Origin of the sequence: Sphingobium sp. B11D3D (genome assembly GCF_025961755.1) — a bacterium.
Lineage (GTDB): Bacteria > Pseudomonadota > Alphaproteobacteria > Sphingomonadales > Sphingomonadaceae > Sphingobium.
Genome location: NZ_JAOQOG010000001.1, coordinates 391,417 through 440,000 on the forward strand (window position 1 = coordinate 391,417; position 48,584 = coordinate 440,000).

General features: G+C 65.2%; 44 protein-coding genes and 1 rRNA gene (2 of these 45 only partly in view). 29 read left to right on the forward strand and 16 right to left on the reverse strand.

The features are described from left to right. From M2334_RS01955 to M2334_RS01975, 5 genes are all read left to right on the forward strand, one after another. On the forward strand, positions 1–1,151 hold the end of the coding sequence (locus tag M2334_RS01955) for a DUF2126 domain-containing protein (RefSeq protein ID WP_264604654.1). It extends 2,194 nt beyond the left edge of the window; 1,151 of the gene's 3,345 nt are visible here — the last part of the coding sequence; the start codon falls outside the window, past its left edge; the stop codon is at positions 1,149–1,151. A gap of 14 nt (positions 1,152–1,165) precedes the next feature. Beyond that, positions 1,166–3,649, forward strand: a complete 2,484-nt coding sequence (locus tag M2334_RS01960; RefSeq protein ID WP_264604655.1) for a circularly permuted type 2 ATP-grasp protein — start codon at positions 1,166–1,168, stop codon at positions 3,647–3,649. A 23-nt stretch (positions 3,650–3,672) separates the two neighbouring features. Then, the gene (locus M2334_RS01965) at positions 3,673–4,569 is read left to right on the forward strand and encodes a transglutaminase family protein (RefSeq protein WP_264588015.1); all 897 of its coding nucleotides are present in this window, start codon (positions 3,673–3,675) and stop codon (positions 4,567–4,569) included. Between the two features lie 130 nt (positions 4,570–4,699). Beyond that, the gene (locus tag M2334_RS01970) at positions 4,700–5,494 is read left to right on the forward strand and encodes a DUF1206 domain-containing protein (RefSeq protein WP_264604656.1); all 795 of its coding nucleotides are present in this window, start codon (positions 4,700–4,702) and stop codon (positions 5,492–5,494) included. A 71-nt stretch (positions 5,495–5,565) separates the two neighbouring features. After that, complete coding sequence (locus tag M2334_RS01975; protein ID WP_264604657.1) at positions 5,566–6,639, forward strand: AI-2E family transporter; 1,074 nt, start codon at positions 5,566–5,568, stop codon at positions 6,637–6,639. Between the two features lie 119 nt (positions 6,640–6,758). On the opposite strand, the gene rpsT is transcribed toward M2334_RS01975, so the two are convergent. From rpsT to M2334_RS01990, 3 genes are all read right to left on the reverse strand, one after another. Beyond that, positions 6,759–7,022 (reverse strand): 30S ribosomal protein S20, encoded by a 264-nt coding sequence (rpsT, locus tag M2334_RS01980; RefSeq protein ID WP_181558404.1) that lies wholly within the window; start codon positions 7,020–7,022, stop codon positions 6,759–6,761. 105 nt (positions 7,023–7,127) lie between these two features. Next, entirely contained in the window at positions 7,128–8,324 is a 1,197-nt protein-coding gene (locus tag M2334_RS01985) for an AI-2E family transporter (RefSeq protein ID WP_264573826.1), read from the reverse strand. A gap of 89 nt (positions 8,325–8,413) precedes the next feature. After that, complete coding sequence (locus M2334_RS01990; RefSeq protein WP_264604658.1) at positions 8,414–9,451, reverse strand: quinone-dependent dihydroorotate dehydrogenase; 1,038 nt, start codon at positions 9,449–9,451, stop codon at positions 8,414–8,416. A gap of 407 nt (positions 9,452–9,858) precedes the next feature. Between M2334_RS01990 and M2334_RS01995 the strand changes: the two genes are divergently transcribed. From M2334_RS01995 to M2334_RS02045, 11 genes are all read left to right on the forward strand, one after another. Further along, positions 9,859–10,701: an AraC family transcriptional regulator gene (locus tag M2334_RS01995; RefSeq protein WP_264604659.1), complete on the forward strand. Its 843-nt coding sequence runs from the start codon at positions 9,859–9,861 to the stop codon at positions 10,699–10,701. Between the two features lie 156 nt (positions 10,702–10,857). Next, entirely contained in the window at positions 10,858–11,346 is a 489-nt protein-coding gene (locus tag M2334_RS02000; protein WP_264573823.1) for an RrF2 family transcriptional regulator, read from the forward strand. Further along, positions 11,343–12,830, forward strand: a complete 1,488-nt coding sequence (gene sufB, locus M2334_RS02005; RefSeq protein WP_264604660.1) for a Fe-S cluster assembly protein SufB — start codon at positions 11,343–11,345, stop codon at positions 12,828–12,830. The genes M2334_RS02000 and sufB overlap by 4 nt, the downstream gene beginning before the upstream one ends. Before the next feature lie 127 nt (positions 12,831–12,957). Continuing rightward, entirely contained in the window at positions 12,958–13,257 is a 300-nt protein-coding gene (locus tag M2334_RS02010; RefSeq protein ID WP_264577201.1) for a cytoplasmic protein, read from the forward strand. A gap of 33 nt (positions 13,258–13,290) precedes the next feature. Next, a complete protein-coding gene (locus tag M2334_RS02015; RefSeq protein WP_264604661.1) occupies positions 13,291–13,758 on the forward strand; it encodes a hypothetical protein in 468 nt (155 codons plus the stop codon). Next, the gene (gene sufC, locus M2334_RS02020) at positions 13,758–14,504 is read left to right on the forward strand and encodes a Fe-S cluster assembly ATPase SufC (RefSeq protein WP_264571817.1); all 747 of its coding nucleotides are present in this window, start codon (positions 13,758–13,760) and stop codon (positions 14,502–14,504) included. The genes M2334_RS02015 and sufC overlap by 1 nt, the downstream gene beginning before the upstream one ends. Next, positions 14,501–14,845: a hypothetical protein gene (locus M2334_RS02025; protein WP_264604662.1), complete on the forward strand. Its 345-nt coding sequence runs from the start codon at positions 14,501–14,503 to the stop codon at positions 14,843–14,845. The genes sufC and M2334_RS02025 overlap by 4 nt, the downstream gene beginning before the upstream one ends. Further along, a complete protein-coding gene (locus M2334_RS02030) occupies positions 14,845–15,597 on the forward strand; it encodes a SufD family Fe-S cluster assembly protein (protein ID WP_264606019.1) in 753 nt (250 codons plus the stop codon). Before M2334_RS02025 ends, M2334_RS02030 begins: the two co-directional genes overlap by 1 nt. 301 nt (positions 15,598–15,898) lie before the next feature. Then, a complete protein-coding gene (locus tag M2334_RS02035) occupies positions 15,899–17,110 on the forward strand; it encodes a cysteine desulfurase (protein ID WP_264606020.1) in 1,212 nt (403 codons plus the stop codon). Beyond that, positions 17,107–17,604 (forward strand): SUF system Fe-S cluster assembly protein, encoded by a 498-nt coding sequence (locus tag M2334_RS02040; RefSeq protein WP_264604663.1) that lies wholly within the window; start codon positions 17,107–17,109, stop codon positions 17,602–17,604. The genes M2334_RS02035 and M2334_RS02040 overlap by 4 nt, the downstream gene beginning before the upstream one ends. A 121-nt stretch (positions 17,605–17,725) precedes the next feature. Then, positions 17,726–18,085: a HesB/IscA family protein gene (locus M2334_RS02045; protein ID WP_264604664.1), complete on the forward strand. Its 360-nt coding sequence runs from the start codon at positions 17,726–17,728 to the stop codon at positions 18,083–18,085. Positions 18,086–18,240: 155 nt separating this feature from the next. On the opposite strand, the gene M2334_RS02050 is transcribed toward M2334_RS02045, so the two are convergent. Continuing rightward, a complete protein-coding gene (locus M2334_RS02050) occupies positions 18,241–20,532 on the reverse strand; it encodes a S8 family peptidase (RefSeq protein ID WP_264604665.1) in 2,292 nt (763 codons plus the stop codon). Between the two features lie 216 nt (positions 20,533–20,748). Here M2334_RS02050 and M2334_RS02055 point away from each other — a divergent pair, with 216 nt between their 5' ends. Continuing rightward, positions 20,749–22,215, forward strand: a complete 1,467-nt coding sequence (locus M2334_RS02055) for a carotenoid oxygenase family protein (protein WP_264604666.1) — start codon at positions 20,749–20,751, stop codon at positions 22,213–22,215. Positions 22,216–22,389: 174 nt separating this feature from the next. Here M2334_RS02055 and M2334_RS02060 read toward each other — a convergent pair whose 3' ends face one another. The 4 genes from M2334_RS02060 to M2334_RS02075 form a co-directional block, all read right to left on the reverse strand. Continuing rightward, a complete protein-coding gene (locus M2334_RS02060) occupies positions 22,390–24,840 on the reverse strand; it encodes a TonB-dependent receptor (RefSeq protein ID WP_264604667.1) in 2,451 nt (816 codons plus the stop codon). A gap of 105 nt (positions 24,841–24,945) precedes the next feature. Beyond that, the gene (locus M2334_RS02065) at positions 24,946–25,122 is read right to left on the reverse strand and encodes a YezD family protein (protein ID WP_264571822.1); all 177 of its coding nucleotides are present in this window, start codon (positions 25,120–25,122) and stop codon (positions 24,946–24,948) included. A gap of 132 nt (positions 25,123–25,254) precedes the next feature. Then, the gene (locus tag M2334_RS02070; RefSeq protein ID WP_264604668.1) at positions 25,255–25,746 is read right to left on the reverse strand and encodes a nuclear transport factor 2 family protein; all 492 of its coding nucleotides are present in this window, start codon (positions 25,744–25,746) and stop codon (positions 25,255–25,257) included. Beyond that, complete coding sequence (locus M2334_RS02075) at positions 25,743–26,303, reverse strand: nuclear transport factor 2 family protein (RefSeq protein WP_264604669.1); 561 nt, start codon at positions 26,301–26,303, stop codon at positions 25,743–25,745. Before M2334_RS02075 ends, M2334_RS02070 begins: the two co-directional genes overlap by 4 nt. A gap of 169 nt (positions 26,304–26,472) precedes the next feature. Here M2334_RS02075 and M2334_RS02080 point away from each other — a divergent pair, with 169 nt between their 5' ends. Beyond that, positions 26,473–27,480, forward strand: coding sequence for an aldo/keto reductase (locus M2334_RS02080; RefSeq protein WP_264604670.1), 1,008 nt, complete (start codon positions 26,473–26,475; stop codon positions 27,478–27,480). A gap of 2 nt (positions 27,481–27,482) precedes the next feature. Next, positions 27,483–28,406: a hypothetical protein gene (locus M2334_RS02085; RefSeq protein ID WP_264604671.1), complete on the forward strand. Its 924-nt coding sequence runs from the start codon at positions 27,483–27,485 to the stop codon at positions 28,404–28,406. On the opposite strand, the gene ald is transcribed toward M2334_RS02085, so the two are convergent. Beyond that, entirely contained in the window at positions 28,403–29,521 is a 1,119-nt protein-coding gene (gene ald, locus M2334_RS02090; protein WP_264593674.1) for an alanine dehydrogenase, read from the reverse strand. The genes M2334_RS02085 and ald overlap by 4 nt on opposite strands. A 92-nt stretch (positions 29,522–29,613) precedes the next feature. Beyond that, the gene (locus M2334_RS02095; protein ID WP_264593675.1) at positions 29,614–30,252 is read right to left on the reverse strand and encodes a TetR/AcrR family transcriptional regulator; all 639 of its coding nucleotides are present in this window, start codon (positions 30,250–30,252) and stop codon (positions 29,614–29,616) included. Between the two features lie 90 nt (positions 30,253–30,342). Between M2334_RS02095 and M2334_RS02100 the strand changes: the two genes are divergently transcribed. From M2334_RS02100 to M2334_RS02110, 3 genes are read left to right on the forward strand one after another with little or no spacing between them, the layout of a single operon-like run. Then, positions 30,343–31,815: an efflux transporter outer membrane subunit gene (locus M2334_RS02100; protein ID WP_264604672.1), complete on the forward strand. Its 1,473-nt coding sequence runs from the start codon at positions 30,343–30,345 to the stop codon at positions 31,813–31,815. After that, positions 31,808–32,962 carry an HlyD family efflux transporter periplasmic adaptor subunit gene (locus M2334_RS02105; RefSeq protein WP_264604673.1) on the forward strand — a complete coding sequence of 385 codons (1,155 nt, stop codon included), beginning with the start codon at positions 31,808–31,810 and terminating at the stop codon, positions 32,960–32,962. Before M2334_RS02100 ends, M2334_RS02105 begins: the two co-directional genes overlap by 8 nt. Positions 32,963–32,989: 27 nt before the next feature. Further along, positions 32,990–34,519, forward strand: a complete 1,530-nt coding sequence (locus M2334_RS02110; RefSeq protein ID WP_264604674.1) for a DHA2 family efflux MFS transporter permease subunit — start codon at positions 32,990–32,992, stop codon at positions 34,517–34,519. Between the two features lie 72 nt (positions 34,520–34,591). On the opposite strand, the gene gyrB is transcribed toward M2334_RS02110, so the two are convergent. After that, positions 34,592–37,126, reverse strand: a complete 2,535-nt coding sequence (gene gyrB / locus M2334_RS02115) for a DNA topoisomerase (ATP-hydrolyzing) subunit B (protein WP_264593679.1) — start codon at positions 37,124–37,126, stop codon at positions 34,592–34,594. A gap of 156 nt (positions 37,127–37,282) precedes the next feature. Here gyrB and M2334_RS02120 point away from each other — a divergent pair, with 156 nt between their 5' ends. Beyond that, complete coding sequence (locus M2334_RS02120) at positions 37,283–37,702, forward strand: hypothetical protein (RefSeq protein ID WP_264606021.1); 420 nt, start codon at positions 37,283–37,285, stop codon at positions 37,700–37,702. Between the two features lie 97 nt (positions 37,703–37,799). Here M2334_RS02120 and ppa read toward each other — a convergent pair whose 3' ends face one another. From ppa to M2334_RS02140, 4 genes are all read right to left on the reverse strand, one after another. Next, positions 37,800–38,351 (reverse strand): inorganic diphosphatase, encoded by a 552-nt coding sequence (gene ppa / locus M2334_RS02125; RefSeq protein WP_181558429.1) that lies wholly within the window; start codon positions 38,349–38,351, stop codon positions 37,800–37,802. 19 nt (positions 38,352–38,370) lie between these two features. Beyond that, positions 38,371–40,326: a M61 family metallopeptidase gene (locus tag M2334_RS02130; RefSeq protein ID WP_264606022.1), complete on the reverse strand. Its 1,956-nt coding sequence runs from the start codon at positions 40,324–40,326 to the stop codon at positions 38,371–38,373. 88 nt (positions 40,327–40,414) lie between these two features. After that, entirely contained in the window at positions 40,415–41,878 is a 1,464-nt protein-coding gene (locus M2334_RS02135) for a carotenoid oxygenase family protein (protein WP_264604675.1), read from the reverse strand. Between the two features lie 122 nt (positions 41,879–42,000). After that, positions 42,001–42,408 (reverse strand): GFA family protein, encoded by a 408-nt coding sequence (locus tag M2334_RS02140; RefSeq protein WP_264604676.1) that lies wholly within the window; start codon positions 42,406–42,408, stop codon positions 42,001–42,003. A gap of 95 nt (positions 42,409–42,503) precedes the next feature. Here M2334_RS02140 and hisS point away from each other — a divergent pair, with 95 nt between their 5' ends. The 4 genes from hisS to M2334_RS02160 all read left to right on the forward strand — a co-directional run bounded on the left by hisS (position 42,504) and on the right by M2334_RS02160 (position 46,808). Further along, a complete protein-coding gene (hisS, locus tag M2334_RS02145; protein ID WP_264604677.1) occupies positions 42,504–43,754 on the forward strand; it encodes a histidine--tRNA ligase in 1,251 nt (416 codons plus the stop codon). Further along, positions 43,751–44,830: a peptide chain release factor 1 gene (prfA, locus tag M2334_RS02150; protein ID WP_264574935.1), complete on the forward strand. Its 1,080-nt coding sequence runs from the start codon at positions 43,751–43,753 to the stop codon at positions 44,828–44,830. The genes hisS and prfA overlap by 4 nt, the downstream gene beginning before the upstream one ends. Before the next feature lie 82 nt (positions 44,831–44,912). Next, on the forward strand, positions 44,913–45,740 hold the full coding sequence (gene prmC / locus M2334_RS02155; protein ID WP_264604678.1) for a peptide chain release factor N(5)-glutamine methyltransferase: 828 nt from the start codon (positions 44,913–44,915) through the stop codon (positions 45,738–45,740). A 273-nt stretch (positions 45,741–46,013) separates the two neighbouring features. Then, positions 46,014–46,808 (forward strand): DUF4167 domain-containing protein, encoded by a 795-nt coding sequence (locus M2334_RS02160; RefSeq protein WP_264604679.1) that lies wholly within the window; start codon positions 46,014–46,016, stop codon positions 46,806–46,808. 134 nt (positions 46,809–46,942) lie between these two features. Here the strand turns inward: M2334_RS02160 and M2334_RS02165 are convergent, their stop codons facing one another. After that, on the reverse strand, positions 46,943–47,248 hold the full coding sequence (locus tag M2334_RS02165; protein WP_264571838.1) for a hypothetical protein: 306 nt from the start codon (positions 47,246–47,248) through the stop codon (positions 46,943–46,945). A 187-nt stretch (positions 47,249–47,435) separates the two neighbouring features. On the opposite strand from M2334_RS02165, the gene M2334_RS02170 reads away from it, so the two are divergent. Both M2334_RS02170 and M2334_RS02175 read left to right on the forward strand, forming a co-directional pair. Further along, positions 47,436–47,864, forward strand: coding sequence for a CBS domain-containing protein (locus M2334_RS02170; protein ID WP_264587994.1), 429 nt, complete (start codon positions 47,436–47,438; stop codon positions 47,862–47,864). A 619-nt stretch (positions 47,865–48,483) separates the two neighbouring features. Further along, a 16S ribosomal RNA gene (locus M2334_RS02175) occupies positions 48,484–48,584 on the forward strand; it runs 1,386 nt beyond the window's last position.

The window sequence follows — 48,584 nt, forward strand, 5'->3', positions numbered from 1 at the left end:
GGCCGAGCCTCACCGATTCGCCGTTCATCCGTCGGCCGGACCTGCTCAAGAGCTTCGTGCTCTACTGGCAGCGCCATCCTTCGCTCAGCTATCTCTTCTCCGGTCTGTTCATTGGCCCCACCAGCCAGGCACCCCGCATCGACGAGGCGCGGCATGACGGGCTATACGAGCTGGAGGTGGCGCTGGCGCAGGTGCCGAAACCGGGGGAAGGCGCCACGCCGCCCCCCTGGCTGGTCGACCGGCTGTTCCGTAATCTGCTGGTGGACGTGACCGGCAACACGCACCGCACCGAGATCTGCATCGACAAGATGTTCTCGCCCGATGGGCCGACCGGGCGGTTGGGGCTGGTCGAGTTCCGCGGCTTCGAGATGCCGCCGGACGCGCGGATGAGTTTGGCGCAACAACTGCTGCTGCGCGCGCTCACCGCCTGGTTCTGGCGCACGCCGCAGGAGGGCAATCTGGTGCGCTGGGGCACGCGCCTGCACGATCGCTTCATGCTGCCCCATTTCGTCTGGGAGGATTTTCTCGACGTGCTCGGCGACCTCCGCCGGGCCGGTTATGATTTCGACCCCAACTGGTTCGAGGCGCAGAAGCAGTTCCGCTTCCCGGTCCATGGGGCGGTGCGGGCCGGCGGGCTGGAGCTGGAGATTTCCCACGCGCTGGAGCCTTGGCATGTGCTCGGCGAAACCGGCGCGATCGGCGGGACCGTGCGCTATGTCGACAGTTCGACCGAGCGGCTGCAGGTGCGCGTCTCCGGGCTGGTCGAGGGGCGGCACGTCGTCGCCTGCAACGGCCGCCGCGTGCCGCTGGCACCCACTGGCGTGGCGGGCGAGGCGGTGGCCGGCGTGCGCTACAAGGCCTGGGCGCCCTCGGACTGTCTCCATCCGCGCCTACCGGTCAACGCGCCGCTCACCTTCGACGTGTTCGACGCATGGAGCGGCCGGTCGCTGGGCGGCTGCGTCTATCATGTGGCGCATCCGGGCGGACGCAATTATGACGACGTGCCGGTGAATGCCTATGAAGCGGAGGCGCGGCGCAAGGCGCGTTTCCAGGATCATGGTCATACGCCGGGCTCCATGGTGCTGCCACCGGACGAGAAAACGGGGGAATTCCCATTGACGCTCGATCTGCGACGGCCCGCGACCCTTTGAATGCGTCGCTTGCCATGACTGCCGGGGAAGAGGACATCGGCCAGGCCCTCGCGCGCTATGCGCGCGAAGCCGGGCGCGGTGACCTCATGCTCGCGGCGCAGGGCGATCCTGCCATGGCGCATCGCTGGGAAGCGATGTTCGGTGCCATTGCCAGCGCCGCGCGGGGCGGGTTTGCCGGTCTGCAAGCCCGCGCCGACCAGCAGGTTGTCGATCTCGGCATGGCCTTTCGCCTGACCGGTGAGGTCGAGGAGCGCGTCTGGCCGCTCAGTCCCGTGCCGATGCTGATCCACGCGACGCAGTGGCAGGGCATCGAGGCGGGTCTGGCGCAGCGGGCCGATTTGCTCGAACGGGTGCTGGACGATCTCTACGGCGAATGCAGCCTCGTCGCGAGCGGCGAACTGCCGGCGGCGATTGTCGCCGGCGCGCCGGATTATTGGCGGCAGATGCGCGGCCTGCCGCCGCCGCGCGGCAACCGGCTACAATTCTACGCGGTCGATCTGGCGCGCGGGCCGGATGGCGAATGGCGGGTGCTGGCGGATTATGTGCGCACGCCCGTCGGTGCCGGCTATGCGCTGGAAAACCGCCTCGCGATGACGCGCGCGACGGACGATGCGCTCGGCATCGTCAATTTCGTGCGACTGGCGCCCTTCTTCTCCGATTTCCGGCAGGGCCTCGCCGCCATCTGTGCCCGGCCCGATCCGCGCATCGCGCTGCTCACGCAGGGGCGTTACAATCAGAGCTATGCCGAGCAGGCGCACCTCGCGCGCTATCTCGGCATCCTGCTGGTCGAGGGGCAAGACCTCACCGTGCGCGACGGGCAGCTTTACGTCCGCACCGTCGAGGGCGTGAAGCGGGTTGATGGGCTGTGGCGGCGGATGGGCACGGACCTGCTCGATCCGCTGGCGTTCGATTCGCGCTCGACCATCGGCGTGCCGGATATTTTCGAGGCGATGCGCCATGGCGGCCTTGTCATCGCCAACTGGCCCGGCGCCGGGGTGCTGGAGACGCCGGCACTCGCGGCCTTCCTGCCGCGCCTCTGCCGCAAGTTGCTCGGCGAGCCGCTGCGCATTCCCAATGTTGCGACATGGTGGTGCGGGCAAGCGAAGGAGCGCGCCCATGTCCGCGAGCAGGCGGACCGGCTGGCCATCGGCTCTGCCTTCGGCTTGCCGGTGCCGGCGATCCCCCATGGCCGCGCGCGCCTGGCCTCGCGCCTCAGCCCTGCCGAGAATGCCGCGTTCCTCGCCGAGCTGCAGCAGCGCCCGATGGATTATATCGGGCAGGAACTGGTGCAACTGTCCACCACGCCGGCGCTGGTCGATGGCGTGCTGCTGCCGCGCCCGTTCATCCTGCGCGCCTTCCTCGCCCGCGATGCGCATGGCCAGTGGCGCGCAATGCCGGGCGGGTTTGCGCGGCTTGCAGCCCATGACGACATGCGGGCGGTGCTGATGGGGCAGGGCGACATGTCCGCCGACGTCTGCATCGTTGCCGATGAACCGCAGACGGCGGTGGTTACGCTCGACAGCGGTGCGCCGGTCGCCATTCGCCGGGTCGCCGGCACGCTGCCCAGCAAGGCGGCGGATAACTTCTTTTGGCTCGCGCGCTATCTGGAGCGCGGCGAAATGGTGCTGCGCATGATCCGCGTGCTGATCGGCGGCAGCATCGAGGGCGAGGCAGCCTCCGCGCTCGACCGCCCGACGCTCGGCCGCGTCGCCGATACGCTGGTCGCCTGGGGCAGCGCGCGCAAGGACAAGCTGGGTGAAGGTACCGGCAAGCTTTGCGTCCATGCACTCAGCGATCCGGAGATGCCGGGCAGCGTCCAATCCCTGTTCGAGGCGGCCGAAGCGATCGGCCGGGGCCTGCGCGAGCGGCTGGCGGTGGACTTCTGGCGCCTGCTCAGCCGCCAGATCGACCGGGTGAGTGAAGCGCGCGAATCTCAGCTCATGGCCCATGTCGCGCGGCTGCTGGATCGTTGCGCGGCGCTCTCCGGCCTGTCTGCCGAGAATATGGTGCGCGGCGCCGGCTGGCGTTTCCTGGAGCTGGGCCGGCGGCTGGAGCGTGCCATCCACCTTTGCCGGCTGGCGCGCACCTTTGCCGGCGACGATGCCAATGGGCATGATCTCAATCTGTTTCTGGATCTGTGCGATTGCCAGATCAGCTATCGCACCCGCTATCTCTCCGGTCTGGCGCTGGCGCCGGTGCGCGACATGCTGCTGCTGGAGCCGGGCAATCCGCGCTCGCTTGCCTTTCAGGTCGATGCGATTCTCGATCATCTGCGCGCCTTGCCGACGCTGCGCGACGACGGGATGCCCGAGCCGCCGGTGCAACTCGCCCTGGCGCTCTCTGCCCGTCTGCATGCCGCCTCGGCCGAGATGCTCACGGCGCGCGATCTGGAGGTCATCGAGACGGCGCTGCTCGATCTCTCCGACCGGATCGATGATCGCTTCTTCCTCAAGGGCGAGGATGCGCCGCGCGCCTCCGGCATGACGCGGCTGGCATAGATGAGGCGGATGTATAACAGGCGATGAGATATCGGGTCAGCCACATCATCCGCGTCGATTATGATCCGCCCGTGCGGCTGGCGCATTTCAATTTGCGGCTCGCGCCCATCGCATGGCCGGGTCAGCAGGTGCGGGACTATCGCCTCATCGTCGATCCTGTGCCCGACGTGCGCCAGGAGCGCGTCGGTGCCTATCCCTTCAACCTCACCCGCATCGAGATGCTCAAGCCGGTGGCCTCGCTGGAAGTGCGCTCCACCTTCATTGCCGATGTGAGCGAGGCCGAGCTGGATCTGCTTGGCGCCCAGATGAGCGTGACGAAGGTGGCGCAGGCGGCGCTAGCCGTCATGGATGTCGGGCCGATGTCCCCCGTGACCTATATCTTCCCATCCCGCTTGCTACCGCTCGTGCCGCAGATCGCCGCCTGGGCGCGGCCGCATCTGGCGCCCGATGCGGACTGCCTGAGCGCGGCACTGGCGCTGGCCCGGCACATTCAGGCGACCTTCCATTACGACACCAAGGCAACCGAAGCCGATACGCCGGTGGCCGAGGCCTTCTCCATCCGGCGCGGCGTCTGCCAGGATTTCGCGCACATCCTCATCGTCGCGCTGCGTGCCGCCGGTTTGCCGGCGGCTTATGTGAGCGGCTATCTGCGGACCGATCCGCCGCCGGGGCAAGCGCGGCTGGTCGGCGCGGACGCGATGCACGCCTGGGTGGCCTTGTGGTGCGGTCCCCTGCGCGGCTGGGTGGGGATCGATCCCACCAATGGCGTGCTCGCCAATGGCGATCATCTCGTCGTCGGCATGGGCCGGGATTATTCGGACATCTCGCCCATCGACGGCGTGTTCGTCGGCGGCCATTCCCAGAAGACCTTCAATTCGGTGGACGTGTCACCCATGGACAGCCGCGCCACCACCGCCTGACCGTTGCACGGTCCAAGGCCTCCCTTATGAGCGACCTCTCCCGGTCGAGCGAACCTTATCCGATCGACGCATCGGCGCGGAACGTCGCTGCGCCCTGATCGTTAGCGTCGGTGAACAGGGAGATGCGTACATGGATGCCGGAGCCAGACTGACGATGCTCGCGCGCGCCGGCTTCGCGACCCGTGGCGCGCTTTACATCGTCATTGCCTTTCTCGTGTTGCGGGCCGGGCGGGCCGAGGATCCGTCGGGCGCGCTTGAATATCTCGGCGATGGCGGCGGCATGATTCTCCTTGGCCTGATGGCGGCGGGGTTGATCGGCTATGGGCTCTGGCGGCTGTCGGACGCCGCTTTCAACATCGAGCAGCATGATGATGATACCAAGGGCAAGATCAGCCGCGTCGGCGCGGCGGCGAGCGGCCTGATCCACCTGTTTCTGGCGTGGCAGGCGATCCGGTTGATGCAGGGCACCTCCGGTGGCTCGGGCGGCGGGACGGAGGAAGGCGCACAGAGCGCCCTCCAACTGCCCGGTGGCTTTATCCTGCTCATCATCGGCGGCCTGATCCTGATCGGTACGGGACTGTACCAGCTCGTCAAGGCCGCCAAGGGCAGCTATCTTAAGCATCTGGAACCGCAGGTCGCGCGCAAGGCCTGGGCGCAGTGGACCGGACGGTTGGGCTATGCCGCGCGCGGGGCAGTGTTTTTGATTACCGGCGGCTTTCTGATCTCTGCGGGGCTGGATTCTCAGGCAAGCGAGGCCGGCGGCATGTCGGACGCGCTCGCCTGGCTGACCAATCCCTGGGACATTCTGATTGCCATCGGCTTGCTCGGCTTTGGCATGTTCAGCCTGATCGAAGCACGTTACCGGCGCCTGCAGACCGTTTCGGCCGGCCCTTTGGTAAGCGGCGCGTCACGCTTCGGCTGGTGAGCGGGAACCCAACGGTACATTGCACAGGCATCGCTAAGCATTAAGCTGCGGCGAACGATAAGGGGGATGTCATGACAGTTCAGCAACGCGAGGCGCATCAGGAGCCGCGCGAACGGCAAGGTCCGGGCGCGCGGATCGCCATGGCGACCGTGATCATTCTGGCAGTGGTGGGCACTGCGTGGCTGTTCGTCAAAATGTCCGGCCTGCTGCTGCTGCTCTTCGCGGCTTTGGTGCTGGCGGCCATTCTCGATGCCATAACCCGCGTCATCTGCCGCATCCCCGGGCTGCCGCGCGGGCTTGGGCTGGCGCTTGCAGTGGTGACGCTGCTGGCGGTCATCACCGGCGCCTTCACGCTGTTCGGCACGCAGATCGTGGGTGAGTTCGACACCATCCGGGACAGCATTCCGCCCGCCATCGACCAGGTGCAGGCGCTGCTGGAGCGGTTTGGCCTCGGCGACGCCACCCGCGACCTGATCGAGCAGGGGCAGGGCGACCTCTCCAATCTTCTGTCTCAGGCCGGAGGTTATGCGCTGACGGCGGGCAATGGCATCGCCAATCTGGTGCTGCTGTTCGTTGGCGCCATCTTCATCGCCAGCGATCCCGCCGTATATCGGCGCGGGCTCATCTTGCTCATGCCCCGGCGGGCCGAATCCCCGCTCGGCGAGGCACTCGATGATGCGGCGCGCGGCCTGCGGGGCTGGATGATGGGACAGGCTGTCTCGTCGGTGGTCGTGGCGGCGTTGACCTGGGCCGGGCTCGCGGCGCTAGGCGTGCCCGCAGCAGGCGGCCTTGGCATCATTGCGGGTCTGCTGGATGTGATCCCGATGATCGGCCCGATCATCGCGGGCGTGCCGGCCGTGTTGCTCGCCTTCACCGTGTCGCCGATGACCGCCCTGTGGACGACCCTGGTGTTCCTCATCATCCAACAATTGCAGGGCAATTTCCTGCAGCCGATGATTCAGAAACAGGCCGTGGACGTGCCGCCCGCCGTGCTGCTCTTCGCGGTAGTGGCGGCCGGGCTTCTGTTCGGCTTCATGGGCATGCTGCTGGCTGCGCCGCTGACGGTGGTGGTGTTCGTGATGGTCCAGCGGATCTATGTGCGGACCCTGCTTGGGAAGAAGATCAAGATCGCCGGGCAGGACTGACGAGCCCGCGAGAGGCGCGGCTGATCATGAGGGACGGAAGGGGCCAGCCGCTCGTCCGGACAACAAAAAAGGCGCCGGAAAATCCGACGCCGTTCTTGTCTCGAAATCCGCGAGAGCGCTCAGGCCAGGCCGGCGACGCTCTTGGTCAGGCGGCTGAACTTGCGCGAGGCGGTGTTCTTGTGGAGCACGCCACGGGCCACGCCACGCGACAGCTCGGGCTGCGCGGCGGAAAGGGCTGCCTGCGCCGCCGACTTGTCACCCGCTGCGACCGCTGCTTCCACCTTCTTCACGAGGGTGCGGATGCGGCTCATGCGGCTACCGTTGATCTCGGCGCGACGTGCGTTGCGACGAATGCGCTTCTTTGCCTGCGGCGTATTGGCCATGAAATTCCTCGAACTCGAAACTGTTTTTGGGCGCGCGGCCCGACTCGCCAGGCGGAAGCCGCAGGCGCGCGAAGGCCGGGCCATTAGCCCTGATCCGGGACAGCGTCAACCGCCTTGTGGCGACGAAGCCGGCTTCTGCGTGCCTGCCGTATCCGTGCGCAAGCGCGCTTCCACCTCGCCGACCGGGACGGAAGCGGCATCCGGCAGGTCGTCTGGCTCCGTGATGGGGAGCGCGGCCTCATCCTGCCCGCGCATCCCGGCCACGATGTTCCAGGTGGCGATGAACAGGGCAGCGATGACCGGACCGATCACTAGCCCGCTGAAGCCGAACAGTTGCAGCCCGCCCAGCGTGGTGATGAGCACCAGATAGTCCGGCATCCTCGTATCCCGCCCGACAAGGATCGGCCGCAATAGATTGTCCACCATGCCGATGACGAAGATGCCGCAGAAGATGAGGATGAGCGCTTGGGCCAGCGCGCCGCTGACCAGCAGGTAGACCGCGACCGGCACCCAGACGATGCCGGTACCCACGGCGGGCAGCAGCGAGAAGAAGCCCATCATCACGCCCCACAGCAAGGCGCCTTCGACGCCCAGCAGCCAGAACACGACCCCGCCGATGAAGCCCTGCACAATGGCGACAATGATGCTGCCCTTCACGGTCGCGCGGATCACCAACACGAACTGGCGGAGCAGTTCGCGACGCGGCCCATCGCGCAGCGGCGTGCGCTTGATCACGCTCTCCATCAGAGTCTCGCCATCGCGCAGCAGGAAATAGGTGAGATAGAGCATGACGGTGAACGCGATGAACAGGCTGAACGCACTCTGGCCGATGTTCACGGCTTGCGCCGCCACGAACTGAAAGCTGTCTGCCGCGGCTTCGCGCAGCCGCTCTTGCGCGGCATTGAAATTGTCGAGCCCGTAACGCTGGAGCCAGCTTTCGGACCAAGCGGGCATGCTGGCGCGCAGATCATCGAACAATTGCGCGAAGTTGATCTCGCCGGACTGAATGCGCGCGTAGAACACGCTCGCTTCCTGAATCAGCGCGATGGTGAGCAGCAGCGCCGGTACGATCACCAGTGCGATGATGAGCAGCAACGTCAGGCCGGCAGCGGCGCTGGGCCAGCGCGGCATGATGTCGCGAATCTCGCGATGCACCGGCTGGAACAGGATGGCGATGATCACGCCCCACAGGATCGCCTGGAAATAAGGCTCCAGAATGAACGCGAAGGCGACCGTGATGAGAATGACCAGCGCGAGAAAGGCGTGATCCTCGATCTTGCGGGGCGGTGGGCTGGCATCCATGATGGGCGAATTCCGTTCAGTTCGTCTGGCGCGACCTCATCGCAAAAACAGCGCAAAGGCAATGTCGATCCGTTGAGGTCGGCGATTCCTCAGCGCGTATCGACCCCGACAGCCTGGCTGATCGACGTGAACCCATCCCGGCGCAAGAGATCGGCGAGCCCGGCATTGATGCGCGCGGGCAGATACGGCCCCTCATAGACCATCGCCGAATAGAGCTGGATGAGGCTCGCGCCGGCGCGGATGCGGGCATAGGCCTGCTCGGCGGTACGGATGCCGCCGGCGCCGATCAACGGCAGCCGGTCGCCGAGGCGCTGGCGGAAATCGCGCAGGCGGCCAAGGGCCATATCATGCAGCGGTGCGCCGGACAGGCCACCCGATTCCCCGGCATTGGCGGAGCGGAGGGAGGCCGGACGGCTGATCGTGGTGTTCGTTACGATCAGTCCGTCGATGCGGTGCTGCAAAGCCAGTTCCGCGATGTCGTCGACGTCCGCCGGCTCGAGATCGGGTGCGATCTTAAGCAGCATCGGCGGCCCATCCTCTGCACGCGCGGCCATCACGCGGCCGAGCAGGGCGTCGAGCGCGCCCCGGTCCTGCAGGGCGCGCAGGCCGGGGGTATTGGGCGAGGACACATTGACGGTGAGATAATGGCAATGGGGGCTCATGGCCCGCACGCCTTCCTCATAATCGGCAATGCGATCCTCGGTGTCCTTGTTGGCGCCGATGTTGATGCCGATGATCAGCCCCCGTGGCTTGCCGCGTCGACCGAGCCGGGCGCAGGCCGCCGGTTGCCCGCCATTGTTGAACCCCAGCCGGTTGATGATGCCGCCATCCTCGACCAGCCGGAAAATGCGCGGGCGTGGATTGCCGACCTGTGGGCGCGGGGTCAGCGTCCCCAATTCTCCAAAGCCGAAGCCGAGCGCGCCGACCCGGTCTATCACGTCGCCATTCTTGTCGAACCCCGCAGCGAGGCCGACCGGGCTGGCGAAGTCCAGTCCGAACAGCCGTTGGGCCAGAATTGGGTCCGGCTTGGGGGCTGAGGGGAAAGGCAGGCGCAGCGCGGCAAGGGCGAGGCCATGGGCGCGCTCCGCATCGAGCGCGAACAGGAGAGGGCGGAGCTTCTGGTACATGCCGCGCGCTATGCCAGCGCTCGGTCAAGCGGTCAAAGGGCAGCGCAACGGAGCCGAGGCGCGCAATCTCAACCGGGCTACGATTCGCATTATCATGACGATTCCGTCCAATCCAAGCTGAACGAATCGCGTTACGGCGAGACTGCGACCCGAAGGGCTCTTGGTCATTTGGCTCAGAGACCTTGAACTTTAGCGGTCTGGCGGGTGATATTGCCTGCCGGGCCGCTTTTTTATTTGCCGCATCAGCGATTTGTGCGAAAGGTCGTTCAGGGTGGAGCACGCGATGGCGTGGCCTTGGCCCTGCCGAACTGCCAGTCCTTCCGATCGAACATTTCGGCTCGTCTTTCCCTGGAGAGTGGTCAGGGTCGCGCGTGCGTCACAGATTCTCCGTTGCCGATACTGCGGACATGGTAGCGCTCAGCTACTTCGTTCCCCCTGTCGATCTGGCCCACTATTTTGGCGCGATGTACCTGTTCACGGCGGATCAGCCGCGCGTGGCGGACCATACCCGTGCGGACTTCGCGCAAATTCGCTTCATGCTCGCCGGTTCGGGTGCCTATCGGTTCGTGGACGGGCACCGGGCGGAGACCCCTGAATGCTGCCTGCTCGGCGCGACCAGCGCGGCGACGCATTTCGATGTGCACGGGCCTTTGCAGGTCTTCGGCGTTTCCGTTCTGCCGCTGGGCTGGGCGGCGCTGCGGGCCGGCGATGCGGATGCGGCATCCGATGATGTGGTCGATCTCGCTGCGCGGTTCGGCCCCGGCTGGACCGATATGCTGTCAGCGCTGCGGAGGATCGATGATCCTGGCAGCGCGGAAGATATCTTCTGGGCTTTCATCCGCGATCACCTTCATCCCGTCCCGGATGCAGAGCGCAGATTCATCGAGGTTGTGGACCGCTGGCTGGCAGACGAGCAGTCGCCCCGGGTCGAGGTGCTGCAGGAGACGACGGGCCTTTCCGCGCGCCAGCTCGCGCGCTGGTGCAATCGCCTGTACGGCGCGCCGCCCAAATATCTGGCGCGCAAGTATCGGGCGCTGCGCTGTGCCCAGGTTCTGGCGCGCGAAGATCTGGAGTGGGCGGAAGTGAGCGGCGATGCCTTCTATGACCAATCGCATTTCATCCGCGAGATCAAGCATTTCACGGGTCTCACGCCCACCGAACTGCGCGAGCGGGCCAGCATCGTGATTCGCCTCTCGATGAAGCGCGCGGAGCTGAAGGGCGGGATCGCCAGGTTGAGCCAGATCAGCTGACTCGCCAGCCGCTGTCGCCTGCCCGCCCCTGATGGCGTAAGGCAACAGAAGCGCCCGCGCTGCGAATTGCTCTGCTTTCGGGCTTGATTTCCGGCGAGCGCCGGCCCATTTGCGCAATCAGACCGATTTACTCCGATTTGAGAGTCGTTTGCAAACATGCGCCTGTCGAGCCTTGCCGATTATGCCGTGCTGATGATGCGGACCGCCGCCTCGCAGTGCGGTGGCGCGCGGGCGAATGCGGCGAGCCTCTCGGCCAAGGCCGGCATTCCGGTGCCGACGGGACAGAAGCTTGCGAGCCTGCTCGGACGGGCCGGGCTGATCAAGGCGACGCGTGGCAGCGGCGGCGGCATCAAGCTGGCGCGCCCGGCGGCGGCGATCACGCTGGCCGACATCATCGAAGCGGTCGATGGACCGATCGCGCTCACTGGCTGCCTCGAGCCGCACGGGGCGGAATGCTGCGCCCTCTCGCAGCCCTGTGACATCCGCCCGCACTGGATCGGCGTCAACGCGCTGGTCCGCGATGCGCTGGCGCATGTCACGCTGGCTCATCTCATCGCTTCCCCTGAAACGCTGCCGGTTGCGGCTTTCTCGCCTCCGGGCCTGACTGGCCCTGCAAGCGCAACCGCCATGGAGTCCGTGCAATGACTGCCCCGGTCGATACCCGCCCCAAGAATGAAGATGCGCTCGCCGCCGCCAAGAAGGTGAGCGACTATGAGTGGGGCTTCAGTTCGGACATCGAGCAGGAGTTCGCGCCCAAGGGCCTGAGCGAGGACACTGTCCGCTTCATCTCGGCCAAGAAGAACGAGCCGGAATGGATGTTGGAGTGGCGCCTCAAGGCCTATCGCCACTGGCTGACGATGGACTCGCCGGACTGGGCGAAGCTCAACGTGCCGTCCATCGATTATCAGGACGCCTATTATTATGCGGCGCCCAAGAAGAAGGTCGAGCTGGGGAGCCTGGACGAGCTCGATCCGGAGATCCGCCGAACTTACGAGAAGCTGGGCATTCCAATCGAGGAGCAGAAAGTGCTCGCCAATGTCGCGGGCGCGCGCCGGGTCGCTGTGGACGCCGTGTTCGACAGCGTTTCGGTCGCCACCACCTTCCGCAAGGAACTGGAGGAAGCCGGCGTCATCTTCCGCTCGATCAGCGAGGCGATCCGCGAGTTCCCCGATCTGGTGAAGAAGTGGCTCGGCAAGGTCGTGCCGATGCATGACAACTACTTCGCCACATTGAATTGCGCGGTCTTCTCGGATGGGACCTTCGTCTACATTCCGGAGGGCGTGCGCTGCCCGATGGAGCTCTCCACCTATTTCCGCATCAATGCCGAGAATACCGGCCAGTTCGAGCGCACGCTGATCGTCGCGGACAAGGGCAGCTACGTCTCCTATCTGGAAGGCTGCACCGCCCCGCAGCGCGACGAGAACCAGCTCCACGCTGCCGTGGTCGAGCTGGTCGCGCTCGATGATGCCGAGATCAAATATTCGACCGTGCAGAACTGGTATCCCGGCGATGCTGACGGCAAGGGCGGCATCTACAATTTCGTCACCAAGCGCGCGCTGTGCCAAGGGCGCAACAGCAAGGTGAGCTGGACTCAGGTGGAAACCGGCAGCGCGATCACCTGGAAATATCCCAGCTGCGTGCTGAACGGCGAGAACAGCGTCGGCGAGTTCTACTCGGTGGCGGTGACCAACAATCGCCAGCAGGCCGACACCGGCACCAAGATGATCCACAACGGCAAGAATACCCGTTCGACGATCGTCTCCAAAGGCATCAGCGCCGGCAAGTCCAACGGCACCTATCGCGGCCTTGTGCGGATGAGCGCCAATGCCGAAGGGGCGCGGAACTTCACCCAGTGCGATTCGCTGCTGCTGGGTGACCGGTGCGGCGCCCACACCGTGCCCTATATCGAGGTGAAGAACCCGAGCGCCATCGTCGAGCATGAGGCGACGACGAGCAAGATCAGCGACGATCAGCTCTTCTACGCCCTGCAGCGCGGGCTGAATCAGGAAGCGGCGGTGAGCCTGATCGTCAACGGCTTCGCGAAGGATGTGCTCCAACAGCTGCCGATGGAATTCGCAGTGGAAGCACAGAAGTTGCTGGGGATCAGCCTTGAGGGATCGGTTGGGTGACTCCTGCGCTTTCTCCCACCGTCATGCCGGACTTGATCCGGCATCCCGCTTCGTCCAGCGCAGCGCCGAAAGGCAGCTGGACCCCGGATCAAGTCCGGGGTGACGAATTAGATAAGGCCATCGGAGGGTGACCGGCGAGTTCGACGAGGTCAGCGCAAATCCCGCCGAGTTAAAGCGACAAGGCGGTCCCGAGGTGGAAGCGCACGTCCATTGCGCTAACCATCGGACGGAGCTTGATCGAAGTAGCGTGGCGGGTTGTTTTTACTGCTGCACTAGTTTCGCCGCTGCCGGGATAGAGGATTGGGTTGATGATGGCGGAACAGCCTTGTGCCCGAACTGCGGCATCGACTCAGTGATTGGGGATGCTTCTGGTTTCCGGGTTTCGGATGAAGCATTTTTGAAGCGGATGCACAGCATCTGGTTCTGACGATCAAGAATTTAAGAATCGAAGGACAGACTTTTGAGCGACGAAGACGATATTCAGGATGCCCTCGCCGATTTCGCGGAAGATGTCGGCAATGGCCAGTCGTGGACGGCGGCCATCCGCATCCTGACCGAGGATTACGAACTGGAAGAGGGCGAGCTTCAGCCGCGTGCCGTCCAGGATTTCGGCGATCTCGATGCCTATCAGGCGCAGTGCCGCGAGGCGCTGGCCGAGGGCGATGCGACGTTCACCGAGCGGCTGCGGACGGACAAGGCGTTCCACAAGGCCAAGGCGCCTAATCTCGCGCGCATGGGGCCGGTGAGCGAGTTCGTCGTGGGCCTGCTGGAGAAGGGCGCGCCGGAGCCGGGCGCCGACTGGTGGCCCTATATGCCGATCAAGCGGCACATCGACACGCTGTTTCCCGCCCCCGGCGACGTGCGCGACATGGCCTTCTGGACGGCCCGCACGCTGATCCGCCAGCACGAGCAGGAAGGCGCGCGCTGATGCTGACCATCGACAATCTCCACACGGAAATCGACGGCAAGGCCATCCTCAAGGGCCTCAGCCTCTCGATCAATGCGGGCGAGATCCACGCGATCATGGGGCCGAACGGCGCGGGCAAGTCCACGCTGGCCTATACGCTTGGCGGTCGGCCCGGTTATGAAGCGACGCAGGGCAGCGTCTCGTTCAATGGCGCCGATCTGCTCGACATGGAACCGCATGAGCGCGCCGCCGCCGGCTTGTTCCTCGGCTTCCAATATCCGGTCGAGATTCCCGGCGTCTCCAATGTCCAGTTCCTGCGCGAGGCGCTGAACAGCCAGCGCCGCGTCCGCGGGGAAGAGCCGCTGTCCGCCGCCGATTTCCTGCGCCTGGCGCGCGAGAAGGCGGCGCTGCTCGGCATGGACATGGAGATGCTCAAGCGCCCGGTGAATGTGGGCTTTTCCGGCGGCGAGAAGAAGCGCGCCGAGATGGTCCATATGGGCATATTGGACCCGAAGCTGGCGATTCTCGACGAGACCGATTCCGGTCTCGATATCGATGCGCTCAAGACCGTGGGCGCCGGGATCAACGCGATCATGCGCGCGCCGGACAAGGCCGTGCTGCTCATCACCCATTATCAGCGCCTGCTCGATTATGTGCAGCCGGACTTCGTGCACGTGCTCGCGGCCGGCCGCATCGTGAAATCGGGTGGACCGGAACTGGCGCTGGCGCTGGAGAAGGACGGCTATGCCGAGGTGGTCGCCGCATGAGTCTGATTGCCGCCTTGATGCTCGCGCAGAGCCCGGTTGTCGCGCCGCCAGTGCCGAGCGAGGCCACGCCCGCCGACGAGATCACCGTCATCGCGCAGCGTCTGCGTGGTGTTCAGGTGGGGGTCACGCGTGACGCGGCGGGCAAATATCATTGCGGATTGAGTGAATCGACCGGCGTGCGCAAGCTCGACGCGGCCTTGTGCAAGGCCACGACGCAATGCGTGCGCAAAGGCAAGGCGTCGCAGGACGAGGTGCGCGCCTGTGTGGACAAGGCCCGGCCCTCGTTGGTCGCGCGCATTCGCGAGTATCTGTCGATCGAGCGTGCGGGAGGCGGCGCATGATGGCACCGGCAACGCTCCCCACGCGCCGCGACGAGGCTTGGCGCTATAGCGATCTCGACGCTGCGGCGCAGGTCTGGCCCGTGGGCGCGCCCGAGCGGATCGTCGTCGCGCCCGGCGAAGTGCGCACGCTGGCGCTGCTGCAGGATGGCGCGGACGGCGAGAGCATCGTGCGCGATCATCTGGTCGAGATCGGTGCGGGCGGCTCGCTCAACGTCCATCTGCTGAACAGCGGCGGCACGCTGGGGCGCGTCACCTTCGAGGTTACGCTCGCCCGCCATGCGCATTTCGAGCTGAAGGCGGCGTTGATCGGCGGCGCCGCGCAGACCATCGAGCTGGTGACGACGCTCAACCATGCCGAGCCGGAAGCGACCAGTGCACAGACCGTGAGGGCGATCGCGGCGGGCAAGGCGACGACCAATTATCTCGGGCAGATCCGCGTCGCGCGCGATGCGCAGAAGACCGATGCTGCGCAGAGCTTCAAGGCGATGCTGCTCGGCCGTACCGCCACGGCCAATGCCAAGCCGGAGCTGGAGATCTTCGCCGATGACGTGAAGTGCGCCCATGGCGCCAGCATCGGCCAGCTCGATGCCGCTGCCCTGTTCTACATGGCCTCGCGCGGGATCGATCCGGCAAGCGCCAAGGCGCTGCTGCTCGAAGCCTTCATCGCCGGGCTGTTCGACGACATGGCCGACGAGGCCGAGCGCGAGCGGTTCGCGACCGTGGCGCGGGCTCGGTTGGAGGCGCTGGGATGATGGGGCGTGCTGCTCTTCTGAATGGTTCGCTGGCCTCTGCCATCCCCGTGCTCCTGCGAAGGCAGGAGTCCAGGGCGCAACCGACTGCCCTTGCCCCCCTGGGCTCCTGCCTTGACAGGAGCACGGGAAGGGACGGTGCTGGGTGTGTCTCGACTTCGCTCGACACGAACGGAAGGGTGAGGTTGATCGGGTTATTCCGGCCTCGGGTTCGCGCTCGCGCGCACTGTTCGGAGATGTCAGCGTGATGACGACCAAGACCCCGTTCGTGTCGAGCGAAGTCGAGACACCCTCCGCCGCAACCATGAACGCGCTCCACAGCCGCCGCGCCGATTTCCCCGGCCTCGTCACCACTGACGGCAAGCCCTGGCACTATCTCGATACCGCCGCCACGGCACAGAAGCCGCAGGCGGTGATCGATGCCACGGTGCGGGCAATGGGCGCGGACTATGCGACGGTCCATCGCGGCGTCTACGCGCGGTCGGCGGACATGACGCTGGCTTTCGAGGCCGCGCGTCGTCGCGTGGCGGAGTTCATCAACGCACCGAGCGAGAACGAGATCGTGTTCGTGCGCGGCGCGACCGAGGGGATCAATCTCGTCGCGCAGAGTTGGGGCGGCGCCAATCTCAAGGCCGGCGACCGCATCCTGCTCTCGACGCTCGAGCATCACAGCAATATCGTGCCCTGGCAGCTCATTGCGCAGCGGACCGGTGCGCAAATCGACGTCGTGCCGCTGACGCCGGATGGTCGCATCGATCTGGATGCCATGGCGGCGATGCTCCGCCCGGAGCACAAGCTCGTGGCACTTGCGCATGTCTCCAATGTGCTCGGCAGCGTGCTGGACGTGCGGCGCGCGGCAGAGATTGCCCATGGCGCCGGGGCGCTGCTGCTGGTCGATGGCTGTCAGGCCGCACCGCGTCTCGCCATCGATGTGCAGGCGCTGGGCTGCGATTTCTATCTCTTCTCCGGCCACAAGTTGTACGGCCCAACCGGCATCGGCGTGCTGTGGGCGCGGGGCGCAATCCTCGAGGCCATGCCGCCTTATCATGGCGGCGGCGCGATGATCGACAAGGTGACCTTCGCGCGCACCACTTATGCACCGCCCCCCGCGCGGTTCGAGGCCGGGACGCCCGCGATCATCGAGACGATCGGGCTGGCGGCGGCAATCGATTATGTCGAGGCGATCGGGCTCGATCGCATGGCTGCCCATGAGGATGCACTGGTCGCCCGCACGCGCGAGGCGTTGCGCGGCATCAACACCATCCGCCTGCTGGGGCCTGAGGATGCGGCGGGAATCGTGTCTTTCGTGATGGAGGGGGTTCATCCTCACGACATCGGCACTATCTTGGATGAGAGCGGCGTGGCGATCCGCGCGGGCCATCACTGCGCACAGCCGCTCATGGCGCATCTTGGCGTCGAGGCGACGGCGAGGGCCAGCTTCGGGATTTACAATGATGAAAGCGATATCGAGGCGCTGCTGCGTGGCCTCGATCGGGTCAGGACGATATTCGGATGAATGACGAGAGCAGAATCAGAACCGAGGAAGTCGAAGGCGTCGCTCCGCCGCCGCGCGCTCGCGTGAGCGATGTGGTGGAGGATGCTTCCGGCGTTGCGGAAAACGCGGCGGACAAGGTCGCCCGCAAGCGCGATTATCTGGAGGGCTTTCTCGCCCAGAAGCCCAGCGATGCGCCCGCAGGTGAGCCGGGCGGCGCGACCTATGATGCGGTGATCGATGCGCTCAAGAGCATCTTCGATCCGGAAATCCCCGTGAACATCTATGATCTCGGGCTGATCTACGGGGTCGAGGTGGGCGAGGACAATCATGTCGCCGTCACCATGACGCTCACGACGCCGCATTGCCCGGTCGCGGAATCGATGCCCGGCGAAGTGGAAATGCGCGTGGGATCGGTGCCCGGCGTCGGTCTGGTGGACGTCAATCTCGTCTGGGACCCGCCTTGGGACCCGCAGAAGATGAGCGACGAAGCCAAGCTGGAACTGGGGATGCTGTAACGCTTCGCCAAAAGTAGATCTTTTGGCGAGTTGGGAACAATTCTTGTCCGTTCGCCCTGAGCTTGTCGAAGGGTTGTTCTTCGTTTGAAGACCGGACGGACATCGAGTGAGAGTGAGACGGATGACCACGACCACCACCAAGCGCCCCTTGCCCGCCGCCGTCACGCTGACGCCGGCCGCCGAGCAGCGCGTTGCGGATCTGATGGGCAAGGCGCCTGAGGGCACGATGGGCGTCAAGCTCTCCACGCCGCGCCGGGGCTGCTCGGGGCTGGCCTATTCCGTCGACTATGTGAGCGAGGTCGCGCCGTTCGATGAGCGGATCGAGACGCCCGGCGGTCTGTTCTTCATCGATGCCGCCTCGGTGCTCTACCTGATCGGCTCGACCATGGACTGGGTGGAAGACGATTTCACCGCCGGCTTCGTGTTCAACAATCCCAACGCCAAGGGCGCCTGCGGCTGCGGCGAAAGCTTCACCGTTTGAAGGCGGGCAATTATTCCCTCCCGCCATTCCCGCGCACGCGGGAATCCAGGGGCGCAATCGCAGTTCGGCTGGGTTCTGGATTCCCGCGTTCGCGGGAATGACGGGAATAGGTGGGCTCTCGGTTTGCCAGCCCACCATTCGGCAGCACTCGAGCCTCAGAACCCTACCGACCAACGCAGAGCCATGCCCAGCTCGTCGGGTGTGGCCGCGATGTTGCCGCCCTGCTCGCGCAGGAAGAGGTTGGCGCCGAGCCAGCCGGGGCCGATGCCGCGCCCATAGCTCAGCTCATAATCGCGCTGGCGGCCGCGCGGCACGAGGTTGAGCGGCACGCGCGCGTCGGTCGCCATTTGCTGCTCCCAGTCCCAGGTCTGCGGTACGATCAGCGTGAAGCGGCTGGTGATGGCACGCAGCGGCTGGGAGATGCGCAGACCCAGCAGATCGCCGGGCGTGAAGAGATCGCCACGGGCCAGATCGGCCGACCAGCTTTGGCTGACCAGCGATCCGCCTTCGCGCAAGGTTCCGCCGGCCGCGGCGCGGGTCCAGCCGCGCTGCCAGTTGGCCGAGAGGCGGACGGCGCCCGGCAGGTCGGCGCGCGCCCCCAGCCGTGTAAACAGGCTGCGCGCTGACTGCGCGCCGAAATTGGCGGAGAAGCGGGCGCCGAGCAGCGTGGCCTGCTCGTCCAGCATCGTCGTCCCGGCAGTGAGGCCGATCGCCCCGCGCTGATAGTCGAGCGAGAGCGACGCCGCATGATAGGGCGTGGCGCGCCACTGCTCGGCATCCGCGAGAGCGGCACGTTGCATATCGCCCCGCTCGAACCCGCCGATGATGGTCAGCGCCGGTGACAGCTGCTGCGAGACGGTGAGGGCAGCTTGCGCCTGCCGGTCGGCATGATCGGCATCGAAGCCATGATCCGCCATCAGGAAGCTGGGGCCGGCACGGTCGGGGAGGCGCTGTTCCAGGGCGGCGATGCCCGTCCGCAGGCCCAACATCACGCGCGCGTGGGGCGCGATCTGCGCGCTCAGCGTGCCGGAGAGCAGCCGGGTGCGGGCCTCGTCCGACTGACGGAACGCGAAGGGATCGCGCGTGGTGGCGGCCTCCACGGTCGGGCGGAGATTGAGCGACAGGCTGAGCGCCGGCGTCCCGAGGTTGAGATGGCGCTGGGCGGTGTCGAGCGCAGCGGCGAACGCACGGCGCGGTGCAGGGCGGGCGAAGCGCGGGGTCAGGTCCACGCGATAGGCACGCTGATAATCGTCCAGCGCAACCGCATCCAGCGCGGCAGGCGTGGCGTCGCCCATCGGTGCGGACAGTATGCTGGTCGAAAGGGGTGAGAGCGCGATCTGTGTGCCGGCCATACTGAGCGCGCCGACCGGCTGGAAGGCCTTGGCGATATCCAGGATGCCCACGCCATAGCGCGCATCCGCGCCCGGCGCGCCGACATCGCGCGCGCTGTTCTTGAGCAGCGCAACGATCTGCGCGCTGGTGAGATTGGGGAAGGCATCCGCCAGCAGCGCAGCGGCGCCGGCCACCTGCGGCGCGGCAAACGATGTGCCGGAGTAGAGATAGTCGGTGCCGGTGTGATCGAAGGACAGGACGCGACTGCCGAGCGCGGCGATGCTCACGCTCTCGAATCCGGCCACGCCGGCCGAGAAGCTGCTCACCGTATCATTGCTGTTCACGGATGGCGCGATGATGACGAGGCCGTTGCTATAGGCCGGGTTGGCAAAGGATTGCGCCAGCTCGTCCGGCGCGGCCATCATGGGCTGGCCGTCCTCGTTGTTACCGGCGGAAATGACGATGATGATGCCGGCCTGGGTGGCGCGCTTCACCGCCTGCAGCAGATAATTGGGAGCCGCGCCGCCCCCGAGCGAGACGTTGATGATCCGTGCGCCATTGATCCTGGCATGGTCGATGGCGTTGGCAATGGCCGTGGTGCTGTGCTTGCAGCCATCGGCATCGCAGTCGGACTGGTCGTCGGTCCGCAACGCCATCACGGTCGCGCCCCAAGCCATGCCCATCACGCGCCGGTTGTTGCGTCCGGCGGCCAGCACCGCCGAGACCGCCGTGCCATGGCCCTCCACATCCGTGTAGCTGCTATTGCCGGCAAAGTCCGCGGAGGCGGCGCTAATCCGGCCGGTAAACTCGCCGGTCGGATCCGACAGGCCGCTGTCCACCACGCCGACCGTCACACCCGCGCCGCTGGCGCCCGCCTGATAGGCAGTGATCGCGCCATGATAAGGCAGGCCGGAGGAATTGCGGTATTCGCTGGTGTCGTAATTGACCGTGCTGGGTGTCGGCGCGGGCGTGGGTGCCGGGGCCGGAGTTGGGGTCGGTGCGGGAGCCGGGGCGGGTGAGGGTGTGGGCGTCGAATTGAGCGCGCCGCCGCCACCCCCGCAGCCGGCCAGCGTCAGCAGCGCCACTACCGAGCCAAAAGCGATCACATGCCGCATGATTGCAGGTTCCCCGTCCGCGCGACGATGCGCGCTGCGACACTAGCGGCGCCTGGTTAACGGGCTGTTTCGCAAAAACAGGGCTGCGAGGGGGCGGTTGCCAGCCTGTCCAATCAGGCGACGAGATGATCCAGGCGCGTGTTGCGCTCGATCAATTTCTGCGGATGCGCGGGCCGGTAGATCAGGCGCGAGAGAGAGAATCGAGGAGAGCGACGCATGGCCCATTTCCCCAACACGTTCGGTTTCACCGGTACACTTCGCCCGCTCCGTTTGCAGGGCGACATTCACGACGTCGAAATCGAGGGGGAGGTCCCCGCCGGTCTCGATGGCGCCTTCCACCGCGTCCACCCGGACAATCAGTTTGCGCCCAAATTCGAGGACGACCAGTTCTTCAATGGCGATGGCATGGTCAGCATGTTCCGGGTCAAGGATGGCAAGGTCGATTTCCGCCAGCGTTATGCGCAGACCGACAAATGGAAGCTGGAGAACAAGGCCGGCAAGTCGCTGTTCGGCATGTACCGCAATCACCTGACCGACGACCCGAGCGTCGAGGGGCAGATTCGCGGCACCGCCAATACCAATGTGCTGGTCCATGCCGGCAAGCTCTACGCCATGAAGGAGGACAGCCCTTGCCTGCTCATGGACCCGAACACGCTGGAGACCCATGGCTACACCGACTTCGGCGGTCGGATCGACAGCAAGACCTTTTGCGCCCATCCGAAGATCGACCCGGCCACCGGCAATATGTGCGCCTTCTCTTACATGTCCAAAGGGCCGATGACCCATGACATGAGCTATATGGAAATCTCGCCAACCGGTGAGTTGCTGTTCGAGATTCCCTTCCAGAACAAATATCTGTGCATGATGCATGATTTCGGCGTGACGGAAGATTATGCGGTCTTCTCGGTCATGCCGCTGCTCACCAGCATGGAGCGGCTGGAAAAGCGCCTACCCTATTTCGGGTTCGATACCACCCAGCCGGTCTGGCTTGCCGTGCTGCCGCGCCAGGCGGGTGCCACGGCGGCCGACATGCGCTGGTTCAAGGCGCCGTCCAACTGCTTCGTGGGGCATGTGATGAACGCCTTCAACGAGGGCACGCGGATCTACTTCGATCATCCGGTGGCGGCCAACAACAGCTTCCCCTTCTTCCCCGATATCCACGGCGCGCCGTTCGATCCCATTGCGGGACTGGGCTATCTCAGCCGCTGGAGCGTCGACATGGCGTCCAACAGTGACGAGTTCGAGAGCATCGAGAAGCTGACCAACCTCGCCGACGAGTTTCCGCGCATCGACGATCGCTATGCGACGCAAGCCTATCGCCATGGCTGGATGCTCGTGATGGATCGCGAGAAACCCTATGAAGGTCCGGGCGGGCCGTTCGTCGGCATGATCAACAGCCTGGCTCATATCGATCTGGCGACCGGGAGCACCAAGAGCTGGTGGCCCGGGCCGCAATGCGGCATCCAGGAGCCCTGCTTCGTTCCGAAATCAGCGGATGCGCCGGAAGGCGAGGGCTATGTCATCGCGCTGGTCGACAATCACGTGACCAATTATTCGGAGCTGTGCTTCTTCGATGCCCAGCATGTCGACGAGGGACCGATCGCCCGGGCTAAGCTGCCGGTGCGTATCCGGCAGGGGTTGCACGGTAATTGGTCGACTGGGGCGCAGCTGGCGGGCATTTGAGGGCGAGGTTGCACTCCCTCTAAAGGCCGCCATCCCAACATCCCGTTCGTGTCGAGCAAAGTCGAGACACGCCCAGCGCTGCGCTTTGGTGTCTCGACTTCGCTCGACACGAACGGAGGGGTGGTTTCTGGCGCGCATTAGGGCGGGAGATTTTTAGCCTCCCGCCCCTTCCCATCAGAACGAGACCTTCACCGTTGCCCCCCAGGTGCGGGGGTCGCCGGGCAGGCCGGCGATCAGGCCGGTATTGCCGGGGCCGACGAACAGCTGCTCGTAATAATTCTCGTTAAAGGCATTTCGCACCCATCCGAAGATGTCGAGGCCGGCATCCGTCCGGAAGCCCAGCCGGACGTTCGACAGGCTGTAGCCATCGATCCAGGTATAGGCCGAGGGCGAGGCGTTGGACGAGAAGTTGGAACGATAGCTGCCGTCGTAGCCGAGATACACCTCGCCGGTCTGGCCCAGCAGCGTTGCCGGCACATTGCCTTCCGCGCCGAAGGAGAGCGCCCATTTGGAGACGCCCGGCAGGCGCTGGCCGGAGATGTCGCAATTTGCCGGGCTCAAGCCCCCGGGCGTGCCCGGCGCGCTCGGCGCATTGCTCCCGGCCGCCGTGCCGCCAGAAAGCTCCGGCGGGCAGGGCGCGTCGACGAAGCGCCGATAGGTCGCGTCCGTGTAGGCGCCATTCACATAGGCATTGAAGCGCTGGCTCGGGCGCACCGAGAAGTCGACCTCCACGCCTTGCGAGCGGACCTTGTCGGCATTGGCGAGGTAACCGCGCAGCACCCCGAACTGGCCGTTGTTCACCGTGGCCTGATAGTCCTTGATGTCCGTGCGGAAGGCCGAGAGGTTGAGCGTCGCGCGGCGATCCCAGAACTGCGCCTTGATGCCGGCCTCGAAATGCTGGACCTGCTCGGGCCGGATCTGCCCGGCGGCGAGGATCGGATTGCCGGCGGCATCGGTGGGCAGGCCGTTCTGGTTGATGCCGACCGTCTTGAAGGTCTTGGCATAGGTCGCATAGGTCAGAATGTCCGGGGCCACGCGGTAGCTCACTGTGAGGTCGTAGCTGAAGTTCCAGTCGCTGGCCTCCGGCGCGCTGAGCTGCGGGGTAAAGACACCGAGCTGCGCCGCACGCACCGCGCCCGTGTCCGTCGCGAGGATTTCCACGCCCTGCCCATCGAAGACGCGGCGCTGGTAGAAGCCTTCCTTCTTGTCATAGTTGAGGCGCAGGCCCGGCTGGATGGTCAGCGCGTCGGTGGCCTTCCAGGCCAGCTGGCCGAACAGCGCCAGGCTGGTGCTCTTGAGATATTGCGAGTTGCGCGCGGTCAGCCCGTTGAGCACAGCCGGCTGGTTGGCCAGCGCACTGGTCGGGTTCAGCGTCCAGCGGCTGGATGCCGAACCATGCTGCTCGGTCCCCTGCGTGTCGATCCGCTGGTTGAAGGCAAAGGCGCCGAGGACGAAATCGAACTGCTTGCCGCTGTAATTGTAGCGCAGCTCCTGCGTATACTGGTCCTGCTGGGAGGGGTTCTGCGAGAGCGTGACGACCGGCAATCCGGTGAAATCGCGGTCGTTCTCGGGCTTCCAGTTCCAGCTGCGCCAGGCCGTCACGGAGGTGAGCGTGCCGGGGCCGACATCCCACTTCAGCCGCAGGGCGACGCCGCCGATGACGTTACCGGCATTGAGGCTGGCATCCAGATCGGTCAGGCGGTCGAACCCGTTGAGGCTGGGCGGGGCGTAGTTCTGCGCGGCAGCCAGCGCCGCGAACTGGCGATTGAGCGGGCGCTGCGTGGCGCCGGTGCGCACGAACACGGAGCCGCAGCAGATGGCATCCTGCTTGCTGTAATCGCCGACCAGGGTGGCGCTGAAGGTATCGGTGGGCTTCCAGAGCAACTGCCCGCGCAGGCCGATATTGTCCTGGCTCTGAATCCAGCGGTCGGTCGTGACATTATAGATCGTGCCACGCCGGCTGGTGCTGGAGACGGCGATGCGCGCGGCCAGCGTGTCCGAGAGAGGGCCGGAAATGGCGGCCTTAGCCTGCTTGAAGTTCAGGTTGCCGACGCTGACCTCCGCCTTGCCTTCAAAGTCGAAAGTCGGCTGGTTGGTGGTGATATTGATCGCCCCGGCTGTGGTGTTCTTGCCGTAAAGCGTGCCCTGCGGCCCGCGCAGCACTTCAATCTGCGCAACGTCGAGAAAGTCGAAGGTGGCCGAGGCGACGCGCGAATAATAGACGTCATCGACATAGATGCCGACCCCCTGCTCGAAGCCGTCGCTGGTGAGGCCGAAGGGCACGCCGATGCCGCGGATGTTCACGGCCGTGTTGCGCGGGTTGGACGAATAGAATTGCAGCGTGGGCGCAAGCTGCTGGAGACGGCCGACATTGAAGGCCCCGGTGCTGTCGAGCTGGGCGCCGCCGACGACGGAGACGGCAATCGGGATTTCCTGCGAGGTTTCGGAGCGCCGGCGCGCCGTCACCACGATCTCCTGCGGGGCGCTGCGGTCTTCATGCGCTGCGGCCGTGCTGCGGGAGCCGGTAGCCGGCGCTGCGCCCGCGGTTTCGTCCGCTTGCGCGGTACCATGAAAGAGAAGAGCTGCGGCGAGCGCGCTCAGCGAAAGAAGCGGTCTGTTGACCATGGTGAAATCCCCTTGTTCGGAAAAAAGGGATGCCTCCAGTGGTCCGGTCAGCATCATGCTATGGGTCTGTTATCGCGCGGGCGGCCAGGCGGCCCGACGAAAGGGTCAGGCGGTCAGCCTGGTCTTTTCGGTCACCTCGATCTGGACGAGGCGGCCTTCGTGCACGGTCAAATGCACGGCGCCGAATTTGAGGCGGTCAAGATGCTGCCGAATCAGAGAGAGCGCGCTGCCATGGGGGTCATCCCCACTCTGCGCAGCGGAATGGGGCGTGGGTGTGGACATCGGCCGTTCCTCCTGTTTTGCCGGGTCGGAGCCACTAACTTAACTCAATCGGTTATATTGACAATAGGATTGCGATGAACATTTGCTTTTCCGCGAGGAACAGCAGCTTCCTCCTGCGCCGCCCCAGCTCCGCTAAGGTCGGTGCGTAGGCATGAGCCCCTTCACAGACCGGCGCGCGAAGACCCAGCGCCCGTCTTCGCGCACCAGATCGTCCTCATAAGCGGCCATGAGCATGGGCGTGGGCCGGTTCCGGTCATCCGGCACGACGTAGAGGGACATGGACGTCGCCGTGGCGCTGTCCGAGCCGGTGAAGGTCACGACCTCGTTGAAGAACAGGTGATAATTCGGCTCTGCAAAGCCCATGGCATTGCCGGCGAAGACCTTGCGCATCATCTCGCCCGTAGCTGGCCCCCGCGCTTCTGCGCCACCGCCGGCGGCATAGACGCCATCCTTACCGAACAGTCGCCCGAACCCCGCGAAGTCGCGCGCATCGAGCGTGCTGCCATAAGCGACGAGCAGCGCGTGGATGGCGGCGCGATCAGCTGTCTCGTCGCGCTGGGCGCTGGCAGGAAGAGTGGCACCGGCGAGCAGCGCGATCGCGGCGATGGGGCGCAGCCCGATCATTGCGCGGCCTGACGCGCGCGGACGACCTTCATCCATTCCTCGGCGGTGGGCATCACCGGATAATCGACGCGGCGCCGGATTTTCCATTCGCCACTCTCGCGGATGAATTCGTCCTCATAACGGCCCGCGAGCGCCGGCACCGGCTCGCCATTCGGGCCGCGCCAGATGAGCAGGTGGCGCGAGTGCGCCGTCGCCCGGTCACCGTCGATGTCGATCTGGATGTTGGACGTTAGGTGATAGTTCTCGTTGTTCACGAAGCCCGCGGGCGGCGTGCCATAGAGGTTGACGAGCAGCTGGCGGATTGCTGCGCGCCCCTTGTGGACGGCCTTGCCGTTCGCCCATTCGCCATCGGTGGCAAACAGATTCGCATAGGCGGCATAGTCGCGGGCATCCTGCGTGGCGGCATAATCGACGATGATGCGCCGGATCGCCAGCTCATCCTCCACCCGCTGCAGTCGCTGCTCGACGGTGAGCGGCGCTTTTGGCGTCTCCGCCAGGCTCGTCCCGCTCAGTCCGGCCATGGCCAGCAGGCCTGCAGCTATAATTGCATCACGCATCGCACTCTCCCTCTGTTCTGTGCGCCCTTGCCGGGCATCATCGAGCGGAGGCTAATGGCCGAAGATGGAAATTTGAATGGATGCGCTGTCCTCAAGGCTGACGGCGATTGCTTAGCATGGTAGCGATTGCCAATCGCACGATCGTGTCAGGAGGGAGAGGAGAGGGACTATGGACTATCGCTATCTGGGGCGCAGCGCCCTCAAGGTCTCGCCGCTTTGCCTTGGCACCATGATGTTCGGCGGCGCGACGGACGAGCCCACGGCGACGCGGATCATCCACAAGGCGCGCGACCAGGGGATCAATTTTCTCGACACCGCCGATGGCTATAATGGCGGCCAGTCGGAGGAAGTGGTGGGCCGGGCGATCCGCGACCATCGGCATCATTGGGTCGTCGCCACCAAATTCGGCCATGCCTTCGGGAAGGGGCCGAACGAGGGCGGGCAGTCGCGCAAATGGATCGTCCAGGATGTCGAGGCGAGCCTCAAGCGGCTGGGCACCGACTATATCGATCTCCTTTATTTCCATAAGGCCGATCCTCACGCACCCTTCGAGGAAGGCCTGCGGGCGATCGACGATCTGATCGCGCAGGGGAAGCTGCGTTATTATGGCGTGTCCAACTTTCGCGGCTGGCGCATCGCCGAGATCTGTCGCGCGGCGGATGCCATCGGCATGGATCGGCCGATCGCCAGTCAGCCGCTCTATAACATGGTCGATCGCCTCGTTGAGGTGGAGCAGATGCCCGCCGCCGGCCATTATGGTCTGGGCGTGGTGCCCTACAGCCCGTTGGCCCGGGGCGTGCTGAGCGGCAAATATGCCGGCGACGGGCCGCCGCCGGCGGACTCTCGCGCCGCGCGAGGCGACATCCGTCTCAAGCAGACCGAGTGGCGCACCGAATCGCTGGCCATTGCCGAGGCGGTGAATGCCCATGCCGCCACCAAGGGTGTGAGTACCGTTGCCTTCGCGCTGGCCTGGGTGCTGCGCAACCGCTTCGTCAGCGCCGCAATTGCCGGCCCGCGCACCGAGGCGCAGTGGGATGCCTATCTCGATGCGCTGAGCGTACCGATGGGCCCCGAGGACGAGGCCTTTGCCGACGGACTGGTGGCCCCCGGTTATGCCTCCACCCATGGCTATACCGATCCGGCCTATCCCATCGAAGGCCGGCAGGTGCGGGACTGAGCATGGCCGCAGCGGCGGATATCTACGCGGCCCCGGCGGTGTCGGTCGATGCGCTGCATGACCAGCTCTATCGTGGGGATATCGTCCGCTTCGGGGCGCTTCCGGCGATGCGCGCGCTGGCGGATCATGCGCGCGCCTTCGTCGAGCAGCACCTCGCGCCCCACGATCCGGAGCGCATTCACGAGGCGTTGGACAGGGTGGCGCTGGCCGAGACGCTCGACGCCGTGCAGCGCGCCTTCTCCAATGATGCGCAAGCCAAGCACTTATGGCGCGCGCTGTTCGAGGCGATGGGATTGCAGGCCGACGACGTGGCGCGGGACCGGCTGCTGCTGCGCTTCCAGCCGCCCGTGCCGGCGGATAACCAGCCGCACAGCGCGCGCAGCACGGCGACGGTCGGCTTTCATCGCGATAGCTGGGGCACCAATCTGGCGGCGCAGGTCAACTGGTGGGCGCCGGTCTGGCCGATCACAAGCGGGCGCACCTTCGCGTTTCTGCCCGAATTGTTCGACCGGCCGATCCCCAATGACAGCGCCGATTTCGATCTCGCCGAAGCGATGGCTCGGCGCCGCACCGGCAGTGCCTCGGCCGATCGCGGTCGCATGGCGCCGCGCCCGCTCGTCCCCATCGATGCCGCCCAGGGCACGCCGGTGCTGATCGCGCCGGGCGAGATCATCGCCTTTTCGGCGCAGCACGCTCATGTCGGGGTGGAGAACCGGACCGGGCTGACGCGCATCTCGTTGGAGACGCGCACTGTTCGGATCAGCGATCATCTGGCAGGGCGCGGCGCGCCGAATGTCGATGGTCGCGCCCGCTGGATTGCCTATGCGCTGTTCCGGCGGCTCAGCGATGGCAGACCGCTGGCCGATGTGCTGGGCGTCAGCCCGTTGATGCCCTTTGGCGAGGGGCCGACCGTTTCCGGAATCTAGAGCCCGAGCACGGCCTTCACCGGCTCCACCTCATAACCCAGCGCCTCCGCGACGGCGGGGCAGGTGACCTTGCCGGCATGGACATTGAGGCCATTGGCCAGATGCGGGTCGCGGGCAAGCGCGGCGCGCCAGCCGAGATCGGCGATGCTGAGCGCATGGGGCAGGGTGACGTTGTTCAGCGCATAAGTGCTCGTGCGCGCCACGGCGCCGGGCATGTTGGCGACGCAATAATGCACGATGCCATCCACGATGAAGGTCGGCTCGGCATGAGTGGTGGGCCGGCTGGTCTCGAAACAGCCGCCCTGATCGATCGCGACATCGACAAGCACCGCGCCGCTCTTCATGGACGAGAGCATGTCGCGTGAGACCAGCTTCGGCGCAGTGGCACCGGGTACCAGCACCGCGCCGATCACCAGATCCGCATCGACAAGGCTTTCCGCAAGCGCCGCGCGGCCCGAGAAGCGGGTCTTCGCGCACCCCTCGAAGTGGGTGCCGAGGCGCTCCAGAACATCCGGATTGCGGTCGAGAATCGTCACGTCGGCGCCCAATCCTGTGGCCATCTGCGCGGCATTGAAGCCGACCACGCCGCCCCCGAGAATGACCACCTTCGCCGGCAGGACGCCCGGCACGCCGCCGAGCAGAACGCCGCGCCCGCCATGCGCCTTCTCGAGCGCGGTCGCGCCGGCCTGTATGCTCATCCGCCCCGCTACCTGGCTCATCGGTTTGAGCAAGGGCAGCGTGCCGTGGGGCCCGGTCACCGTTTCATAGGCGATGGCCGTCACGCCGGAGCGAACCAGATCGGCCGTCTGGGCGACATCAGGGGCGAGATGGAGATAGGTGTAGAGAATCTGCCCGGGCCGAAGCATCGCGCGCTCCTCGGGCTGCGGCTCCTTGACCTTGACGATCATCTCGCACTGCTCGAACACCGTCCGCGCATCGGGCTGGATGATCGCCCCGGCGGCGCGATAATCCTCATCGCTGCTGCCGATGCCTAGACCCGCGGCCTGTTCGACCCAGACTTCATGGCCGTGCGCCACCAGTTCCCGCACGCTCTCCGGGGTGAGGCCGACACGATATTCGTGGTTCTTGATTTCCCTGACTGTCCCGATGCGCATCGAATTTCTCCTGTCTTCTGCACATAGGAGAGGATGTGTTGGAGACAATGAGGCGGCGGGCCGCGCGGGGGCGACGATGCGCCGCCCGGATCTCAGGTGCCCCGCGCGTAGGCCCGCATGAAGATGTGCGTGAAGCGGAGTGCATAGACGTCAATCTCGGCGTCGTTCAGTCGCTCGAATCCCCAGATCGCCCGCATGTGCTGGCCGATGCACAGGCCCATCAGAGCTTCCACCATGACTGCGGGGTCTTCCTCGATCAGCGCGCCGCTGGCGATCTGCCGGGCAAAGAAAGCCTGCAATGCGCCTTGGACAGGCTGCGCGGCCCGCTCATGGAAAATCTTGCCGACCTCGGGAAAGCGCCCACTCTCCGCAACGACCAGCCGCCAGGTGGCCTGCCCATCGGGTGACGTGATCTTGCGCAGGAAGGCGCGACAGAAGGCGATAAGCGTGCACTCAAGATCGGCCTTCGTTGCCAGCACATCTTGAATCTCGGCGCGAAACTGCAGGCTGACTTCCTCAACGACTGCGGCGAACAGGTCTTCCTTGGATCGAAAATAGCCCCACAACGTCGCTTTGGAGCCGCCGAGCGTCTTGAGCAGGCCGGACATCGACGTGCCGGCATAACCATGCTCCAGAAATGAGGTGCGCGCAGCGTCGACAATGGCCTGCCGGCGGTCCTGCTTGCGGCTTTCGCGGCGCGTGACGGGGAGTGTTTCGGTATCCTGCTCCATAACCGTACTATACAGTACAGTTTTCTGTTGACAACCCCGTCATTGAGGATCAGAGCGCTGACTGTACCCAACAGTACGGTTTTTCGACTCATGGCCACGACTTTCCTGTCCCGACGCGCTGGTGCCCTGCTCGCGATGCTGGCTCTCCCCGGCTGCGCGGCCGTCCCTCATATGGGCCCGGCACCGGCGATCGCGCCGGCCGATCATTACGCGGTGAGCCAGAGCCTGGCTCCGACTGCCCCGGGCGCGCCTTGGGTCAAGGCAGATTGGTGGGCCAGCTATGGCGACCCGCAGCTCGACGGGCTGATTCAGGAGGCCTTGGCCGGAGCGCCGGATCTCGCGGTTGCGCTAGCGCGCGTCCGCCGGGCCGAGGCGATCGCCCAGCAGGCCGGCGCGGCCCGCTTGCCCTCGCTTGATGTGTCCGCCGGCGGCTCCGCTGCCAAGCAAAGCTATAATAACGGCATTCCGCCGGCTTTCGTGCCGCAGGGCTGGAACAGCTCGGGCAATGTCCACGCCGCGCTCGGTTTCGATCTTGACCTCTGGGGTCGCAATCGCGCGGCCTATGCCGCTGCCCGCTCGGATGCCGAGGCGGCGCAGCTCGATTATCAGCAGGCGGCGCTGATGCTCTCCACAAATGTCGCGGATGCCTATGCCGATCTGGCGCGGCTGTTCGCGCAGCGAGCGGTGCTGCAGACGGCGCTGGAGGTGCGCGAGAAGACGCAGGGCCTGGTGAGCGATCGCGTGACCTCCGGCCTCGATACCCAGGCAGAGCTCAAGCAGGCCAGCGCTGCCGTTCCGGCCGCCCGCAGCGATCTCGCCGCGACGGATGAGCAGATCGGGCTGGCTCGCAACCGGCTGGCGGCCCTGCTCGGCGCCGGCCCCGATCGCGGTCTGGCGATCATGCCGCCGGCGGTGACCATCGCGGCGCGGGGCATTCCCGAGAATGTCACCACCGATCTGGTCGGTCGCCGGCCCGATATCGCCGCCGCGCGGGTGCGGGTGGAGGCCGAGGCGAGCCGCATCAAGGTTGCCCGCGCCGATTTCTATCCCGCTATCAACCTGTCCGCGATCTTCGGCTTTCAGTCGCTTGGGCTATCCAACCTGTTCAAGAGCGGCTCCGACTATGGCAGTGTCGGTCCGGCGATCACCCTGCCGATCTTTCGCGGCGGCGCGCTGCAAGGGCAGTATAAAGGCGCCCGCGCCGGCTATGACGAGGCCGTGGCGAGCTACGACCGGACAGTGACCGACGCCTATCGCGCCGTCGCAGATGCCGTCGTCAGCCAGCGCGCGCTTGCCGTTCAGCTTGAGCAATCGCGCAAGTCGCTCGCGGATTTCGAAGCGGCTTATGCGATTGCCACGCAGCGTTACGAGGGTGGGCTCTCCACCTTTCTCGATGTGCTGACCGCGCAGGACCGTGCGCTGCAGGCCAAGCGCACCGTGGCCGATCTTCAGGCGCGGGCCTTCACGCTCGACGTCGCACTCGTCCGTGCGCTCGGCGGCGGATTTACCGATGCGGGCACGGCTGCCCAAACGACGCCCACCAAGGATGCTACCCATGGCTGAAGCTGACCATCACTTCCCCGCCGCTACTGCAACGCAAACGTCGGACGCTGCGCCCTCCCGCAGTCGGCGCAAGACGGCTTTGCTGGCGATTGCCGGCGCGGTTCTGCTCGCGGGCATCGGTTATGGCGGATGGTATGCCGCCATCGGCAGCCACTATGTCGAGACCGACAATGCCTATGTCGGCGCAGATACCGCGCAGATTACCCCCATGGTCGGCGGACAGGTGGCGGCCGTGCTCAAGACGGACACGGACAGCGTGAAGGCGGGCGACATCCTTGTCCGGCTCGATGATCGCGATGCGCAGATTGCCCTCGCGACCGCGCAGGCCGAATTGGCCAAGGCGCGCCGCCAGTTCGGGCAGGCGAGCGCGACAAGTAACGCGCTGTCCGATCAGGTTCTCGCCCGGGGCGCGGACATCCGCAGCACGCAGGCCCAACTCGTCGCGGCGCAGGCCTCGTTCGAGAAGGCGCAGGTCGATTATAGCCGGCGCAAGGCGCTCTCCGCCAATGGCGCAGTCTCCGGTGATGAGCTGACGGCGGCGACCAACGCGCTGGCCAGCGCGCGTGCCGCGCTGGAGCAGGCCAAGGCCGCCATGGCGCAGGCCAACGCCTCGCGCGGGGTCGCCGCGGGCAATCTCGCCGCCAATGATGCGTTGATCCAGGGCAGCACCGTGGAGACCAATCCGGATGTGCTCGCCGCAAAGGCAAAAGTGCGTCAGGCCGAGCTCGATCTTGAGCGAACCGTCATCCGCGCACCCATCGATGGCGTCATCGCCAACCGGACCGTGCAGGTGGGCCAGCGCATCGCGCCGGGCGCGACGGTGATGCGCGTGGTCCCGGTCGGTCAGGTGTATGTCGATGCCAATTTCAAGGAAAGCCAGCTCACCAAGGTGAAGCCGGGCCAGCCGGTGACGCTGGTCTCCGACCTGTACGGCAGCAACGTCGAATATCATGGCCGCGTCGTCGGCTTTTCGGGTGGCACCGGATCGGCCTTCGCGCTGATCCCCGCCCAGAATGCGACCGGCAACTGGATCAAGGTGGTGCAGCGCCTGCCGGTGCGCGTCGCGCTCGACGCCAAGGAGCTGGCCGCGCATCCGCTGCGGGTTGGGCTCTCGATGACCGCCGAGGTCGATACATCGGCGCGTTGAGCGCGACCGGATAGGAAGGGCACAGACATGGCCAGCAAGGCGGACGATTTCACGCCGCTCTCGGGCGCTGCGCTGGTGATTGCCGGCGCGGTGCTCGCGCTCAGCAATTTCATGATCGTGCTGGACACGACGATCGCCAATGTCTCGGTGGCGCACATTGCCGGCTCGCTCGGCATCTCGGCCTCGCAGGGCACATGGATCATCACATCCTATGCGGTCGCGGAAGCGATCTGCGTGCCGCTGACCGGCTGGCTTGCGGGGCGCTTCGGCACCGTGCGCACCTTTACCTTCGGCATGATTGGCTTTGGCATCTTCTCGGTGCTCTGCGGCCTGTCGAGCAGCCTCGGCATGCTGGTCGCCTTCCGCATCGGCCAGGGGCTGTGCGGTGGGCCGCTAATGCCGCTCAGCCAGACCTTGCTGATGCGCATCTTCCCCAAGCATCTGCGGGGGCAGGCAATGGGCCTGTGGGCGATGACCACCGTCATCGCGCCGATTCTCGGCCCTATCCTGGGGGGGACCATCAGCGATAGCTGGTCCTGGCACTGGATTTTCTTCATCAATATTCCGGTCGCCGCGCTGTGCGCTTATGGCGCGACCCGCTTCTTGCGCCACGCGGAGACCAGGACCGAGAAGATGCGTGTCGACACGATCGGGCTGGCGCTACTGATCCTGTGGATCGGCGCGCTGCAGATCATCCTAGACATCGGCCGCGAGCATGACTGGTTGGGAGACAGCAAGATCGTGATCCTGGCGATCATCGCGTTGATCGGCTTCGCGCTGTTCCTCGCCTGGGAGCTGACCGAGGCGCAGCCGATCGTCAATCTGCGGGTGTTCCGGCATCGCGGCTTTTCCGCGGCGGTGCTCAGCCTGTCGCTCGCCTTCGGGACGATGTTCTCGGCCGTGGTGCTCATCCCGCAATGGCTGCAGACCGACCTTGGTTACACCGCCACCGACGCTGGCTACGTAACCGCCTTCATGGGCGTGGCTGCCGTCATCATGTCGCCCATCGTCGGCAAGCTCACCAACAAAGTCGATCCGCGCATTTTGGTGACATTCGGCATCCTGTGGCTCGGCCTCACGTCGCTGCTGCGGGCGCACTGGACGTCGGGCGCGGACTTCTGGACGCTGGCCTTCCCGCAGCTGATGCAGGGCATTGGTATGCCGTTCTTCTTCATTCCGCTCACCACCATCGCGCTTTCGGCTGTGGACCCGGAAGAGACCGCGTCGGCCGCGGGCGTGATGAGCTTCCTGCGCACGATGGCCGGCGCCATCGGCACCTCCGTCGCGACGACCATGTGGGCCAATAGTGCTGTGACGGCGCGCAGCGAGATGGTCGGCGCCATGAACAGCGAGGCGACGCGCGAGGCGCTGCAAGGCGCCGGCTTCTCGCTCGATCAGGTGCGCGGGGTGATCGAGCAGACCGTCCAGCAGGAAAGCCTGACGGTGGCGATCAACCACATGTTCCTGCTGTCCGCAGCCGCCTTCGTGTTCGCTGCCGCAGCGGTATGGTTCGCGCCCCGGCCCAAGAGGGTGGTCGATCCGGGCGCGGCACATTGATGGACACCCTCAGCCGACTCGATATCGAGCGGACCGAGGGTGCCTCATTCCAAGCTGGTTAGTGAGGATGCCTCAAACGTCGAGATTGGCGACGTTGAGGGCGTTGTCCTGGATGAACTCGCGGCGTGGTTCGACGATGTCGCCCATCAGGCGCGTGAAGATCTCGTCGGCGACGTCCGCCTGCTCGATCTCGACGCGGAGCATTGAGCGCACATTGGGGTCGAGCGTGGTTTCCCACAGCTGGTCGGCGTTCATCTCGCCAAGGCCCTTGTAGCGCTGGATCGCGAGGCCCTTGCGGCCGGCGGCCAGCACGGCGTCGAGCAGCTCGGACGGGCGGGTGATCCGCACGCCGCGCGCCTGCGTGGCGGCGGGCAGGGCGGTCTCTTCGCCGTCGCTGTCTTCCGCCTCGCTCTCGGCCTGCGCCTGCGCCGCGGCCGCGCGCGCGGCGAGCAGATGGCTTGGGCTGGCGTAGAGGCTCGCCTGCTCCTTGGTCAGCGTGTCCAGTTTGCGGGCTTCGGCGGAATTGAGGAAGGCCGGCTCGATGATGTGGTGATCGGTCACGCCGCGCACCAGCCGCTCGAGATGATAGCCGCCCTCGGCCGAGAGGCGGCCGGTCCAGCGGCCTTCCTCGTCGGTCCGGTCCAGCCATTCCGCCGCGCGGGCGAGCGCCTGCGCGCGGGCATCGTCGGAGAGATCGAAGGCCAGCGCGCCAGCCAGCGCCAGCGCCTCGACGATCGCACCGTCATAGCGACGCGGCACATAGCGCATCAGCGCGCGGCTGCGCCGGGCATGGTCGATGAGGTCGCGCAGGTCCTGACCCGAGCGGGTGCCGGTTTCCGTCTCCAGCACCAGTGTATCGACGCCATTGTCGACCAGATACTGGTCGAGTGCGGCTTCGTCCTTCAAGTAGACTTCGCTGCGCCCGCGCGTGGCTTTGTAGAGCGGCGGCTGGGCGATGTAGAGATGGCCTGCCTCGATGATCTGCGGCATCTGCCGGTAGAAGAAGGTCAGCAGCAGCGTGCGGATGTGCGCGCCGTCCACGTCGGCGTCCGTCATGATGACGATCTTGTGGTAGCGCAGCTTCTCCAGATTGAAGTCGTCGCGAATGCCGGTGCCCATCGCCTGGATGAGCGTGCCGATCTCGCGGCTGGCCAGCATCCGGTCGAACCGGGCCCGCTCGACATTGAGGATCTTGCCGCGCAGGGGCAGGATTGCCTGGAAATGCCGGTCGCGGCCCTGCTTGGCCGAGCCGCCGGCCGAATCGCCCTCGACGAGGAACAGCTCGGATTTGGCAGGATCGCGCTCCTGACAGTCGGCGAGCTTGCCGGGCAGGGAGGCGATGTCCATCACGCCCTTGCGGCGCGTCAGTTCGCGGGCCTTCTTGGCAGCCTCGCGCGCGGCGGCGGCATCGACCACCTTCTGGATGATCGACTTGGCGTGGCCGGGATTTTCCTCCAGCCACTCCTGCATCTTGTCGGCCATCAGGCTTTCAAGCGGCTGGCGCACCTCGGAGGAGACCAGCTTGTCCTTGGTCTGGCTGCTGAACTTGGGATCGGGCAGCTTGACCGAGACAATGGCGGTCAGCCCCTCGCGCATGTCCTCACCGGTAAGGCTGACCTTCTCCTTCTTGAGCAGGCCGGACTTGTCACCATAGCTGTTGAGCGTGCGGGTTAGCGCGGCGCGGAAGGCGGCCAGATGAGTGCCGCCGTCCCGCTGCGGGATGTTGTTGGTGAAGCAGAGGACGTTCTCGTAATAGCTGTCGTTCCACTCCAGGGCCACATCGATGCCGATGCCGTCCCGGTCGGCCGAGATGGCGATGGGGTCGGGCATCAGCGCGTTCTTGTTGCGATCAAGATATTTCACGAAGGCCGCGATGCCGCCCTCGTAGAACAGGTCGTGCTCCTTCACCTCTTCATGGCGCTTGTCGCGCAGCAGGATGCGCACGCCTGAGTTGAGGAAGGCAAGCTCGCGATAGCGATGCTCCAGCTTGTCGAAATCGAACTCGGTGACGTTCTTGAACGTGTCGGTCGAGGCGAGGAAGGTGACGCGCGTGCCCTTTTTTGGTTTGCCGTCGACCACGGGCGCATCGCCGCGCACGACGAGCGGGCCTTCCGCATCACCATAGCGGAAGCGCATCCAGTGCTCCTTGCCTTCGCGCCACACGGTCAGCTCCAGCCACTCGGAAAGCGCGTTGACGACGGAGACGCCGACGCCGTGCAGGCCGCCGGAGACCTTATAGGCATTGTCGTCGGAGGTGTTCTCGAACTTTCCGCCGGCGTGCAGTTGGGTCATGATGACCTCGGCCGCCGAAACGCCTTCCTCGCGGTGAATGTCCGTCGGGATGCCGCGACCATTATCCTCGACCGAAACGGAGCCGTCCGGGTTCAGCTCGATCAGCACCAGATCGCAATGTCCGGCCAGCGCCTCGTCAATGGCGTTGTCGCTCACCTCGAAGACCATGTGATGCAGGCCGGAGCCGTCATCGGTATCGCCGATGTACATGCCGGGGCGCTTGCGCACGGCGTCCAGGCCCTTCAGCACCTTGATGCTGTCGGCACCATAATCATTTGCGTTCTGAGCGGGGGTCGTATTGCTATTGTCCGTCATGCCCCAGCCTATAGGAAAAGGGGGCGACGAACGGAAGCGAAATGCTGTTTTTTCACCGCGCGGGAAGGGGCGCTCATGGCCCATTCAGGCAGAAGGGGGTAGAGCGGCAATCGGGCGCGGGAAATGGGAAACCGGAAAGGACGCAGCATGCGTTTCATGTCTCGCCTGTTCACAGGCATTATCGGGGTCGCGATGGTCGCTACGGTGCCCGCCGCCGCCCAATCGACTCGCGCAGCAGAGGCGCAGGCCAAGGCTGACGCCAAGCTCGCCAAGGCGCTGGAAGGGCGCACCGCCGGAGAACCGGTCCGGTGCATCAGCCTGAGCAGCGTGCGTTCGACGCAGATCATCGACAAGACGGCGATCATCTATGAGGTCGGCGGCAAGCTCTACGTCAACCGGCCGGTGAGCGGCGCCTCGTCCCTTGATGATGACGATATTCTCGTCACCAAGACGAGCAGCTCGCAGCTGTGCGATGTCGATATCGTACGGCTGGTCGATCGCGCCGGGCACTTCCCGCGCGGCTTCGTCAGCCTCGGCAAGTTCGTCCCCTATGAGAAGGTGAAGACGGCGGGCTGAACTTATTTCGACATGATCTCATAAAAGAGAGGCTCCCGGCGGTGCGCTGGGAGCCTCTTTTTTGTATCTGCGGGCCCCGCGCACGGGGGCCAAACGATCAGGCGGCGCTCTTCGCGGCCTTGTTCTGCTGGTAGCGCTCAATGGCTTCCAGCGTGATTTGGCGGGCTTCCGCGCTGTTGCCCCAGGTGCCGACACGCACCCACTTCTCGGCTTCGAGATCCTTATAGTGGGTGAAGAAGTGCTCGACCTGCTTGAACACGATGTCGGGCAGATGCTCCTTCTCGGTCACATTGGCGTAATAAGGGAAGGTCGCGTCGTCGGGGACGCAGAGCAGCTTCTCATCGCCACCATGCTCATCCTCGAGGTTGAGGACGGCGATGGGGCGGGCGCGCACCACCGAGCCGGGGATGAAGGGCGAGCGGGCCACGACCAGCGCGTCGAGCGGATCGCCATCGGGCGAGAGCGTGTGCGGCACGAAACCGTAATTGGCCGGGTAGCGCATCGGCGTGTGCAGGATGCGATCGACGAACAGGGCGCCCGATGCCTTGTCGAACTCATATTTCACCGGCTCGCCACCGGTCGGCACCTCGATGACGACATTGAGGCTTTCCGGCGGATTGCTGCCGACAGGAATCATATCGATGTTCATGGTTTTTCGCACCCACAGGTTAATTGACGGAAGTCTCGCCGGTCCGCGCTGTCAGCAGTCGGTCGAGACTGGTTGAACCCTCTTGTGATTTTTCGAGGCGCGGATAGCGCAGGCCGCCGGAATAATCGAGCGTGATCGTGCGATATCTTTTGTCCCGCCTCAGGGTCAGGACGAGCGGATGTTTTTGGGCCGTTGCCCGGACCCCCTCGCGGAAGACATCGGCGGAAAACTCGGTGTCGCCAACCGCCGTGATCGAATCGCCGACCGCGATGGCTGCCTTGAAGGCGGGGCTATCCCAGATGACGGAGCGCACGACGCCATCTTCCCCGACGATCAGCCCGGGGCCGAAGCTCTGGTCGACATATTTGCCCACGGTCTCGGCGGCCCGAATCGTGGAGTTGGTGATAAGGCCGTAGGTCAGCTTGTAGCCGCCTAGGTCGAACCCGGCCTTGGTGACCTCGCTATTGGTCTGCTCTATCCGCTCGCGCAGTAGCCCGTTCCAATCATAAGCGACGACGCCGTTCAGCGTGTCGATGACATCCTGACGATTGTAGGTCAGCACGCCCCAGTCGCGATCGTTCACGCCGAAGAAGGCCTTGGCGAAATCATCGATGCCGCGCGCGCCAGCGGTTTCGCGGCGGATGATGGCGTCCACTTCCAGCCAGATCATCAGGCCTTCATTATAATAGTCTTCCGGGCGCTGCCAGCTCGTCCAGGCCTTGGGGCGGCGGGCCGCGATGATCGGATCGTAGGTGGTGTCGATCACTGGGCGCCAGGTGCGGCCTCTGGTCGCGTCGAGCCGCGCCGCGATGGCGGCCAGCGCATCGAGCGTCTCGGCCTTGCTCAGCAGTCCCGAGCGGGCGGAGAGCACATAGCCCCAGAACTGGGTCTGTCCTTCATACACCCAGAGCAGATCGTCCTGCATGGGGGTGGCGAAATCGGGCGTCCAGAGCATCTCCGGGCGGCGATATTTGCCGTTCCAGCTATGGGTGAATTCGTGCGCGAGCAGGTCGCGGTCGCCCAGCGCAGCCTCCCATTGCGTGAAGTAGCCCAGCGAGACGCCATTTTCGCTGAGCCGGTGATGCTCCAGGCCGATGCCGCCCAGCTTGTCCGAGATGGAGAGCAGGAAATTATAGCGATCATAATGGCGCGCGCCGAACAGGGCGACGGCTTCATCGACAAGGCGGCGATGCAGGTTGATCTGCGGCTCGGTGGCTTTGAGCTCTTCCGGCGTATCGGCAAAGACGCTCAGCCGCACGTCCGGCGCCAGCGCGATCTCGCGGCTGTGGAGCCCTGCGAAGATCGGCGAATCGACCAGCGTTTCGTAATCGGTCTCCTCGTAGCGGACCGTCTTGCCGTCGCGCTCACTGGCCAGCGCAGTCGCCGCGGTCCAGCCTTCCGGCAGGGTGACGCTGGCCTGAATCGGGATGCGGCGGGTGTAGAAGCCGGCCGGATAAAGCGAGACGCTGTCCCACTGCAGGTTGAGCAGCGAGTCGGTCATCACGATCCGGCCCTGATTTCCCGCGGTGGGCGCCAGAAACTGGAAATTGGCGATCACGGCGCCTGCCCCGTCCGGCACGGAGAGGTGAAAGGCGTAGACGTTGAGCGGGTCGCGCTTCCAGCGCAACGGCCGGCCGTCCGCCGTGGTGAAGCTCAGGCCCGCGATCTTCTCGATCTGCCCGCGCGGGGCGTGGTGGCCCGGCAGCCATTCCGGCAGGAGCAGGGTCAGCGGACCACCGGTCGACATGGGGATGGTCTCGCGAATGGTGATGATGCGCCGGTCCACATCGGTCGCGTCCACCTCCAGCTTCAGCGTGCCGCTGGTCCAGGCGATGTCTCGCGCTTGCGGCACGGTGCTCAGGATCGGCAGAGCCGCGGGGGCAGAGCGCGGCGGCGGCGCGGCGGCATCCTGAGCGAAAAGCGCGCTTGCGGGCAGAGTCAGCAGAAGAAGGGCAGGCAAAAGGCAACGGCGCATCATGGCACTCCGGGGAAATAGATGCGCCCAGCATGACAAGGGGGTGGCAAGGCGTCCACCCCCTCGGTCTATATCCTATGCTCGGCCCTCAGGCTGCGCGCGGCAGCTTGCTGGCGTCTGCCCAATTGCCATGCAGGCCCGAGCGGATGCGGATTGGCAGCTTGGCGCGGGCGATCGGCCCGGCGGGCAGGTTGAGCGCGTCGAGCACCACCAGGTCGGAATAGTTGGTGATGAGATTGTCCACGAGCGCGATGATGTAGCCATCGCCCTCCGGCGCATCGGCCGAGCGCGGCACGAAGCAGGGCTCCTGGATGATCGATTCCGGACCCGCCCACCAGCAATCCTCGGTGCGTGCGACGAGATCCCAATGGCCGATCTTGTTCATCTTGAAGCCGCTGGCGCGACCGCGCAGGAAGTCCATCGGCATGTCCGGGTCCATCACGAGGCCCCAGCCGTGGCGATAGGGCTGGCCGATGAAGCGCTCGTCGATGCGGGGAAATTCGTCGATCCAGTCGGTGAGCTTCTCGATACTGGTGAATTCGTCGCCGTTGGACGCCAGGTCGACCGTCCAGCGGGTCAGGAAGGGCCGCGCGGCCACCGGATCGAAGCTGTCATCATGAATGTCCGGGAAGAAGGGGAAGCTGTTCCCTTTCGCCTCGCAGGTATCGAAGTGGATCTTGGTGCCGTCCTGATAGGCGTTCATGACATGGCTGGCGAAACAGTTGTCGCGCTTGAACCAGCGAATGTCGGAGCCATCAGCGCCGCGCTTCAGCACGCCGAGGTAGACCGGGAGCGTCTTGTCGAAGCCGAAATGCGGCTTGCCGGCCTTCAGCCGATCCCAATTGCCGGTGATCGGCACGATGTGGAAGATCACATAATCCTGCGTCAGGCCGAAGTCGTGCATCATGCAGTAGTAAGGGACCTTGAAGAAGGTCTCGAACAGCACATTGCCCTGCGGGTCGATCTCGAAATAGCTTACATCATCGGTCAGCACGCCGGTCGCAGCATAGCCATGGTTGCAGAAATTGCCGGTGACGGGGTCGATCTTGCCATGGCCGGAGAAGGTCTGGTTTTTGATCTTGCCGTCAAAATTCGTGTAGCCCTCGGTTTCCAGGCTGAGCGGATCCATGATGAGGCACGGGCTGTCTTCCTTCATGGCATAGAGCTTGCCGGCGTGGACCATGACGTTGGTGTTGGCCGTGCCGCGGATCATGCCCTTGACGCTCTCGTCATCGGTCAGCGGATTGCGATACATGCCGAACAGCGACTTGCCGGCGGCCCGCTCGGCCTTCCACTTGTCGGTCTGGGCGTAGCGCTGGCGGAAATCCACCTTGCCATCATGGAAGTGGAACAGGCTGACCATGCCGTCGCCGTTGAAGAACTGATCGTTCTCGAACATCGGCGGGAATTGCGCATCGGGGTGGACGCGATGGAAGGTGCCATTGAGTTGCGCGGGGATTTCCCCCTCGACTTCCATATCCAGAATGTCGCCTTCGATGCGCAACGGGCGCAGCACGCCTGTCATGCCGGGCGTATTGGGGTAGTGGGCCATCCGACTCTCCTTGATTGATCTCTCAACAAGTCGAGTGAATGGCCGCTTTCGGCAGGGGCGGCGTTGATCCGTGTCAAACCCTCCGCCTCGTCGCGCTTCAGATGAAACGGATGGGGCGGACCTTATTCGCCGGGAAAGCGCTCGAAGCTCGGCAGCGCGTCCAGCGTGGTCATCCAGTGCGGCCGCTCTGCGGTCTGGATCTGCACTTGCGGCGGCAGCGCCTCGGGATCGTCGAACGTGGCGGCCTGGATGTCGATCAGCCCGGGCAGCGCCTCCGGATTTGTGAAGAACAGGCCCGTGCCGCAGACGGGACAGAAGCTCCGGGTCACCGACGGCGAGGACTGATAATCGCTGACAGAACCGGTCAGCACCGTCACCGCCTTTTCGGCAAAGGCGGCCCAGAGCACCATCGGCGCGCCGGACGATTTGCGGCAGTCTGCGCAATGGCAGAGCGCCACATGCTCAGGCACTCCTGTCGCCCGGTAACGCACCGCGCCGCATTGGCATCCACCTTCCAAACTCTCGCTCATCATCGTCTCCTAAATCCTACATAGGAACATAAAGGGAACAGACTGCCCTTGCAAGCCGGTTTCCTTAAAGCGCGATTCCCGCTAGAGGCGCGGCCATGGCGAAAATCGAGACACCCCGGCCCGTTCGCGGCACTCAGGATATGATCGGCGACAGCGCGGACCGCTTCGCGCATGTGGTCGAAACGTTCGAGAAAGTCCGCAAGCTCTATGGCTTCCGGCGGATCGAGGTGCCCGTGTTCGAACAGACGGCGGTCTTCTCCCGCTCGCTGGGCGAAACCACCGATGTCGTCTCCAAGGAGATGTACAGCTTCGAGGATCGCGGCGGGGATTCGCTCACGCTGCGCCCGGAGTTCACCGCCGGCATCGCGCGGGCCTATATCACCGAGGGCTGGCAGCAATATGCGCCGCTCAAGGTTGCGACGCACGGGCCGCTGTTCCGCTATGAGCGGCCGCAAAAGGGACGCTATCGCCAGTTCCACCAGATCGATGCCGAGATCATCGGCGCGGCCGAGCCGCTGGCCGATGCCGAACTGCTGATCTTCGCCGATCAGTTGCTCAAGGAGCTGGGCATCAGCGAGGGCGTGACGCTGACGCTCAACACGCTGGGCGATGCCGCGAGCCGCGATGCGTGGCGCGAGGCGCTGGTTGCGCATTTCGAGGGGCACAAGGCGAGCCTGAGCGAAGACAGTCTGACCCGGCTCGAAAAGAACCCGATGCGCATCCTCGACAGCAAGGACCCGCGCGATCAGGCGGTCGTGGCGGACGCGCCGGATATCGACGCCTATCTGACCGAGGAGGCGCAGGCCTTCTTCGAGAAGGTGACCGACGGGCTGAAGGCGGCCGGCGTGGCGTGGACCCGCAATGCCCGGCTGGTGCGCGGGCTGGATTATTATCGGCACACCGCGTTCGAGTTCGTCACGGATCGGCTGGGCGCGCAGGGGACGGTGCTCGGCGGTGGACGCTATGACGGGCTGATCGAGACGCTGGGCGGCCCGGCGACGCCGGCGGTCGGTTGGGCGGCGGGGATTGAGCGGCTGGGGATGCTATTGACAAGTTTTCCATCGGAACAGGATTTTGTGGCCGTGATCCCCGATGGGAACTTGATAGAGTATAAAATAGTCCAGATCGCGAACAGGCTTCGTTCCTTTGGTATCGCTGCGCGAGTGGATTTTCGTGGAAACACAAAAAGAAGAATCGAAAAAGCTACCAAAGATGGCGCAGCACTTCTCCTGTTTGTCCGAGATGAAGATGACGAGCGGGGAACTTACAATTTCAAGAGCTTGGTGAGGGATCGACTTCCAGATCAAGACCTGGCTGACCGCGTGCGCGTGGTTCTTGAAAGCTGATGCAAATCTCCCCCGATCGCATCGCTGCGATCCTCCGGCGGCAGGAGGAGGTGCAGGCGCAGATGGCGCGGCCGGATCTTGATCCCGCGGAGTTCGTGCGGCTCTCCAAGGACTATGCCGAGCTGGAGCCGGTGGTGCAGGCCGCGCGGGCGGTTGTGGCGTTGCGCGCCGAGCAGGGTGAGCTGGAGGCGATGCTCGCCGATCCCGAAATGAAGGCGATGGCGCAGGAGGAACTGGAAAGCCTGCGCGCGCGGCTTCCGCAGGCCGAACATGCGCTTGCCGTGGCGCTGCTCCCCAAGGATGCGGCGGATGCCCGTCCGGCGATGCTGGAGATTCGCGCCGGCACGGGTGGAGATGAAGCCGCGCTGTTCGCGGGCGATCTGTTCCGCATGTATCAGCGCTATGCCGAGACGCAGGGCTGGCGCGTCGAGATCATCTCGGCCAGCGCGTCCGAAGCGGGTGGCTTCAAGGAAGTGATCGCCAGCGTGACCGGCACCGGCGTGTTCGCGCGCATGAAGTTCGAGAGCGGTGTCCATCGCGTGCAGCGCGTGCCGGTGACGGAGAGCGGCGGGCGCATCCACACCTCGGCGGCGACCGTGGCCGTGCTGCCCGAGGCCGAGGATGTCGACGTGCAGATCAACGAGGCGACTGACCTGCGGATCGACGTCTACCGCTCGTCCGGTTCGGGCGGGCAGCATGTGAACACGACCGACAGCGCTGTGCGCATCACCCATTTGCCGACGGGTCTCGTCGTGACGCAGCAGGACGAGAAGTCCCAGCACAAGAACAAGGCCAAGGCCATGAAGGTACTGCGCACACGCCTCTATGAAGCCGAGCGCGAGCGCACGCAGGCGGAGCATGCGGGCGCGCGCAAGGCGATGGTCGGCTCCGGGGACCGCTCGGAGCGCATCCGCACCTATAATTTCCCGCAGGGCCGCGTGACCGATCATCGCATCAACCTGACCCTGCATCGCCTGCCGGAAATTCTCGAAGGCCCTGGACTAGACGAGGTGATCGCCGCGCTCATCGCCGAGGATGAGGCTGCGCGGCTGGCGCAGCTCGACATGGCGGCGTGAGCGGCGGGGGTGTGTCGACCATGAAGCCGGGCGTGGCGGGCTGCTTTGTCCGGGTCTCCTGCCTGCGCAGGAGTACGAGCTTGTGAGCGGGCTGGCCGATTGGCTGCGCGCCGCCACGACCGCTCTGGGCGCGGTCAGCGATACGCCCCGGCTCGATGCTGAACTGCTTGCCGCCCACGCGCTGGCGATGAGCCGCGAGGAGATGATCCTCGCCATGCCCAGGCTCTCCTGCCCCGAGGGCGCCGATGCGCTGCTCGCCCGGCGGCTGGCGCATGAGCCGATCGCCTACATCACCGGCACGCGGGATTTCTGGACGCTGACCCTGAAGGTCGCGCCGGGCGTGCTCGTGCCGCGACCGGACAGCGAGACCCTGATCGAGGCGGCCATAGCGCATTTCGAGGGGAGGCAGGCGTCGGGTCGCATTCTTGATCTCGGCACCGGCTCGGGGGCGCTGCTGCTGGCGGCGCTGGATGTCTGGAGGGAGGCGAGCGGCATCGGCGTCGATGCCTCTGCGGCCGCGATCGAGATCGCGCGGGAGAATGTCCGGCTTTGCGGGATGGAGGCGCGGGCGGAGATCCGCGCGGGGGACTGGGCCGACGGGATCGACGAGTGCTTCGACCTCATTCTCTGCAACCCGCCTTATATCAGCACGTCCACCATGCTGCCCCGGCAGGTGCGCGATCATGAGCCAGCCAGCGCCCTGTTCGCGGGAGCCGACGGGCTGGACGATTATCGGCGGCTTGCCGCGCAGACGGGCGACCGCCTCGCCGCAGGGGGCGCAGCGATCTTCGAGATCGGTTTCGACCAAGAGGAGACGGCCGGCGCACTGTTTCGGGAAGCCGGCTTCCATGTCGCGGTGCGCCGCGATCTGGCCGGGCGGGCGCGGGCGCTGGTGCTCACCAGGGCATAGGGCTGCGCTTTTTCACGGCTCCCAACGATTTTCGCTTGGTTTGATGCACGGGAACGACTATCTGCCAGTTTCAGGACCACTGTTGCAAACGCGCGAAGCGCTTGCGTGAGTGGTCTGCTCCCACAGTTTTGGCGGCGTTCTGGAATTGGAGCCGTTGGCCGAAGCGCGGGGCGAGAGCGGTGTCAAAACCGTTCCGCCAACGATGTGTTGTATAGCGCTTGGGGCCATTGATCAGGAACGCCGGGTTTTAGTCGAGAGCATAGGGACGAACCTTTGATCAATAATCGTCAGGCCGGTCGCCGTCGCGGTCGGAATAACCCGCGCCAAGGGGGCGGAGGCAATCGCGGTAACGGCGATTCGGGCAACCGGATCGACAGCCGCGCACGGGGCAATGCGCCTCAGCTTCTCGAAAAATATCGCAATCTGGCGCGCGACGCCCAGATGTCCGGCGATCGGGTGAACGCGGAATATTATCTGCAGTTCGCCGATCACTATTTTCGCGTCCTCGCCGACAACCGTGCGCGGCAGGAGGAGCAGCAGGGCCGCTTCCGTCGCAACGACGATGGCGATCAGGACAACAGCTTCGACAATGACGAGCTGATCGACGGCAGCGACGATGGCGACGAGTTCGCGCCGCGGCATCAGGACTTCCGTCAGCAGGACAATCGTAATCAGGACGAGCGCCCGCGCCGGGATCGTGGGCGGGACCGGGACGGTCAGGATCGCCCGGCACGGCAGGAGCCGCGTCAGGACCAGGGCGATCGTGCGGAACGCCCTGAGCGGGCAGAGCGGCCCGAGCGTGCGGAACGCCCGGAACGTGCCGAGCGCCCGGAGCGTGCTGAACGCAAAGAGCGTCAGCCGCGCCGTCCGCGCGTTGCCAATGATGACGAAACCGATCGGGATGAGGGCGAGATCGGCCTTCCCGGTCTGCCGCCCTCCATCGCCCGTATCGAATCGGACGAGTCCGAGGATCGGGCCGAAGCGCCGGCCGAGGTAACCGAGGCCACGGAAGCGCCCGCAAAGCCGCGCCGGGGCCGTCGCCCTCGTGCGACCGAAGCGGCGGAATGATCTGATCCGGAGCCGCGCTCTTTGAGGGCACGGACGTTCGCGGGTTGGGCTGTGATCCGGTTCAACCAAATCAAAAGAGCACGATCGGCCATGCAGGCTGATCGTGCTCTTGTCGTTTCAGGCGCTGAGTGGACCTAGCGCTCGGTTGCCTCGAGCAGATCGTCGCTCAGCGGATCTTCGACGCTCTGGTCATGTCCCGTCCCGCTCGAGAGGAACATCAGGCCCATGAGCGCCGCCGCCATCATGATGGTAGCGAACACGCCGCCGACGACCATGCCGAGGAAGACCCAGGGCAATGGGCCGCGCAGCCACCAGAGCAGCCCGGCGACCGCAAGACCGACCAGCAGCGACACGCCGGCGATCAGCCACAGGATCTTGCGGAAGCGCGCCCAGGCAAAGCGGGCGTAGCGGGGATCATCAAGAGTGGAAGGTTCGGCCATATGCCGCCCATATGGGAGAGCGGCGGTGCGGATCAACCATCGTGAGCACGCCTCCTTTGACGCTCGCGCCCGACGCGCGCATAGTCTGTCGCAACGAGACCGTGCATCCGGTCTGCAGCCAGGATGTCGACCGGCCGGTCCGTGCAGCGCCCTCATATGGAAGGGCTGCAAGACAGAGGAGAGGCCGATGACCATCAGAACATTGCTGGGCTCACCCTATAGGGACGTCATCTGTGCGGCGCGGACGGACAGCGTCGGCCATGTCGTCGCGTTGCTGGCGGAGCGGCGCATCGGATGTGTGCCGGTTGTGGAGGACGGAAAGGTGCTCGGCATCTTCTCCGAGCGCGACGTGCTTTATGGTCTGGCCCGGGAAGGCGCGCAGCTGCTCGATCGTCCGGTCGAAAGTGTCATGACTAGCCCTGCCGTCACCATCGGTCTGGATACGCCGATCATCGCCGCCCTGTCCCTGATGACGACGCGGCGGATCCGTCATCTGCCTGTCATGGCGGATGGGGAGATGGTGGCGTTCGTCAGTATCGGCGATCTGGTGAAGCACCGCATGGACCGGATCGAGGCGGAGGCCGATGCCTTACGCCATTATATCCAGAGCGCCTGAGGGAGCGGATGCGGCTTGTGTCGCCCTGACGGAGGCGGTGAGATTCGGGTGAGGGGGGTGGCGTTCCGATTCAACGTCGCAATTCCGCCATTTCTGAATGATGAGGCGTAGGACTGGCGGGAGTTCCGGCACGCGTTTCTCGTGTCGACGCGGCCTGTCTGCAAAGGCGTAAGTGGGGATAGGTCGCCGGCCCGCTTATGGTCTTGCGCGGATATCTGCGGCTTTCCGGATGGGGAGGGCCGTGACCGCAACAAAAATGCAAAAAGTGTTTGACGACTCAGGGAGGCCCCCTTAGAGACGCCTTCACCGACGCGGTGGTGCCACACGGTTCTCGCCGCAATCGGTCGCCAACATAACCGGACACTAAGTCCCCCGAAAGAAAAATCGGGGAACCTTCAGTGTCCGCTTCTAATGTTGAGTGGTTCTTTGACATTGTAGGTATTGATGAAGGGACATGTGGGCGGCGGCCCCGGGTCCGACGGTTTTTAGGCGTCGGGTGCTCGGTAAAAATAGGCCGTTCCTAACATGTCCTACACACCATGTAAGATTTGTGCAGGAATGGCTCCTAGAAATGAGCGGTTCTTGGGTGGCATATTCCGTTGCCCTTGGACTGGACATCAAACTTGAGAGTTTGATCCTGGCTCAGAACGAACGCTGGCGGCATGCCTAATACATGCAAGTCGAACGAGATCTTCGGATCTAGTGGCGCACGGGTGCGTA

Coding starts and splice junctions, on each gene's coding strand:
- M2334_RS01960 (WP_264604655.1), top strand. CDS start 1,166: ATGACTGCCGGGGAAGAGGACATCGGCCAGGCCCTCGCGCGCTATGCG.
- M2334_RS01965 (WP_264588015.1), top strand. CDS start 3,673: ATGAGATATCGGGTCAGCCACATCATCCGCGTCGATTATGATCCGCCC.
- M2334_RS01970 (WP_264604656.1), top strand. CDS start 4,700: ATGGATGCCGGAGCCAGACTGACGATGCTCGCGCGCGCCGGCTTCGCG.
- M2334_RS01975 (WP_264604657.1), top strand. CDS start 5,566: ATGACAGTTCAGCAACGCGAGGCGCATCAGGAGCCGCGCGAACGGCAA.
- rpsT (WP_181558404.1), bottom strand. CDS start 7,022: ATGGCCAATACGCCGCAGGCAAAGAAGCGCATTCGTCGCAACGCACGT.
- M2334_RS01985 (WP_264573826.1), bottom strand. CDS start 8,324: ATGGATGCCAGCCCACCGCCCCGCAAGATCGAGGATCACGCCTTTCTC.
- M2334_RS01990 (WP_264604658.1), bottom strand. CDS start 9,451: ATGTACCAGAAGCTCCGCCCTCTCCTGTTCGCGCTCGATGCGGAGCGC.
- M2334_RS01995 (WP_264604659.1), top strand. CDS start 9,859: ATGGTAGCGCTCAGCTACTTCGTTCCCCCTGTCGATCTGGCCCACTAT.
- M2334_RS02000 (WP_264573823.1), top strand. CDS start 10,858: ATGCGCCTGTCGAGCCTTGCCGATTATGCCGTGCTGATGATGCGGACC.
- sufB (WP_264604660.1), top strand. CDS start 11,343: ATGACTGCCCCGGTCGATACCCGCCCCAAGAATGAAGATGCGCTCGCC.
- sufC (WP_264571817.1), top strand. CDS start 13,758: ATGCTGACCATCGACAATCTCCACACGGAAATCGACGGCAAGGCCATC.
- M2334_RS02025 (WP_264604662.1), top strand. CDS start 14,501: ATGAGTCTGATTGCCGCCTTGATGCTCGCGCAGAGCCCGGTTGTCGCG.
- M2334_RS02030 (WP_264606019.1), top strand. CDS start 14,845: ATGGCACCGGCAACGCTCCCCACGCGCCGCGACGAGGCTTGGCGCTAT.
- M2334_RS02035 (WP_264606020.1), top strand. CDS start 15,899: ATGAACGCGCTCCACAGCCGCCGCGCCGATTTCCCCGGCCTCGTCACC.
- M2334_RS02040 (WP_264604663.1), top strand. CDS start 17,107: ATGAATGACGAGAGCAGAATCAGAACCGAGGAAGTCGAAGGCGTCGCT.
- M2334_RS02045 (WP_264604664.1), top strand. CDS start 17,726: ATGACCACGACCACCACCAAGCGCCCCTTGCCCGCCGCCGTCACGCTG.
- M2334_RS02050 (WP_264604665.1), bottom strand. CDS start 20,532: ATGCGGCATGTGATCGCTTTTGGCTCGGTAGTGGCGCTGCTGACGCTG.
- M2334_RS02055 (WP_264604666.1), top strand. CDS start 20,749: ATGGCCCATTTCCCCAACACGTTCGGTTTCACCGGTACACTTCGCCCG.
- M2334_RS02060 (WP_264604667.1), bottom strand. CDS start 24,840: ATGGTCAACAGACCGCTTCTTTCGCTGAGCGCGCTCGCCGCAGCTCTT.
- M2334_RS02065 (WP_264571822.1), bottom strand. CDS start 25,122: ATGTCCACACCCACGCCCCATTCCGCTGCGCAGAGTGGGGATGACCCC.
- M2334_RS02070 (WP_264604668.1), bottom strand. CDS start 25,746: ATGATCGGGCTGCGCCCCATCGCCGCGATCGCGCTGCTCGCCGGTGCC.
- M2334_RS02075 (WP_264604669.1), bottom strand. CDS start 26,303: ATGCGTGATGCAATTATAGCTGCAGGCCTGCTGGCCATGGCCGGACTG.
- M2334_RS02080 (WP_264604670.1), top strand. CDS start 26,473: ATGGACTATCGCTATCTGGGGCGCAGCGCCCTCAAGGTCTCGCCGCTT.
- M2334_RS02085 (WP_264604671.1), top strand. CDS start 27,483: ATGGCCGCAGCGGCGGATATCTACGCGGCCCCGGCGGTGTCGGTCGAT.
- ald (WP_264593674.1), bottom strand. CDS start 29,521: ATGCGCATCGGGACAGTCAGGGAAATCAAGAACCACGAATATCGTGTC.
- M2334_RS02095 (WP_264593675.1), bottom strand. CDS start 30,252: ATGGAGCAGGATACCGAAACACTCCCCGTCACGCGCCGCGAAAGCCGC.
- M2334_RS02100 (WP_264604672.1), top strand. CDS start 30,343: ATGGCCACGACTTTCCTGTCCCGACGCGCTGGTGCCCTGCTCGCGATG.
- M2334_RS02105 (WP_264604673.1), top strand. CDS start 31,808: ATGGCTGAAGCTGACCATCACTTCCCCGCCGCTACTGCAACGCAAACG.
- M2334_RS02110 (WP_264604674.1), top strand. CDS start 32,990: ATGGCCAGCAAGGCGGACGATTTCACGCCGCTCTCGGGCGCTGCGCTG.
- gyrB (WP_264593679.1), bottom strand. CDS start 37,126: ATGACGGACAATAGCAATACGACCCCCGCTCAGAACGCAAATGATTAT.
- M2334_RS02120 (WP_264606021.1), top strand. CDS start 37,283: ATGTCTCGCCTGTTCACAGGCATTATCGGGGTCGCGATGGTCGCTACG.
- ppa (WP_181558429.1), bottom strand. CDS start 38,351: ATGAACATCGATATGATTCCTGTCGGCAGCAATCCGCCGGAAAGCCTC.
- M2334_RS02130 (WP_264606022.1), bottom strand. CDS start 40,326: ATGCGCCGTTGCCTTTTGCCTGCCCTTCTTCTGCTGACTCTGCCCGCA.
- M2334_RS02135 (WP_264604675.1), bottom strand. CDS start 41,878: ATGGCCCACTACCCCAATACGCCCGGCATGACAGGCGTGCTGCGCCCG.
- M2334_RS02140 (WP_264604676.1), bottom strand. CDS start 42,408: ATGAGCGAGAGTTTGGAAGGTGGATGCCAATGCGGCGCGGTGCGTTAC.
- hisS (WP_264604677.1), top strand. CDS start 42,504: ATGGCGAAAATCGAGACACCCCGGCCCGTTCGCGGCACTCAGGATATG.
- M2334_RS02165 (WP_264571838.1), bottom strand. CDS start 47,248: ATGGCCGAACCTTCCACTCTTGATGATCCCCGCTACGCCCGCTTTGCC.
- M2334_RS02170 (WP_264587994.1), top strand. CDS start 47,436: ATGACCATCAGAACATTGCTGGGCTCACCCTATAGGGACGTCATCTGT.